Origin of the sequence: Aeromicrobium sp. S22 (assembly GCF_009661045.1) — a bacterium.
GTDB classification, from domain to species: domain Bacteria; phylum Actinomycetota; class Actinomycetes; order Propionibacteriales; family Nocardioidaceae; genus Aeromicrobium; species Aeromicrobium yanjiei.
In genome coordinates, this window is record NZ_WJWV01000004.1 from 1 (window position 1) to 57671 (window position 57671).

The following is a 57671-nucleotide window of genomic DNA, read 5'->3' on the forward strand; positions in this document are numbered from 1 at the left end:
CCCGGAAGTCAAGCCTCTCAGCGCCGATGGTACTGCACGGGAGACTGTGTGGGAGAGTAGGACGTCGCCGGACAATCATTAGCGCGAGGCCGCCCCACTGGGGCGGCCTCGCTGCTGTTTGTGCACCAAGAGCGTCGGTGCACGAACACCCACAAGGGCCCCCACAGGTGACTGTGGGGGCCCTTTGTGCGTTCTTCAGGGTCGGGTGAGCGCCAGATCGTCGCCCACCCGGGCCGCGGTCTCGAGCAGGGCCGGCAGAGCGGCACCGACCAGGTCGTCGACGCCCACGGACGAGGTCGATGCCGACACGTTCAGGGCAGCGACGACCGCCCCCTCCTTGTTGCGGACGGGAGCAGCGATCGAGCGCAGTCCCGGCTCGAGCTCCTGGTCGACAGCTGCCCAGCCCCGGTCACGGACCTGGGCGAGCTCATCGCGCAGCGCCTCGACGTCAGCGAGCGCATGCGGGGTGAGGGGGCGCAACGTCACCTCGGCGAGGTACGTCTCGAGCTCCTCGGTCGGCAGCGCGGCGAGCAGCACTCTGCCCATCGAGGTGGCATAGGCCGGAAATCTCGTGCCGACGGTGATGCCGACGCTCATGATGCGCCGGGTGGCCACCCGGGCGACGTAGACGACGTCGTCACGGTCCAGCACGGCCGCCGACGTCGACTCACCCACCGTGGCGGAGAGCTGTTCCAGATGGGGCTGCGCGACGTCGGGGAGCGCAAGTCCCGACAGGTAGGCCGTGCCCAGCCGGAGCACCTGGGGGGTCAGCGCGAACGTGCGGCCGTCGGTGCGTACGTAGTCCAGCTCGACCAGCGTGTGCAGGAAGCGGCGCGCTGTCGCGCGGCTGAAGCCGACGCGGGCTGCGACCTCGCTGAGCGTCATCTCGGGGTGGTCGTGGTCGAACGCCCGGATGACCGACAGCCCCCGGGCGAGCGACTGGACGAACTGGTCGCCTGCGGGCGGTGGCTGGTCGGGCATGGCTCAGGCTCCCAGCCGGCGAAGCGGGACGTCCAGGCGGGTGGCCAGCTCGTCGACGGTCGTGCCGAACGTCTCCGCGACCGTGACACCGTTCGGACCGACGAGGAACGTCGCGAGCTCGGTGTAGACGCGGCTGACGCATGCCAGGCCGGTGAGGGGATAGGTGCACTGCGGCACGATCTTGGCGACGCCGTCCTTCGCGAAGAGCGTCATCATCACGAAGACGTCCTTCGCGCCGATGGCCAGGTCCATGGCCCCGCCGACGGCGGGGATCGCGTCGGGTGCGCCGGTGTGCCAGTTGGCCAGGTCGCCGTGCTCGGAGACCTGGAACGCCCCGAGGACGCACACGTCGAGGTGGCCGCCGCGCATCATCGCGAAGGAGTCGGCGTGATGGAAGTACGAGGCGCCGGGCAGCTCGGTCACGGGCACCTTGCCGGCGTTGGTGAGGTCGGGGTCGATCTGGTCGCCTGTCGCGACCGGTCCCATGCCGAGCATGCCGTTCTCGGTGTGCAGGACGACCCCCGAGTCGTGGGCGAGGTGGTTGGACACCTGGGTCGGCTGACCGATGCCGAGGTTGACGAAGGCTCCGTCGGGAATGTCCGAGGCCACGATCTCGGCCATCTCGTCGCGGGACAGCGGCCCGCGGTCGGTGTGCTCGATGGTCCGGTCGAGGGTGACGGGAATCGTCATGATGCCTCCTGGCGGACCTGGACGATCCGATCGACATAGATGCCGGGGGTGACGACGGACTCGGGATCCAGCGTGCCGACGGGGACGACCTGCGTGACCTGCGCGACTGTCACGGCTGCGGCGGTGGCCATGACCGGCCCGAAGTTGCGGGCGGTCCGGCGATAGACGAGGTTGCCCATCTCGTCGCCCGCATGGGCGCCGATCAGCGCGACGTCTCCGCGGATCGGCAGCTCGAGGACGTAGTCGCGCCCGTCGATCGTCCGCATCTCCTTGCCTTCGGCGAGGGGGGTCCCGACGCCGGTGGGGCAGAAGAAGGCCCCGATGCCGGCCCCGGCGGCGCGCATGCGCTCGGCGAGGTTGCCCTGCGGCACCACCTCGAGCTCGATCCTGCCCGCGCGGTAGAGCTCGTCGAACACGTACGAGTCGGACTGCCGCGGGAAGGAGCACACCACCTTGCGGACCCGGCCGGCCGCCAGCAGCGCCGCAAGACCGGCGTCACCGTTGCCCGCGTTGTTGCTGACGACCACCAGGTCAGTGGCCCCCTGGTCGATGAGGGCGTCGATCAGCATGACCGGCATGCCGGCCATGCCGAAGCCGCCGACGAGGACGGTCGAGCCGTCCTGGATGCCCTCGACGGCCTCGCGGGCCGACTCGACGACGCGGCTCATCGGGCCGCCGCCTCGGACGTGCGGGTGTTCTCGAGCACGACGGCCAGGGCCTGGCCGACGCCGATGCAGATCGCTGCGACACCCCATCGGTCCCCGGACTCGGTGAGCCGCTTCGCGAGCGTGCCGAGGATGCGGGCGCCGGACGCGCCGAGCGGGTGCCCGATCGCGATCGCGCCGCCCTTCGCGTTGACGATCTCGCCGTCGATGCCCCAGGCGTCGACGCACGCGAGCGACTGCACTGCGAAGGCTTCGTTGAGCTCCACCGCAGAGACGTCCGACCACGCGATGCCCGCCCGGCGCAGGGCAGCGTTCGCGGCCTCGACCGGGGCGAAGCCGAAGTCCTGGGGATCGAGCGCGTGGACCCCGCGGCCAGCGATCCGGGCGATCGGGTCCAGGCCGAGGGCCGAGGCGGCGCCGGCCGATCCGATCAGCAGCGCCGCGGCCCCGTCGTTGAGCGGCGACACGTTGCCGGCGGTGATCGTGCCCCCGGGGCGGAAAGCCGTCTTGAGGCCGGCCAGCGTGTCGGTCGTCGTGCCCTCGCGGATCGACTCGTCGCGAGCCAGGTCGACGCCTTCCACGGGCGTCACCAGGTCGTCGTAGAAGCCCTCGGCCCAGGCCTTCGCGGCCAGCTCGTGGGAACGGGCCGCGAACGCGTCCTGGCGCTCCCGCTCGATTGCGAACCTCTCCTGCAGCTGCTCATTGGCCTCGCCGAGCGAGATCGTCCACTCCTCGGGCATCCGAGGGTTGACCAGGCGCCAGCCCAGGGTCGTCGACACCGCGGTGGCGTCGCCGGCCGGGAAGCCGCGGGCCGGCTTCGGCAGCACCCAGGGCGCCCTGGTCATCGACTCCACCCCGCCCGCGACGACGAGGTCGGCGTCGCCGGTCTCGACCGCGCGGGAGGCCATGATGGCCGCGTCGAGGCTGGACCCGCACAACCGGTTGACCGTCGTCGCGGGCACCGAGGTCGGCAGCCCGGCCAGCAGCACCGCCATGCGTCCCACGTTGCGGTTGTCCTCACCCGCGCCGTTGGCATTGCCCCAGAAGACCTCGTCGAGCGCGGCCGGCTCCAGGCCGGGCGCCTTGGCGAGCACACCGGTCAGCGCGGTGGCAGCGAGATCGTCGGGACGGACGCCCGCCAGCGCGCCCCCGAACCGGCCGAAGGGCGTGCGGGTGGCGGCGTAGAGATAGGAGGACATGGACCATCCTGTTCGCTATACGAACGCCTGTTCATCAGGCGGACAGCGCAAGAGTACCCCCGGGTCTCCCAGGCGTCCACGGAACCGAGGGGCCGGTCAGCCGTCCTCCGCGCGGCGCTTCTCCTTCTTGGCCTCGGTCAGGTCGCTGAGGACGTCTGCCTCACGTCGGTCCTCGGCTGCTGCCTGCGCCGACTCCCTGGCGTCGTCGAGCCCGGCCTTGGCCTCGCGGCGGGCCGCGGCCTTCTTGTCCTCGGCGGCCCGGTCGACGCGCTGCTTGCGCTGGCGGGTCGTCTCGGTGCGCTCGGCGGCCGTCTGGTCTGCGGCCTTCTTCTTGCGCGCCTCCGTGGCCGCGGCCCGAGCGGCGGCGCGCTCCTTGGCCGCTTGCTCGGCGCGGTCCGCCGCGGCGGGTGCGGACGCCGCGCGTTCCGCAGCCTGCTTGCGCTGACGGGCGGCCTGCTGGCGACCCGCCTCCGCGACCACACGAGCCTCTGCGCGACGAGCCTCGGCCTGCTCCTCGAGACGTTCGGCGCGGGCAGCCCTCTCGGTGCGGTCGAGGCGATCGGCCCCACGGGTCGCGATCCTGTCGTTGTGCAGCGCGGCCCCGGCGATCTTGTCCGCGGTGCCGATGGCCCGGTCCAGGACGGTGCGGGGTGCCGACGTCTCGGGCAGGCGGCCGGCCAGGCCGTGATCGATCGTGACGAGGGGCAGTCGGGCCAGCTCGTAGGGGAGGGAGATGAGGGTTGAGATGGCGGACATGGTCAGCTCCTGTTCTGACCGCGCAGTCGCGCGGCCTCCTGCTCGGCGACGGCGGCCTCTCGCTCGAGGCGCGCCCGGTCTGCAGCTGCCTGCTGCTCGGTCCTGGTCGCCTGCTCGGCGAGGGCGACCGCGTCGCGCTCCCGCCGGCGTTCGACCTCGTCGGCCTCCTGCTCGGCAGCCCGGCGGCCGACGGCCTCCTGCTGGGCGGCGATGCGCTCGGCGTCCGCGTGCTCCTGCGCTCGGTCGCGGTCGACCGCGCGTTGGGCGGCGTCCGCGCGGTCGTGGACGGCCTCGGCCTCCGCCGCCGCCTCGTGGTTGGTCTCGCGGAGCTCGTCCGCGGCGGCCTGCCGCTTCGCGTCGGCCAGCGCCTCCTCGGCGACGGCCGACCTGCGCTGCTGTGCGGCCGCCTGCTGGAGCTGTCCCTCCTCCACGAGCTCGTCCTTGCCGGTCACTGCACCGGCGACTTCCTTGGCCTTGCCCGCGACACTGTCGAACAGTCCCTCACGGGCCCCTGCTGCGGTGTCCTTGTCGTGACTGTTGTCGTGACTGTCGTCGTGACCGTTGTCATGGCTCATGACTCAAAAGTGCCCAAATTCCAGGGACCGACACCCTCTCACCGCTGTGACATGGGCCTCACGTGCGCTCGATCGCGCGGCGAAGGTAGGGGGCGGTGATGCTGTTGCCGTCGTCGAGCAGGTCCGCGGGCGTCGCCGCGGCCACGATCGTGCCGCCACGGTCGCCGCCGCCCGGCCCGAGCTCGATGACCCAGTCCGCTGCCGCGATGACCTGCATGTCGTGCTCGACGACCACCACGGTGTCACCCGTGTCGGTGAGCCGGCCGAGCACGCGGACCAGGTCGCGCACGTTGACCGGGTGGAGCCCGCCGGTGGGCTCGTCGAGGACGAAGACCGTGCCCTCGCGGCGGGGGCGCTGGAGCTCGGTGGCCAGCTTGATCCGCTGGGCCTCGCCGCCGGACAGCTCGGTCGCAGGCTGGCCGAGGGTGAGATAGCCCAGTCCGACGTCGAGCAGCGTCGAGAGCGAGCGGTGCACGGCCGACACGTCCTCGAAGAACGCCGCCGCCTCCTGCACGGTCATCGCCAGCACCTGCCCGATGTCTCTCTCGCGGTAGTGCACCTCGAGGGTCTCGGGGTTGTAGCGCGAGCCCTGACAGGTGGGGCAGACCGAGTAGCTGGTCGGCAGGAAGACGAGCTCGATCGCGATGAAGCCCTCGCCCTCGCACGTGGGGCAGCGCCCGGCCGGGACATTGAACGAGAACCGGCCCGCCGCCCAGCCGCGCTCCTTCGCGGCCGGGGTGGCCGCGAACAGCCGGCGGACCGCGTCGAACAGTCCGGTGTACGTCGCCAGGTTCGACCGTGGCGACCGGCCGATCGGGCGCTGGTCGATCGAGATGATGCGTTGCGGTTCGCGGTCGGTCCCCGCGTCCGCCTCGAGGCGCTCGACCACCGCGGTCAGGAGCGAGGACTTGCCCGACCCCGAGACGCCGGTGATCGCGGTCATCACGCCGATCGGCAGCCGGATGCTGACGTCCTGCAGATTGTGCAGCGACAGCCCCTTCAGCTCACGCCAGGCGGCTGGCTCACGCGCCGCGAGCGTCGGCGACGGGGTGCGGTCGAACATGAACTCGGCCGTCACGGAGTCCGTGACGCTCTCGAGGCCGGCCGGCGGCCCGCTGTGCACGACGTGGCCGCCCAGGACACCCGCGCTGGGACCCACGTCGACGACCCAGTCGGCGTGTCGGGCGATCGACAGGTCGTGCTCGACCACGAAGAGGGAGTTGCCGGCCGCGACGAGCTCACGCAGCGCCGCGTAGAGGGCCTCGGAGTCTGCCGGGTGCAGGCCCGCGGACGGCTCGTCGAGCACGTACAGGACGCCGAACAGGCCGGCGCGCAGCTGCCCCGCAAGACGTACGCGCTGCAGCTCGCCGGGGGACAGGGCCGTGCTGGAACGGTCCATCGACAGGTAGCCCAGACCGAGCCCGATGATCGCCTCGACCCGGGACGCGAAGTCCTTGACGAGCGACCGGGCCGCGGTGGCCGCCGCGGCCCCGTGGCGGTCGGTGCCCCGCGCCTGCTGCTCCAGCCCTGTGTCGAGCAGTGCGCACACCTGCGACAGGGGCATCGCTGCCATCTCGGCGATGTCCACCCCGGCGAAGGTGACCGCCAGGGCGGCCGGGCGCAGCCGCTTGCCGTGGCACGTGGGGCACGGTCCCTCGGCGCGGAAGGCCTCGAGCTTCTCGCGCTGGGTCGCGGACTGCGTCTTGGCAAGATTGCGCATGAGGTACTTCTCCGCGGAGGACCAGTGCCCGTGGTACTGGCTCGCCTCGCCCTGCTTGTTGCCCTGCAGGAGCATCCGGGGCTCCTCGTCGGTGAACAGCAGCCAGTCACGCTGCTCCTGCGGCAGCGTGTGCCATGGGGCGTGGATGTCGATGCCGAGCTTGGTGACCATGCGCCGCACGTTCAGCCCGACCCACGCGCGGTTGGCCCAGACGCCGATCGCCCCCTCGTCGATCGAGAGGCTCGGGTCGGGGACCAGCAGCTCCTCGGTCGTGCTGCGCGAGACGCCGCTGCCGTGGCACGTGGGGCACGCGCCCACCGCGGTGTTGGGCGAGAACGCGGAGGCAGGCAGGTGCTCGGCCCCCTCGGGGTAGGTGCCGGCCCGGCTGTAGAGCAGTCGCAGGACGTCCGACAGCGAGCTGAGCGTCCCGAGCGACGACCGCGAGCTGGTGGCGCCGCGTGCCTGCTGCAGGGCCACGGCCGGCGGCATGCCGTCGATCGTGTCGATGTCGGGCGCACCCACCTGCGACAGGAGGCGACGGGCGTACGGGGCGACCGACTCGAAGTAGCGCCGCTGGGACTCGGCGAAGACCGTGCCGAAGGCGAGGGACGACTTGCCCGAGCCCGAGACGCCCGTGAACACCACGAAGCAGTCACGGGGCAGGTCCACGTGGACGTCGCGCAGGTTGTGCTCCCGGGCCCCCCGGACGCGGATCCATCCGGACGAGCCGGCCGGGAGGGGAGTTCCGTGCAGATCGGTCTGTCGGCTGTCGGGCATCCCTTCAACCTAGCCCGCGCGGGTGCGTCCCGCGTGACGACGGTCGTCTCAGGTGGCGGCGGCCTCGTCGCGGGCGGCGCGAGCGGCCGCGTTGAGCTCCTGCATGAGGGTCGCGGCGCGTGCCAGGTCCTGCTCGTCGTGCGCGCCGAGCACCTGGCGCATGTGCTTGGCGAGGATGCCGAACATCGAGCCGCCGACCGCGAGCGCGTCGTCGGTGATCTCGACGCGTACGGAGCGGCGATCGGTCTCGGCCCGCTCGCGCCGGACGTGGCCGGCCCGCTCCAGCCGGTCGAGCATCGCGCTGGTGGCCGACGGGCTGAGCCCGAGGCCGTCGCTGATGTCCTTGGGCGAGGTGGTGCCGCGATCCATGACCAGGCCGATCGCCGCGAGGTCCGTGCGGTGCATCGCGTGCACGTGGCTCATCTCGAGGACGTACCGCTCGACCTCAGCGGTGAACATGCGCAGCTGGCGCACGAGCTCGGTGGCGGCGGGGGATCCCGCACCACGCCGATTGGCGGCGGTCATGACTCAATCGTACTATTTCCATCGTGGAATCATTCGATGACGGAAGCAAAGACCAGAAGCGCGGGCCCGGCCTCCGCGCCGCGATCCTCGTGACCCTGCTGTTCGTGCTGCTGTCAGGCGCGATGTTCGCCCTGGCGCCCGAGGCCAGGGAGTCCAACGCACCCACTGCGGGCCTGCCGGACTCGGCCGACTCCACCACCGTGGCACGCCTGCAGCAGACCCTGCCGTCCAGCGACGTGTCCCCGGCGATCGTCGTGGTGAGTCGCGACGGCGGCAAGGCACTCGACGGCGAGGAGAAGCAGGCCGTCACCGATCTGGCCTCGAAGCTGGAGTCCGTCTCGGTCACCGACGACGCTCTCAAGCCGGTCTTCTCCGACGACGGGAAGGTCGCGCTGCTCGCGGTGCCGTTGAAGCAGTCGACCGGAGCGGAGAAGATCGACTCGCTGCGCTCCACCGTGGACAGGTCCTTGCCCGACGGGGTCGTGGCCGAGGTCACGGGAGGTCCGGCCTTCGAGTCCGACCTCAAGGACGTCTTCGCGGGCGCCGACGTCCGACTGCTCATCTCGACGGCCCTGGTCGTCGCGCTCCTGCTGCTCGTGACCTACCGGAGCCCGTGGCTGTGGCTCGTGCCGCTGGTGGTCGTCGCGGTCGGCGACCGCGTCGCGGCCCTCGCGGTCGCGACCGCGACCCAGGTCTTCGACTACGACGTCGACGGCTCCACGACCGGCATCACGTCGGTCCTGGTGTTCGGTGCCGGCACCAACTACGCGCTGCTGCTCATCGCCCGCTATCGCGAGGAGCTGAGGCGCCACGAGAGCCGCTTCGTCGCGATGCGGGCCGCGTGGCGGCAGGCCGCGCCCGCCATCCTCGCGAGCTCGGGCACCGTGACCCTGGCCCTGCTGACCCTGTCGTTCGCCGACACCCAGACCAACCGGGCGCTGGGCTGGTCCGCCGCGATCGGCATCGTCGTCGCGGTGATCTTCGGGCTGATCGCCCTGCCGGCCGCGATGGTCCTGTTCGGTCGTGGCCTGTTCTGGCCGTTCGTCCCGCGTCTTGGCCAGAAGGACCCGTCCCGCGACGGGGTCTGGGCGCGCGTCGGTGCGGCCGTGGTCAGCCGGCCCAAGACGTTCGTGGCAGGCTCCCTCGCCCTCCTGGCGATCCTCGCTGTCGGGGGATCGGGCCTGCAGGTCGGGCTGACCCAGAACGAGCGCTTCCGCGAGACCCCCGAGTCCGTGCTGGGCCAGGAGACCCTCGCCCAGGCGTTCCCGGCCGGGTTCGCCGAGCCGACGGTCGTGCTCGCGAAGCCCGATCAGGCCAAGGCAGTGATCGCCGACCTCGAGGACGTCGACGGCGTCTCGAGCGTGATGCCGGGTCCCGCCTCGGAGAAGTGGGCCGAGCTCAACGTCGTGCTCGACAGCGACCGTGGCTCGGATCGCGCCGCGGACACGATCGACCGGCTGCGGGCGGACCTCGACGACGGGGTGCTGGTCGGCGGCGGTGACGCGCAGGACCTCGACGCCAAGGCGGCCGCCGCGCACGACCGGATGCTGATCTTCCCCCTCGTGCTCGTGATCGTGATGGCGATCCTGGTGGTGCTGCTGCGCTCGATCGTGGCGGCCGTCGTCCTCGTGCTGACCGTCGTCGCGACGTACGTCACGGCGATGGGGGCGGGGTGGTTCGTGTTCACGCACTTCTTCGACTTCCCGGCGCTCGACCTGCCCGTGCCGCTGTTCGCGTTCATCTTCCTCGTCGCGCTCGGTGTCGACTACAACATCTTCCTGGCGACCCGTGCCCGCGAGGAGGCGGCCGACAAGCCGATCGCCGGGGCGATGACGACAGCACTGGCCGTGACCGGCGGCGTCATCACGAGTGCGGGCATCGTGCTGGCTGCGGTGTTCGCGGTGCTCGGCGTGCTGCCGCTCGTGACGCTGACCCAGATCGGCGTGATCGTCGGCATCGGCGTGCTGCTGGACACCCTGGTCGTCCGCAGCCTCCTGGTGCCGGCCCTCGCGACGCTGATCGGCGAGCGGTTCTGGTGGCCGAGCCACCCGGGCCGCCGCTGACGGGCGGGAGTTCGTCCGCGCCGACATGGCAGGCCGCCTGAGCTCGTAGCAGCGTACGAACACCTGGGGGCACAAGAGTCCTACGGTCAAGAGGTGACCGACCTCAACGACACGAAGACCTGGCTCGACGAGCAGCTCCCTGCGCTCCTCGAGAAGCACGACGTCCCCGCAGCCGCGTGGGCCGTGCTCAAAGACGGCGACGTCGTCGACGGAGCCGCAGGTGTGCTCAGCAAGGCCACCGGCGTGGACGCCACGGCGGACTCGGTGTTCCAGATCGGCTCGATCACCAAGCTCTGGACGAGCACCCTGGTGATGCAGCTGGTCGACGAGGGACTGGTCGACCTGGACGAGCCCGTCCGGACGTACCTGCCGGAGTTCCGCATCGCGGACGAGTCAGCGGCCGCGGTCATCACGACGCGCCAGCTGCTCAACCACACCGCAGGCTTCGAGGGCGACATCTTCACGGACACCGGCACGGGTGACGACTGCATCCAGAAGTACGTCGCGCTGCTCGAGGACGTCCCGCAGCTGTTCGCTCCGGGGGAGCAGTTCTCCTACAACAACGCCGGCTTCTGCGTGCTCGGTCGCCTCGTCGAGGTGCTCCGGGGCACGACGTTCGACGCGGCCCTCCGTGAGCACGTGATCGCACCGCTCGGCCTGACCCACGCGGCGTCGGGCCCTTACGAGGCGATCCTGTTCCGCGCCGCGGTCGGCCACATCGAGACCGGACCGGACTCCGGCTACGTGCCCGCGCCGGTCTGGGCGATGGCTCGTTCCAACGCCCCGGCCGGGTCGATGCTCGCGATGCGGCCGCGGGACCTGGTCGCGTTCGCCCGCATGCACCTCGAGGACGGCCGGGCGCCCGACGGGACCCAGGTCCTCGCACCCGGCACCGCCGCCGCGATGCAGGCCCGCGCGGTCGAGGTGCCGTACACCGGGATCATGGGCTCCTCCTGGGGGCTCGGATTCGAGCGCTTCGACATCGCCACGGGCGACGTCATCGGCCACGACGGCAGCACGATCGGACAGAACGGCTTCCTGCGGATGGTGCCCGAGGCGGGCCTCGCGGTCGCGCTGCTGGTCAACGGCGGCGACGTGATCTCGCTCTACCACGAGATCGTGGGGCGGGTCGTCGACGAGCTCTCCGACACCCGGCTTCCCGAGCTGCCCACACCGCCGAGCGAGCCCGAGCGCATCGACGCGAGCCGGTACGTCGGCACGTACTCCGCGGACGTGATGGACCTGGTCGTCACGCAGGACGACGACGGCCGCATCTTCATCGAGACGACCTTGAAGGGCATGTTCGCCGACATGGCCGAGCACGAGCCGCCGCAGGAGCTCGTCCACTTCCGGGACGACAGCCTCATCCCGCTGCAGGGCGAGCACGGCATGCACATGCCGCACTGGTTCCTGGGCGACGACGGGGCCGGTCACGCCCAGTACCTGCACATCGGTCGCGCCATCCGGCGCGCCTGACCCGCGCGAGACAGAGGAACTTCGATGAAACTGATCCCGACAACCGTGGGGCTGTGTCTGACCGCGTCCGTCCTGGCGGCGTGCGGCGGTGGAGGATCCGGCGGCGGCAAGGACGACGCCGAGATCGTCGACGGTGGCACGTTCACGATGGCGCTGAACGCGGATCCGGGGAACCTGGATCCGCACTCCTCGGTCTCGAGCGCACTGTTCAGCATCAGCCAGCTGTCGTACGACCACCTGTTCAACACCAACTTCGACGACGGCACGATCGAGTCGGGCCTGGCGTCGAAGTGGGACGTCAAGGGCACAACCGTGACGGCGACCCTGGCCGAGGGGGTCACCTGCTCGGACGGCAGCGAGCTCAAGGCCTCCGACGTCGTGGCCAACTTCGACTACATCGCGGACCCCAAGAACGAGAGCCCCCTGCTCGGGGCGTTCCTGCCGGCGGGCGCGACCTCCAAGGCCGACGACGCGGCGCGCACCGTGACGATCACGCTCGCCGCGCCGGCGCCCTTCGTGCTGCAGGGCCTGTCGAACATCGCGATCGTGTGCGCGGACGGCCTGAAGGACCGCACCGCGCTGGCCAAGGCCTCCGCCGGGACCGGCCCCTACGAGCTGACCAAGGCGGAGCCGGGAAACCAGTACACGTACTCGATCCGCGAGGGCTACACGTGGGGACCCGACGGCGCGACCACCGCGACCAAGGGGATGCCCGACACGATCGTCATGAAGATCGTCGAGAACGAGTCGACCGCCGCGAACCTGCTGCTGTCGGACGGCCTCAACGGGGCGATCGTCAGCGGCACGGATCGCAAGCGCCTCGACGCGGCGAAGCTCACGACGTACGACACCGCGACCCTCACCGGTGAGCAGTGGTACAACCAGACGAAGGGCCGGCCCACGGTCGACCCGAAGGTGCGGCTCGCCCTGACCCAGGCGCTCGACCTGCCCGAGCTGCAGAAGGTCCTGACCGGCGGGAGCGGCAAGCCGGCGACGACCTTCGCGGCCCTCGACCCGGTCGCGTGCCCCGGGGACTCGGTCTCCGGCGCCCTGCCGAAGCAGGACGTCGACGCGGCCAAGGCCGTGCTCTCCGCTGCGGACCTGCCCGATCTCACGTTCGTCTACAACCCCGCGAGCGGCAGCGGCGTCAGCGCCGCGGCCGAGCTCGCGGTGGAGCAGTGGAAGGCCGCAGGGGTCACGGTCAAGGCCAAGAGCCAGAACGTGACGGCGATCCAGGAGACGGTCTTCGGGACCGGCAACTGGGACATCGCGTGGCTGCCGGTCAACGTCAACAGCCCCGATCAGCTGGTCCCGTTCCTGTCGGGCCCGTCCACGCCGGACGGCACGAACTTCGCGAACATCACGAACGACGACTACGAGGCCGGCGTCCAGAAGGCGTCCGCGATGAACGGCCAGGAGGGCTGCGAGACGTGGCTCGAGGCCGAGTCGGCGCTGGTCGAGGCAGCGGACGTGATCCCGTTCGCGAACTCGATCGGCAAGGCGTACCGCGCCAAGGCGACGTTCGACTACCCCGGCCAGATGGTGCCCACGAGCATCCGGATGCTGGCGAACTGAGCCGTGACCGTCGCCGAGACCGCAGCGGTCGTGCCGGCCCCACGGGTGGGGAGGTCTGCCCACCCGTGGGTCCGGTTCGCCCTGCGTCGCCTCGGACGTCTGGTGGTCTCCCTGTGGGTGCTGGTCACCGCGGCGTTCTTGATGATCCACCTGATCCCGGGCGATCCGGTGCGAGGCGCCCTGGGCTCGACCGCGACCCCCGAGCTGGTCGAGGCCAAGCGTGAGTCGCTCGGCCTGAACGACCCGCTGTGGGCGCAGTACGCCCACTACCTCAAGGGCCTGTTCAGCGGCGACTTCGGGACCTCGCTGATCTCGCAGACCGCGACCTCGGACGTCATCGCACAGCGGCTGCCCGCCACGCTGGCCCTCGCGGCGCTCGGCTTCCTGCTCGCGATAGCGGTGGCCGTCCCGCTCGGCGTCGCTGCGGGGGTGCTGACCCGTCGGGGTCACGGCCGGCGCACCGAGCTGGGCTTCACCACGACCAGCGTCGTCCTCGGCACGATCCCGGACTTCATGGTGGGCGTCGCTCTCGTCTACGTCTTCGGCGTGCGCCTGGACCTCCTGCCGGTCGCGGGCAACGACACCGCGGCGGCGTACGTGCTGCCGGTCATCTCCCTGGCGATCGGTCCGGCGGCGATCCTGGCCCGGATCATCCGCATCGAGATGGTGACGACGCTCCAGACGGACTTCATCCGCACGGCGCGCGCCAAGCGCCTGCCGTCCTCGCGGGTCTACCTCTCGCACGCCCTGCCCAACGCCCTCACGGCGGCGCTCACCCTCTCGGGCCTGCTGCTCGGCTCGATGGTCGCCGGGACGGTGCTGGTCGAGAACGTGTTCGCGTGGCCCGGTCTCGGCAGCACGATCGTGTCGTCGATCCTCAACAAGGACTACCCCGTCGTGCAGGGCATCATCTTGATGTACGGCATCGGCGTCCTGCTCATCAACACCCTCGTCGACATCGCCCTGGCGCTGCTCGACCCGCGCTCCCTGATCAGGGAGGACTGAGCGATGAGCCGCAGCCAGCAGACGAGTGGCCGCTTCCTCGCGGTGCTGCGCACCCCCCTCGGCCTGGCCACGGCCGCGCTCACGGTGCTGATCCTCGCGCTGGCGGTCGTCGCCCCCATCCTGTGGAGCGATGCGGCCGGGGCGGTCGACACCGACGACATCCTCGCCGGACCGAGCGCAGATCACTGGGCGGGCACCGACAACCTCGGCCGCGACATCATCTACCGCACACTCGTCGCGACTCGGCTGTCGATCGAGCTCGCCCTCAGCGCCACCGCGATCGCGGTCGCGGTCGGCCTGGTGCTCGGCACCGCACCGCTCGTCCTCGGACGTCGTGCGGGCCGGGTGGTCGTCGCGGGCGTCAACATCGCGGTCGCCTTCCCCGGCCTGCTGCTCGCGCTGTTCTTCGCGGTGGTGTTCGGCATCGGCGCGACCGGCGCGGTGCTGGCCATCGGCATGGCCGGTGCGCCGTCGTTCGCCCGCCTCGTGCAGACCCTCGTCGCGGGGGTCGCGTCGCGTGACTACGTCGCGGCCGCCCGGATCGCGGGTGTCGGACGCTTCCGCGTGCTGCTGCGGCACGTGCTCCCCAACGTCGCCGAGCCCTTGATCGTCAACGCCACGATCGGCGCGGGCAATGCGCTGCTCGCATTCGCGGGGCTGTCCTTCCTCGGACTCGGCGTCCAGGCACCCGCGTACGACTGGGGCCGGCTCCTGTTCGACGGCGTGGGGTCGCTGTACGTCAATCCGGGCGCCGCGCTCGCTCCCGGGCTCGCGGTGCTGATCGCGGGTCTGGCCTTCAACCTGTTCGGCGAGTCGCTCGCGAAGGTCGTGGGCGTCTCGACGGGCGTCCCGCTCCCGGGGAGCCGTCGGCCCGTGCCGGCGCCGGTGCGCTCGGCGTCCGACCACGATCGCGTCGACCGGCCGAGGAGCGAGGACGATCTCGTGCTCGACGTCCGGGGTCTCGAGGTCGCGTTCCCCGGCCCGGCTGGTCCGGTTCGCCCGGTCCGGGGCGTCAGCTTCGGCGTGCGGCGCGGCGAGTCGGTCGGCATCGTGGGCGAGTCCGGCTCCGGCAAGTCGCTGACCGCGCTGGCCGTGTCACGCCTGATCGACGATCCGGGACGGGTCGAGGCCGATCGCGTCCGCTTCCTCGACGAGGACCTCCTGGGTCCCGACACGACGGCCCAGCGCCGGGTGCTGGGGACGTCGATGGCGATGGTGTTCCAGGACCCCATGACCTCGTTCAACCCGACCCGGCGGATCGGTGCCCAGCTCGCCGAGGTCTCCCGGCACCACCACGGCCTGGACAAGAAGCAGGCCCTCGCCCGTGCGGTCGACCGGCTCGCGGCGGTGCGCATCTCCGAGCCCGAGCGGCGGGCGCGCCAGTTCCCGCACGAGTTCTCCGGTGGGATGCGCCAGCGCGCGATGATCGGCATGGGCGTGATGGGCAGCCCTGCGCTGATCATCGCCGACGAGCCCACCACAGCCCTCGACGTGACGGTCCAGCAGCAGGTCCTGGACCTGCTCGCGGCGATCCGGCGGGACGACGACGTGGCGCTCGTGCTCATCAGCCACGACGTGACCGTGGTCGCCGACGTCTGTGACCGCGTGCTGGTGATGTACGCCGGCCAGATCGTGGAGGACCTGCCCGCCTCGGAGCTGACGACCGCGGCCCAGCACCCCTACACCCGTGCGCTCGTCGCCGCGGTGCCGTCGATGGACACGGACCTGGACGAGCCGCTGCCGGTGATCCCGGGACGCCCCGTGGACCCCGCCGACGTGCCGCCCGGGTGCCCGTACTCGGCCCGGTGCCCCCTCGCGACCGAGCGCTGCCTCACGGAGGACCCGCCGCTGCTGGCCCACGCGGCCGGGCGGGTCGCGTGCTGGCACGCCGGTGAGTCGATCGTGCTGGAGCCGACGAGGACGGACGTCCTGTGAGCGAGCTGCGATTCGAGGACGTGACGGTCCGCTACGGCGGGACGACCGCCGTGGACGGCGTCAGCCTGGTGGTGCCCTCGGGGGCGATCGTGGGTCTGGTGGGCGAGTCCGGCTCGGGCAAGTCGACCCTCGCCCGCGCAGCCGTCGGCCTGGCGCCGGTCGAGAGCGGCCGGATCCTGCTCGACGGAGAGCCCGTGCCCGTACGCGGTCGGCGCCGGCCCGTGCAGATGATCTTCCAGGACCCGTTCTCCTCCCTCGACCCGCGGATGAGCATCGGCGAGAGCGTCGCCGAGGCGGTGCCGCGGGGTGTGGGTCGCCGCGAGCGTCGCGCGGAGGTCGCGCGCCTGCTCGACCTGGTCCACATCGGCGCGGTCCGCTCCGACGCCCGGCCCTCCGAGATGTCCGGTGGCCAGCGCCAGCGGGTCGCCCTGGCCCGCGCCCTCGCGGCGCGCCCCGCGGTCGTCGTCGCGGACGAGATCACGTCCGCACTGGACGTCTCGATCCAGGGGACCGTGCTCAACCTGGTGCGCGAGCTCCAGGCCGAGCTGGGCCTGTCGATCCTGTTCATCTCCCACAACCTCGCGGTCGTGCGCTACGTCGCGGCGCAGGTGGCGGTCATGCACCGCGGAACGATCGTCGAGCAGGGCCCGACGGACCGGGTGCTCGCGACTCCCTCCCACGACTACACCCGCGACCTGCTGGCCGCGGTCCCCGGCCGAACCCGACGAAGGAGTCCTCAATGACCCGACGCATGCGCATCGACGACCTCACCGCCCTCGCGGTGCCGTCGCAGCCGGTCCTGTCACCTGACGGATCACAGGTCGCGTACGTCCTGCGGACCCTCGACACCCGGCACGACCGCAGCCACGACGAGCTGTGGATCGTGCCCACGTCCGGTGGCGGCCCCCGTCGGCTGACCGGCGGCCCGCAGGACTCGGTCCCGGTGTGGAGCCCGGACGGCTCACGGCTCGCGTTCCTGCGTGCCGGCCAGGTGCACCTGCTGGACGCCGGCGGCGGGGAGCCCGTGCCGTTGACGCAGCTCGCCGGCGGAGCCGGCGCGCCGGTGTGGAGCCCGGACGGAGAGCGGATCGCCTTCGCCGCCCCGGTCGACCCGACGGACGGCACCGGACCCCTCGTCGCAAGCCGCCTGGACTACCAGAGCGACGGCGCCGGCATGTACGGTCCGATCCGGCACCAGCTGCACGTCGTCGACCTCGGCTCGGGGGAGTGCCGCCAGGTCACCGACGGCCCCGAGCACGCGGGCCAGCCCGCCTGGGCACCCGACGGCCGGGCGCTCGCGTTCACCCGCCGGATCGGCGCCGACAGCGACCTGACCTTCCGCACCGCGGTGCACCTGCTGGACGTCGACGACCCGCGCGGCACCCCGCGGGTCGTCGGCTCCGACGCGGGCGTCGCGGGCACGGTCGCGTACGACCGCGACGGCCGGCACCTGCTCGTCGTGGGCCACCCGGGCGATCCGGTCGGCCACCAGCACCTGCTGCGCGTGCCGCTCGACGGGGGCGAGCCGGTCAGCCTCACCGCGGGGCTGGACCGCAACGTCATGCCGGGCGCAACCGCGTACCCGGGCGGCCGCCCGCAGCGCGACGACCGCGGCCGTCTCCTGTTCTGCCTGCGCGACCGAGGCTGCACGCACGTGTGGGCCCTCGACTACCCGGACGCTCCGGAGGGGCGGCCCGTGCTCGCGGGCGAGGACCGCGTCGTGTCCGGCCTGTCGGTCGTCGGCGGCACCGCGGTCGTCGCGCTCACCACCTCGACGTCGTACGGCGAGATAGTCGCCCTCGACCTCGCGACCGGCGAGGAGTCCGTGCTCACCGACCACGGCGCCTCCCTCGCGGGGGTCGAGCTGTTCAGCCCGGAACCGCGCTCGTTCTCGATCAGCGACGGGACGACGGTGCAGGGATGGCTGCTGCGCGACCACGAGCGGACCGGTCCCCGGCCCCTGCTGCTCGACGTGCACGGCGGCCCCCACAACGCGTGGAACGGTGCGGCCGACGAGATGCACGCGTACCACCAGGAGCTGGTCGCCCGCGGGTGGTCGGTGCTGCTGGTCAACCCGCGCGGCAGCGACGGCTACGGGGAGGCGTTCTTCGACGGGGTCAACGGCGCCTGGGGCGTGGCCGACGCGAGCGACTTCCTCGAGCCGATCGACGCGCTGGTCGCGGAGGGCCTCGTGGACCCGGACCGGCTCGCGGTCACGGGCTACAGCTACGGCGGCTTCATGACCGCCTGGCTCACCGGCAACGACGACCGGTTCAAGGCCGGCGTCGCGGGGGGCGTCGTGAGTGACCTGGTCAGCGAGTTCGGCACGGCGGACGACGGGATCTTCCTCAGCACGTACGAGCTCGGGGGCGCGCCGTGGGACGACCCGGAGCGCTATGCGGCGATGTCGCCGCTGAGCCACGTGACCAACGTGACGACGCCGACCCTCGTCCTGCACGGGCTCGCGGACCTGACCTGCCCCGTGGGCCAGGCGCAGCAGTGGCACAGCGCGCTGCGCTCACGAGGCGTGCCCACCGAGCTCGTCCTCTACCCGGGCGCCTCCCACGCGTTCATCCTGGTCGGGCCGCCGTCGCAGCGTCTCGACTACGCCCACCGGGTCGTGGACTGGGTCGAGCAGCACGTCGTCCGCGGGGGCCGGGCCCGCCTCGACGTGGCCCACTGGGAGCGGCGTCTGCGCGCGCTCGCGGACCGCTACGGCGTCCCCGGCGCCCAGCTCGGCATCCTGCGGCTCGACGAGGACGGCACGGAGGAGGTCGTGGTCGCGTCCCACGGCGTGCTCAACATCGACACCTGTGCGCCGGTGACGGAGGAGTCGATCTTCCAGATCGGCTCGATCACCAAGGTGTGGACCGCGACGGTCGTCATGCAGCTGGTCGACGAGGGTCTCGCCGATCTCGATGCGCCGGTCGTCGAGATCGTCCCGGACCTGCGGCTGTCCGATCCCGAGGTGACCAAGCAGGTCACCCTGCGCCACCTGCTCAACCACACGAGCGGCATCGACGGCGACGTGTTCACCGACACCGGCCGCGGCGACGACTGCCTCGAGAAGTACGTCGGGCTGCTCGGCGACGAGGCGCAGAACCATCCGCTCGGGGTCACCTGGTCGTACTGCAACTCCGGCTTCTCGGTGCTGGGGCTCGTCATCGAGCGGCTCACCGGTACGACCTGGGACCAGGCGCTGCGCGACCGGCTGTTCACGCCGCTCGGGATGCAGCGCGCGATCACGCTGCCCGAGGACGCACTGTTGCACGCCGCCGCGGTCGGCCACGTGACGGTCGACGGCCGCAAGCAGGTCGCCCCGATGTGGCAGCTGCCGCGCTCGATCGGCCCCGCGGGCCTGGTGACGGCGCGTGTCGCGGACGTCCTGGCGTTCGCCCGCATGCACATGCTGGGCGGGCTCGCCCCCGACGGGGAGCGGATCCTCAGCGAGGCGTCCGCTGCCGCGATGACCGCGCACCAGGCCGATCTCCCCGACAAGCACTCCCTCGGTGACTCGTGGGGCCTGGGCTGGATCCGCTTCGGCTGGGACGGTCAGCGCCTCTACGGCCACGACGGCAACACGATCGGCCAGTCCGCGTTCCTGCGCGTCCTGCCCGAGGCGGGCCTGGCCGTGAGCCTGCTGACCAACAGCGACGGCGCGCGTGACCTCTACGAGGCGCTGTACCGCGAGATCCTGGCCGACCTGGCCGGCGTGACGATGCCCCGCCCGATCGCTCCGCCCGAGCCACCGGTCGAGCACGACATCACCCCGTACGTCGGACGCTACGAGAGGTCGTCGGTGGTGATGGAGGTGCTGGTCGCCGACGGCGAGCCCCGCCTGCGGACCACGGTCGTCGGACCGCTCGCGGAGATGGTCGCGGACCCGGTCGACGAGCACGCCCTGGTGGCGTACGCCCCGAACATCTTCCTGACCAAGCCGCCGGAGGCCGAGACCTGGTTCCCGGTGACGTTCTTCGAGCTGCCGACGGGCGAGCGCTACCTGCACTTCGGTGTCCGCGCGACGCCGCGGGTCGGCTGATGGACCTCTCCGAGCTGGTGGCCGACACCCGCGAGATGGTCGAGTGCGAGTCGCCCTCGGCGGATCTCGACGCGGTGGCCCGGTCGGCCGAGGTCGTCGCACGGGTGGGCGAGCGCCGGCTGGGCGTGGCCCCCGAGCGGATCGTGCTCGAGGGGCGTACGCACCTGCGCTGGCGGCTCGGCACGGGGCCGTCGCGGGTGCTCCTGGTCGGCCACCACGACACGGTGTGGGCCATGGGCTCGCTCGCGAGCCATCCCTGCACGGTCGAGGGTGACGTCCTGCGCGGGCCCGGCTGCTTCGACATGAAGACGGGACTCGCGATGGCCTTCCACGCCGCCGCGGGCCAGGACGGCGTCACCGTGCTGGTCACGGGTGACGAGGAGCTCGGCTCGCCGTCGTCGCGTGGGCTGATCGAGCAGGAGGCCCGGCTCGCGGAGGCCGCACTCGTCCTGGAGGGCGCCGCACCCGGCGGCGCCCTGAAGTCCGAGCGCAAGGGCGTCTCGCTCTACGACGTGGCGGTGCACGGGCGGGCCGCCCACGCGGGGCTCGAGCCCGAGCGCGGGGTCAACGCGACCCTCGAGCTCGCGCACCAGGCGCTCGCGGTCGCGCTGCTCGGCGACACCGGCCTCGGGACCACCGTCACCCCCACCGCGGCGCGGGCGGGTCTCACGACCAACACGATCCCGGCCGACGGCGTCTTCGCGGTCGACGTCCGGGTCCGCAGCCTCGCCGAGCAGGACCGCGTCGACGCCGCAATGCGCTCGCTGGCCCCGGTGCTCGACGGTGCGACCACGCACGTGACGGGCGGCCCCAACAGACCGCCGCTGGAGCACGCCGCCTCCGCCGACCTGCTCGAACGGGTCCGGGCGATCGCCGAGCGGCTCGGACAGCCGGTCGTCCCCGCGGCCGCGGTCGGCGGAGCCTCCGACGGCAACTTCACCGCAGGGGTGGGCACCCCGACCCTCGACGGGCTCGGCGCGATCGGCGGCGGCGCCCACGCCGACGACGAGCACGTGCTCGTCGACCGCATCCTCGACCGGACCCAGCTGGTCCGTTCCCTCGTCGCCGAGCTCCTGGCGGCACCCACCACACTCGCCGGCTCGGCCCACTGGAGCCGACCATGACACCGCCGGAGAATCTCCGCAGGATGGATGACGTGACCACAGCCGCCCTTGACCCCCAGCTGGACGCTGATCGCACGGCCGACGCGGCAGCGTCCGCGGCCCGTGTGCTGATCCGCGAGGTCGTCGACCTCCCCGAGCTCGAGCAGGTGCTCGACCTGTACGCGCGCATCTGGGGGCGGGAGGCCAATCCGCCGCTGACCCTCGAGCTGTTGCGGGCGTTCACGAAGGCGGGCAACTACGTGGGCGGCGCCTTTGCGGCCGACGGTCGTCTCGTCGGCGCATGCGTGGGCTTCTTCCACGCTCCCGCCGACGACGCGCTGCACAGCCACATCGCGGGGGTCGACAGCACGATGGTCGACCGCCACGTGGGATTCGCCCTCAAGCTGCACCAACGTGCGTGGGCGCTCGGCCGGGGCGTCTCCGACGTCGCGTGGACGTTCGACCCGCTCGTGAGCCGCAATGCGTACTTCAACCTGGTCAAGCTCGCAGCACGCCCGGTCGAGTACCTGCCCAACTTCTACGGGCCCATGGACGACTCGATCAACGGGGCCGACGAGACCGACCGCCTGCTGGTGCGATGGAGCCTGACCGATCCCGCGGTCGAGCTGGCCTGCTCCGGGGGCGCCACCTCGTCCGTGGTCGCCGACGAGCTCGCCGCCGGTGCGCTCACGGCGCTCGGCATGGACGCGGACGGCGCCCCGGTGCGCGGGCGTCTTGACGGCGCGACCTCCCTGGTCGCCGTGCCGCGCGAGATCAGCCTGCTCCGAGCGTCCGATCCCGCGCTGGCCCGCAGGTGGCGGCTCGAGGTGCGCGACGTGCTGGGCGGGCTGCTGGCCGACGGAGCGCGCATCACGGGCTTCGACAAACAAGGCTGGTACGTCGTGAGGAGGGGGCTGTGAAGCTTACGGGTGTCGAGCTGATCCATGTCTCGATGCCGCTCGTCTCGCCGTTCCGCACCTCGTTCGGCACCCAGGTCACGCGTGACCTGCTGCTCCTGCGCGTCGTCACCGACGAGGGGGAGGGGTGGGGCGAGTGCGTGACGATGCCCGACCCGGTCTACTCCTCCGAGTACGTGGCCGGCGCCGCGGACGTGCTGCGCCGCTTCCTGATCCCCACCCTCGCCGCGTCCGGACCGCTCGACGCGTCCCGGGTCGCGACCGTGCTGGCACCGTTCAAGGGGCACCGGATGGCCAAGGCGGCGCTCGAGATGGGCGTCCTCGACGCCGAGCTGCGGGCCGAGGGCAGGTCGTTCGCGCGCGAGCTCGGGGCCGTCCACGACCGGGTCCCGTGCGGGGTCTCGGTCGGCATCATGGACAGCATCCCGGCCCTGCTCGACGCGGTGGGCGGCTACATCGACGAGGGTTATGTCCGGATCAAGCTCAAGATCGAGCCGGGCTGGGACGTCGCCCCGGTGCGCGCGGTGCGCGAGCGGTTCGGCGACGACGTGCTGCTGCAGGTCGACGCCAACACTGCCTACACGCTCGCGGACGCCCGGCACCTCGCCCGGCTCGATCCCTTCGACCTGCTCCTGATCGAGCAGCCGCTCGAGGAGGAGGACATCCTCGGGCACGCGTCCCTCGCGCAGCAGATCACCACCCCGGTCTGCCTCGACGAGTCGATCACCTCGGCGCAGTCCACCGCGGCCGCGATCCGGCTGGGTGCCTGCGCGGTGGTCAACATCAAGCCGGGGCGGGTCGGCGGATACCTGGAGGCCCGACGCATCCACGACGTGTGCGTCGCGCACGGTGTGCCGGTGTGGTGCGGAGGGATGCTCGAGACCGGGATCGGCCGGGCCGCGAACGTCGCGCTGGCCGCGCTGCCGGGCTTCACGATGCCCGGGGACACCTCGGCCTCGGACCGCTACTACCGCACCGACATCACCGAGCCGTTCGTCCTGGACGCCGGGACGTTGACCGTCCCCACCGGGCCGGGCATCGGTGTGCTGCCCGTGCCCGAGCTGCTGGCGGAGGTGACGACCCACACCGAGTGGGTCACGGTCTGACCCGAAGAGCCCTAGGGTCGTGAGCGTGAGCACCGAGACGACCGCATCCGGCAGCCGGCCCCGGCCGCGTGCAAGTCTTGCGCGGGTCGTGGACGATCTCGGCGCGACGCTGCTCGAGCTCGTGCACGGCGACACGAGCCGCAGCGACGACATCGGCGGGGTGGTGATCCACGACCCGGTCGACGCCCCCGTCCTGCCGCCGCGCGCGCTCGTCCTCGGCGTGGGCCTCGAGGACCCGGCCGCCATCGCCGCGCTGCTGGTCGAGCTGGGCCGGGGCGACGCGGCTGCACTCGTGGTGCGCGCACCCGTGCCCTTCACCGACGAGGTCCGCGCGGCAGCCGACACCTCACGGGTCGCGCTGCTCGGGCTGAGCCGGGGTGCGCCGTGGGCACACCTCGCGACGATGCTGCGCTCGGTCCTCGCGGAGGGCGACCTGGGCGGCGCAACTCCCGAGACGCTCGGCGGCCTGCCGTCCGGAGACCTGTTCGCGGTCGCCAACGCGATCTCGTCGCTGCTCGACGCGCCGGTCACGATCGAGGACCGCAGCTCGCGCGTGCTGGCGTTCTCCGGGCGCCAGGACGAGGCCGACCCGTCCCGTGTCGAGACGATCCTCGGCCGCCAGGTGCCCGAGCGCTACTCGCGGATCCTCAACGAGCGGGGCGTCTTCCGGGAGCTGCACCGCTCGGAGCAGCCGATCTACATGGAGGCCATGCCCGACGTCAACGAGGCGATCACGATGGCGCGGGTCGCAGTGGCGGTCCGGGCCGGCGACGAGGTGCTCGGCTCGATCTGGGCCGCGGTCCCCGGCCCCCTCAGCGACGAGCGCACCGCCGCGCTGCGGGACGCCGCGCAGCTGGTGGCACTGCACCTCCTGCGGGTCCGCGCGGGCGCCGACGTCGAGCGCCGGGTGCGCGCGGATCTCGTCGGGTCCGTGCTGGAGGGCGGCTCGGGTGCCCGCGACGCGCTGGAGCGGTTGGGCCTGGCCGACACGCAGCTGCTGGTGCTGGGCTTCACGGTCGCCGACCCGGGACCGGTCGACCGCACCGACCCGTCGGCGGCCCACGAGCGCCAGCGTCTCGGTGATGCGTTCGCGATGCACCTCAGCGCGGTCAACCCGCGCTCGGCGTCGGCGCTGTTCGACGGCGTCGCGTACGGGCTGGCGGCGGCGACCGGCTCACGCGAGGAGGCCGAGACGCGTGCGATGCGCATCGCCCACGACTTCCTCGGTCGCATCGGCGGGCGGCTGCGGCCCATCGTCGCGATCGGCCCGGTCGCGACCAACCTCTCGGACATCGTCCGGGCCCGGGCCACGACCGACCGGATCCTGCGGGTGCTGCGGGAGGGCCACGGGGGCAGACCCGTGGCGCGGCTCGTCGACGTGCAGACCGAGTCCCTGCTGATGGAGCTGCGCGACCTGACCATCGCGCGCGGCGAGCAGCTCACCGGCCCGCTGGCCCGCCTCGTCGCGTACGACCGCGAGCACGGTGGCAGCCTCGTGGAGACGCTGCAGGCCTGGCTCGACGCGTTCGGCGACGTGACGCGAGCCTCCGAGGCCCTGTTCGTGCACCCCAACACGTTCCGCTACCGGCTGCGCCGGGTCAAGGAGATCGGGGAGGTCGATCTCCTCGACCCGGCGCAACGGTTCGCCCTCACGCTGCAGCTGAGCCTGTGGCCCGGTCGCGCCTGAGCCCCTCACCGTCCCGTCGCGGTCGGCGAGGACCGCAGGAGATAGCGCGTCGGCAGCTCCACCGAGACCACGATCAGTCCCACGACCAGCGCCGCCGTCGCGGGGACCAGCCAGATCGGTGCCGAGGGCCACGGACGCCCGAGGAACCCGATGCCGAGGAAGACCAGCGGCAGCGCGGAGACCGCGAGCGCCGCCCCCACCGCGACCCCGGCGGCGATGAGTGACTCGCGCCTGGTGGTGCCGAGGACCTGGGCGCGAGTGGCGCCCGCGGTCCGCAGCGCGGCGATCTCGCCGCGCCGCTGGGTCGTGACCGCAACGATCCGGTTGGAGATCGTCAGGGCAAGGTAGCCGAGCAGCACCGCGATGGTCGCGACGTTGAGCAGCATCCCCTGCGCCGCGATCGACTCGTGGGAGTCCACGGTCGTCGTCTCGACTTCGAGTCCTGGCCGGGCGGTGGCGAGCGTCGCGAGGGACGCGCGGGCCTCCGACGTGTCGTCGGTGCGCACGAGCAGGCTGTGGTCGAGGCCGGACGTCGTGTGCTGCAGGGCGAGATCGCGGGACAGCACGACCGAGCCGAGACCGAGCTGCCGGTCGTAAACCGCGACGACGCGCGGCCGGACCTCGGTGCCGTCGCCGAGCGTGAGGCTGACGGTCCTGCCCACCTGCGCGTCGCGTGCGTCCGCCGCACCGGCGCCGACCGCGATCGTGTCGCCCTCGAGATCAGCCAGGCTGCCGCGCTGTACGTCGAGGTCCAGCACCCCCGGGGCCTCGGGGTCCAGCACCATCGCCGGCTCCGCCTCGACCTCGGTGTCGCCCAGCACCTCGTGCGGCCAGACGACCGAGGTCGTGGACATCGGTGCTGCCGCGCGTACGCCGTCCAGCTCGCGCACCTGCTCCGCGAGATCGGCCGGCACGCCGCCGAGCCCGTCGCCGGTGACCCGCAGCTCGGCCGTCGTGGCGTCCCGCACGCTGTCGGCGCTCGCCCGCACCAGCGTGGTCTGCGAGATCGCGTACGTCAGTGTGAAGATCATCAGCATCGCCGAGGCCGTGATGACCCCCGCGAAACGGGTCGTGAAGACCCGCATGTTGGTGACCGCGAGCCACGTGGGTGCCGAGACCCGGTCGGGGATCCGTCCGCCGACCGCGTCGCTGGCGCGTCGCAGGAGGGCGGGGGCGGCCACCGCGAGGCCGATCGCCGCGACGATGCCGGCGGTCGAGGTCATCGCGGCACCGATGTCGCTGACCAGGAGGACCGGTGCCGCGGACAGGCCCACGGCGCCGAGGAGCACGAGCAGGCCGATCCGCTCCCGGAGGCGCGACGGCACCCGGGCCTCGCTCGAGGACTCGACCATCGCGTCCACGGTCGGCATCCTCGACGGCCGCCAGGCGGCGGCACGTGCGGCCAGCTGGGCGACCACGACCATCGACACGACACCGGCAACGGCCGGCAGCGGACCGTACGTCAGGGGCAGCGACGGCGGCAGGATGTCGGTCGCCCGGAGCAGGCCGCCGAGCTGCCCTGCGAGCAGGTAGCCCAGGACGATGCCGGGGACCGCGGCGATCGCGGCCGTCGCGCTCGTCTCGCCCGCGACCAGGGTGCGGACCTGGCGGGGCGTCGCGCCGATCGAGCGCATCAGGGCGAGCGCCCGTCGCTGTCCGGCCACCGAGACGGTGACCGCACCGGTGACCACGAAGCCGACGAGCATCACCACGATGCCGCCCAGTGAGCCGGCGACCAGCAGCAGGGTGCCGCGCGCGGCCGTGACGTCCGGTGCCGCGGTGTCGCCCCGGTCGGCCCCGGTCGACACCTCGAGGCCCGAGCCGCGCAGCTGCTCGCGAACGGCGTCGGCGACGGTGTCGACCGAGCCCGGCGCGACGTCCAGGCCGACCAGGTCCGCGGTGGTCCCCGATCCGCCGGCCTCGCGGATCGCCGCGGCTGCGGCGTCGCTGAAGAACAGCTCGTCCCCGCCACCGTCGACGATTGCGGCCACGCGGTGCGTCCGCGCGGCACCTCCGGCGGTGGAGATCTCGACGTCGTCGCCGACCGAGACGTCGGCGGCCGCGGCTGCGGCCGAGCCCAGGGCGACCTGGTCCGTGCCGACGGGCGCGCTGCCGTCGGTGCTGTGGCGGCCCAGCAGCCGGACCGACGACCAGCCGTGACCGGCGGCCCGGGGGTCGTCGCTCGTGGCGACCGGGCCGTCGGCGGTGAGCAGCGCGGCGGGGAACGAGACGTCGCCGACGACGTGACGCACGCCCGGGACCTCGGCCAGACCGGCCGCGAGCTCGCGCGGGATCCGGTTGCGCTCGGGCAGGACGGCCGGGATGCTCTCGGGGGCGCTGACCGACTGGGGAGCGGTCACGACGATCTCGGCCCCGGCCAGGCGGCCGACGGGGGCGTGGGAGCGCAGACCCGACTCGGTGAGCACGCCGGTCGCGGTCACCAGGGCGGCGCCGCCGAGGGCTGCGCACGCGATCGCGACCAGCGAGGTGAGACGGTGGCGGGCCATGCGGATGGCGAGCTGGATCACGGCTCAGCCCTCGCTCATCGAGATGAGGCGGTTCGCGAGATCGGCGGCGTCGGGATCGGTCACGGTCTGGACGATGTGGCCGTCAGCCATGACCACGACGGTGTCCGCCTGGGCGGCGACCGCGGGATCGTGCGTGACCATGACGATCGTCTGGCCCAGGTCCTCGGCGACCTCGCGGAACAGGTCGAGCACCCCTCGGGCCGTACGCAGGTCGAGTGCGCCGGTGGGCTCGTCCGCGAAGACCACCGCGGGCTCGGTCACCAGGGCGCGGGCGATGGCCGCCCGCTGCTGCTGGCCGCCCGACAGCTCGGCCGGGCGGTGGTCGAGCCGGCCGCCCAGACCGACCCGGTTGACCAGGGAGGTGACCCACGCCGGGTCCGCCCGGCGGCCGGCGAGCCGCAGCGGAAGGGTGATGTTGTCCGCGACCGACAGCGACGGCACCAGGTTGTAGCCCTGGAACACGAAGCCCACGAGATCGCGCCGCAGCTCGGTGCGGCGGGTCTCGTCGAGGGAGCGTGTGTCGTGGCCGCCGATCAGGACCGTGCCCGACGTGGGGACGTCGAGCGCCGCGGCGCAGTGCATCAGCGTCGACTTGCCGGATCCGGAGGGTCCCATGACCGCGAGGAAGGATCCGCGCTCGACGGTCAGCGACACGTCGTCCAGCGCCTGCACCCCGCCGTCGTACGTCTTGGAGACGTGGTCGAGCGTGATGACGGCCTCGCGGGTGGCGTCAGCGGTCACGGGGGTCAGCAGCGGGCTGCTCATCTGCGGTCCTTGGTCCAGACCGCGACCAGGCCGACGAGGGCGACCGCCGTGACGGCGCCGATCGCGACCTGGACCACCAGATCGGCCGAGGCTGCGGAGGCGATCACGTTGGCGACGACCGCCAGCACCAGGACGGACCACAGCAGCGTCCGGAGCAGATCGGATCCGCGCGAGGACGGGTCGTGCGAGGGGGAGGGTGAGTGCTCGGTCATGGCGAGCTCCTAGCGGTGGGGAATGGTGGTCTCCACGCTATGAACTCCGGGCGCCGCAGGACATCCTGCGGACTGCCCAGTCGGTGGTACAGCCTGCACCACCATCTGCACGAGCACCGCCTCGCGGCTCACCCCGCCGGGAGCCGTCCCGGTCCTGCGTCGAGGTAGTGCAGCACCGCCGCGACCCGGCGGTCCGCCCGGTCGTCCGGGGGCAGGTCGAGCTTGGCGAAGATGCTGCGCACGTGCTTGTGGATGGCCCCCTCGGTGACGACGAGGCGCTCGGCGATCGCGGTGTTGCCGAGCCCCTCGGCCATCAGCGCCAGCACCTCGTCCTCGCGCTCGGTGAGCCGGGCCAGCCGGGGGTCGTCGTGCTGGCGGCCCAGCAGCTGGGACACCACGTCGGGGTCGAGGGCGGTGCCTCCCGCGGCCACCCGGTGCAGCGCCTCGAGGAACTCCTCGACCCGTCCCACCCGCTCCTTGAGCAGGTAGCCGAGCCCCTCGACGCCGTGCGTCAGCAGATCGGTCGCAAAGGCCTGCTCGACGTACGCCGACAGCACCAGGATGGCCAGGTCAGGCTGCCGGCGCTTGGCCTCGACCGCGGCGACGATGCCCTCGCTGGTGTGGGTCGGGGGCATGCGGACGTCCACCACGGCGACGTCGGGTCGGTGCTCGTCCACGGCGCGCAGGAACTCCGCGGCGTCCCCGGCGGTCGCCACGACGTCGAGGGACTCGGCCCGGAGCAGGCTTGCGAGACCCTCGCGCAGCAGCGCATCGTCCTCCGCGATCACGATCCGCATGGCAACCTCGCGTGCAGGGTCGTCGGACCGCCGGGCGGGCTGCTGACCTCGAACGTCCCGTCGTGCGCCTCGATGCGCCTGCGGATGCCGCCGAGGCCCGAGCCGGTGCCCTCGGTCGCCCCGCCGTGCCCGTCGTCGGTGACCGTCACGTCCAGGTCGCCGGCGATGCTGCGGACCGTCACCGAGGCCCGCTCGGCGCCGCTGTGGCGGGAGATGTTCGTCAGCGCCTCCGCGACCATGAAGTAGGCGCTGGCCTCGACCGAGGCGGGGCACCGGGTCGCGCCGACGTCCACGGTCGTCGGCACGCTCGAGGTGGCCGCGAGTCCCGTGAGCGCGCCGTCCAGCCCGCGGTCGGACAGCACAGGCGGGAGGATGCCGCGGATCGTGGTGCGCAGCTCGCCGAGGGCCCGCTCGATCGCGGTCTGCGCCTGCTCGAGCAGATCGTCGGCCGCCGGCCGGTCGTCGCCGAGCTGGCGGCGGGCCGCGCCGATCAGGACGTTCGCCGCGACCAGGGGGTTCTGCGTGCCGTCGTGCAGACAGCGCTCGATGCGGCGCAGCTCGGTCGCATGCGCGTCGAGGGCCGCGGCGCGGGTCGCGGTCAGCTCGGCGATGCGCAGCGGGAGATCGGTGCCCGGAGGGGGCGGCAGCAGCGCCCGACCCGGGCGGGACTGGACGCGGGCGAGGGCGGGCGCGAGCAGGACCGTCAGCAGGCCCCAGCCGAGTGCCGACAGTGCGACCAGCAGGGCCTCGGGCCACGAGTCGACGACCCAGAACCACAGCGCGGCGCTGGCCTCGCCCTCGGGCGCCAGCCACCACCAGAGGGGGAACGTGAGGTCTCGCACCGTGAACAGCGGCAGGGCCACGCCGACGAAGCCGATCAGCAAGCCCCACGTGGCATGGACAGTGAGCCACGCGATGTCGCGCCGCACGGTCGGATCGGCGAGCGCTGCCCGGAGCCCCGACGGCAGCGCCGCGGGTCCCGGGACCGCCGTGCCCCACCGTGCGAGCCGGGTCCGCTCGCGGTCGGCGATCCAGCGCACCGCACGCAGCGCAGCCGGTGCGAGCAGGAGACCGACGCCGACGACCGACAGGAGCGCGACGAGCACGAGGAGCACCAGCACGCCGAGCGCGAGGAGGGAGGTGCCGAGGCCGCTGCCGAGCTCGGCGACGTACCGCAGGATCTCGCGGGATCGCCCGAGCCACGATCGGCGGTCCGACGTCGTCCCCATGCGCACCAATCTACCGGCGCCGGCTCGACCGAGGGGCCGATCTCACGACGGGAGCGGGGTGGACCGGCCCCATCCGCTGCCCTCGGTGATGTGGTCGAGGAGCGGCTGCAGCCGGTAGGGGACGGGGGTGCCGACCGAGAACGTCGAGGTCGTCTTGCGCACGCCCTCGATCTCCACGATCGACGCGGTGAGGGGCTGCAGCGCCTCGAGCGACGCGATGGCCACGTGCACGAGCAGGTCCTCGCGGCCGGCCTGGAGCTTGACCTCGATGACCTCCGGGAGCGCCCCGAGCCCCTGCACGACCTCGGCCATGCGCCGCTGGTCCAGCTCGAGGCTGATCAGTGCCTGGACCGGCATGCCCACCGCGCCGAGGTCGATGATGGGTCGGAACCCCCGGAGGATCCCGACGTCCTCGAGCCGCCGGATGCGCTGCTGGATCGTGTTGCGGCTGACCCCGAGGTCGGCCGCGAGCTCGGCGATCCCGACGCGGGCGTTGGCGGTGAGCCGCCCGAGGATCTCGGCGTCGAGCCGGTCGATGCTTGTCATGGTGGCACCCTTCATGTCGACCCGAGGACGATCTGCTTGGCAGTCTGCCACGTTGCGGCTCATCTTGTTGACCGTCATGATCAGCCTCGCGAGGATGGTCACATCAGGACGTCAGTGACACGGGGACAGGGTGGCAGGAATGGCGATGAACCAGCAGGTGCGACCGAGGCCGGCCGAGGCCGGTCCGCGCGCCTACGTCGTGACGGTGTCGGTGACCGCGAACGACCACGGGGCCGACCTGCTCACGATCGCGTCGGTCCTGCACCGCCGCGGCGTGCAGGTCGTCGAGGCCGATCTCGCGCGTCCCGTCGACGGGTGCCGGGTCTTCAGCGCGACGATCGTCACGGACCCCGCCCGAGCATGGACGGTCCTGCGGACGCTCGAGAACCGGGTCGACGTCCTCGGCGCCGATCTGTTCGAGGCACTCGACACCCGGGTGCGGCTCGCGTCCTGACCCCTGCCTGCGCAGGTCAGCTGGTCGGTCGTGCCTCCCCGGCCAGCAGCTCGGTGATCGTGCGGGCGCCCCGGCTCGTCAACATCGTCGTCCGGGCGCGGCCCGGCCCGCGTGCCTAGACTGAATGGATGAGTGCAGCCTCCGAGCGCACGACCATGCTCGTCACCGGCGCGGCCGGACCGGCGGGGCGGGCACTGGGCGTCCAGGTGCTGGAGCAGGCCGACAGGGGTGCGGGCCCGCGCCTGGTGGGCGTAGACCTCGCGCCGACCGACGTCCCGGGGTACGACACGGTCCTGCCGGTGGTGGGCGCGCTCGACCCGGCGTACGACCAGGACATGCGCGACCTGGTGGCGCGGCTGCGTCCCGACCTCGTCGTCCCCACCGTCGCCGAGGAGCTGCCCCGGCTCGCGGTCCTCGGCCTGGCGACGGGGATGGGCGCGGCGCTGGTGCTCTCGGCGCCGGGCCCGGTCGCCGTCGCCGCCGACAAGCTCCTCACCATGTGGGCGCTGGCCGAGCGCGGCGTCGCGGTGCCGCCGCACGCCACGGTGGCGGAGGTGGGCTCGGCGGCCGACGCCGTGTCCTGGGGCGGCGGGCTCGTCGTGGTGAAGCCGCGGGTGAGCCGCGGTGGTCGCGGCGTGCACGTCGTCGAGGACGGGGGCGACCCGGTGTGGGACTCGCTCGACGCGACGTGGCTGGTCCAGGGCTACGCGCCGGGCGTCGAGTACAGCCCCCAGGTCTACCGCTCGCCGCACACCGGCAGGTGCCGGGTCGTGGTGCTGCGCAAGACCGAGCTCAAGCAGGGCCGGGTGGGCAACGCCGCGGCGGTCGAGCGCCTGCCCGACGGCGCCGAGCCCGACGTGGCCGCGCTGGCCCTGCGCACGGTGGAGGCGCTGGACCTGGTGGGTCCGGTCGACATGGACGTGCGGAGGGCGGGCGACGGGACCCCCGTGGTGCTCGAGGTCAACAGCAGGTTCGGCGCGCTGTCCGCCCACGCCCCCGAGGTCCTCGAGGACGTGCTCGTCGAGTGGTCGGGCTGATCCCGTGACCGCCTTCGTGGCGGCGCTGGTCCTCGTGCTGCTCGTGCCGCTCGCCGCCGCCGGGATCGTACGTTTCGGGATGGTGCCGTTCGCCCTCGTCTTCGAGGTCCGCGCCCGGCGCAGCGGCCCCGGGCCGGCCGGCTACGGCCCGATGTTCACCGAGGCGCCGCGACTGAGCGTGGTGGTGCCGGCCTTCGAGGAGGCGCGCGTCATCGACCAGTGCGTACGCTCCATCGCCCGCAGCGACTATCCCCACCTGGAGATCGTGTGCGTCGACGACGGCTCCACCGACGACACCTTCGCGCGGATGCAGCAGCTGGCCGCCGACCACCCGGGCGTCGTGCGGGCGCTGCGGCAGGCCAACGCAGGCAAGGGCGCTGCCCTCAACACCGGGATCGCTGCGGCCGCCGGTGAGGTCCTCGTGCTCGTCGACGCCGACGGTGTCTTCCGCCCCGACACCCTGACGATGCTGGTGCGCGGCTTTCGCAGCCCGCGCATCGGCGCGGTGTGCGGCAACGACAGGCCGGTGAACCTCGACCGGACGCTCACCCGCCTCCTCTCCGTCATCAGCCACGTCGGCACCGGGCTGATGCGTCGCGGCCTCGACGTGCTCGGCTGTCTGCCGGTCGTGTCCGGCAACATCGGCGCCTATCGTCGCGACGTGCTCGACCGGGTGGGGCCGCTGCGCACGGACACGCTGGGGGAGGACCTGGAGCTGACCTGGCGGGTCCACCGGGCGGGCTTCCAGGTGGCGTTCGCGCCGCAGGCCCTGGTGTACGCCGAGTCGCCCTCCACCCTGCGAGGTCTGTGGCGGCAGCGGGTGCGCTGGGCGCGGGGGTTGCTGCAGGCCACCGAGATGCACTGGCCGATGGTGGGCAACCCCCGCTATGGCGCCTTCGGCGTCTACCTGCTCTTCAACATGGTCACGCAGGTCATCGCGCCCTTCCTGCAGCTGTCGGCGGCGGTGGGCGTGGGCTGGCTCATCGCCGTGGACGGCACCGACTGGCTGCCACGGACGTGGTGGGCGTGGGTGCTGCTGCTGGGGGTGCCGGCGTCGCTGGCGCTGCTGGCGCTCGCGCTGGCGCTCGACCGGGCCGTCGACGACCTGCGCCACCTCTGGACGGTCCCGCTGTGGCCGTTGTACTCGACCATGATGACCTTCGTCGTGCTGGACGCCGTGAGGCTCGAGCTCGGGAACGCGGAGAACCGATGGAACAAACTGGAGCGGACCGGAACGGTCTCGGTGCGGGGACTGAGCGACGACGATGGCCGTGGCTCCTGATCGTCGTGGGCATCGTGACGACCTCGTTGGTCGCCGCCCTGGCGATCTCGCGGCCGTGGGAGTCTGGCGGCACCACCTCGGCTTCGGGTGAGGACGCCGCGGTGGTGCCCCCGATGCGCCCCTCCCAGCTCCCCGACGAGACCCGGTCGGTCAGCGTCGACTTCGCGACCGTCGTCGACCCGGACACCGACTGGTCGCAGGTCGCTGTCCGGCTCGACGAGGCGGGCGCGAACGCGGTCGAGCTCAACGCCGGGCGGATCGAGTTCACCGCCTTCGACTGGGAGGCCCACCCCGCGGCGGCCGCAGAGCCCGGCACCGACCACCTGGCCCGGGCGGCCCGGGCCCTCCACCGGGCGGCGGACGGGTCGAACCGCCAGGTCGGCCTGGTCGTCGACACCATGGCACCGAGCTGGCTGGCGGACCACCCGAGCGCCGCCGGGGTCTCCGTCGACGGACGGCGGTCGGTCTACCAGGCCTCGGCCAGCCAGCTCGTCGACGGCGAGGTCGGCCGACGCCTGGTCGACTACGTCGGCGCGCTGTGCGAGCGCTACGACCCCGCCCAGATCTCGATCACCGAGCTCTTCCTCAGCGATTACACGTTCGGCAGCGACGACCGGCGACTCTTCGAGCGGATGACCGGCCGCAGCGGCTGGCCGCGCACCAGCGACGGGTCGATCAACGAGGACGCGTCCAGCATCAAGGCGTGGCGCGCGGCAGTGATCGCCGACCTGCTCGAGCGGATGCGGAAGCGGATGGACGCCACCCGGGACGGTGCGGGGTCGCGGATCGGCCTCGCGATGGACGTACGGATCGACTGGAAGCACCCGGCCCGCGGCAACCTGCTCAGCGGCCACAACTACGCCGTCCTGCTCGGCCAGGTCGAGCGCCTGATCCTGTGGGCCTATCTCTACCGCACCCGCCGCCCGAAGGACCTCGACCGGGTGCTCGACCGGCTGGAGCAGGCCGGGCTCGACATGTCGCGGCTGACGGTGTCGGTCGGGCTCTGGGAGCGACCGCCCGGCACGCGGGTCGGGCCGATCGGCACGTCGCGGTTCCTCGCCGCGCTGCGGGCCGCGGAGAGCCATGGGATCACCTCGGTCAACGTGACGCCGCTGTCGCTGATGTCGGATCCCTACTGGAAGGCGCTCGCCTCGGTGTGGAACCCCGACGGCACCTAGCCCTGGTGGTCGCCGGGGGCTGCCGCGTCGGGCAGCCGGACGACGACCTCCGTGCCGCGTCCGGGCTCGCTGTCGATCGTGAGCGTGCCGCGGTGCTCCGACACGAGCGCCTGGACGAGCGTGAGGCCGAGCCCGACGCCCGCGATCCGGCGACGGCGGCTCTCGCGCGAGCGGTAGAAGGGCTCGGTGATGCGGCGCAGCTCGTCGGGTTCGATCCCGGTGCCGTCGTCGGCGACCCGGATCCGTGCGCCGCGGCCGCCGTCGGGCGCGGGCTCGGCCACCACCTCGACCCGGACCTGCCCGCCGGCGTGGCTGAACTTGACGGCGTTCGTGAGGAGGTTGTCGACGACCTGGCCGAGCCGCTGCGGGTCCGAGACGAGCGGCACGCTGTCGTCGCCCGACAGCTCCAGCGTCACGGCGGCGGCGTCCGCGATCGGCCGGACGCTGGCGAGCGCCGCCCGCACGACCTCGACGGCGTCGACCTCCTCGTGGGCCATCCGCTCGCCGGCGGCCAGGCGGGCGCTGAGGAGCAGGTCGTCGACGAGGCCGCGGAGGCGGCGGGTGTTGCGGGCCAGCACCTCGACGTACTCGCGCTGCTCCGCCGTGAGCCCGGCGGGATCGAGCCGCAGCAGGTCGACGTAGCCGAGGATCGAGACCAACGGCGTGCGCAGCTCGTGGGTGACCAGTCCGATGAACTGCTCCTGCCGCTCCTCCTCCTCCTCGCGTGCGGTCACGTCGGTCGCGACGACGAGGTAGCCCTCCGGCTCCGGCGAGGCCGGGCCCGGCCCCGACGCAGGCTCCGCCGCATCGCCCGGTCGGGGCGTCACGACGTACTCCACGACGCGCGCGGATCCGCCGATCGACCGTCGCCACTGCGAGACGTGGGAGCCGCCGTCGGCCGCCGCCCCGACGAGCCCGGCCAGTGATGCGCCGTCCTCGCCCATCAGCCGGGTCAGCTCGGTGCCCACCAGGCGGTCGGCGGGAGCCTCGAAGAGCCGCTCGGCACCACTGCTCGCCGCCACCAGGCGGCCGGTCGCGTCGGTCGCCATGATCGCCTGCTCGGACGCGGCGGACATGATGCTGCGCATCAGGTCCTCGGCCGCCGCCAGGCTGCGCTCGTGCCGGCGGACGATGGAGATCATCGCGTGGCTGTGGACCATCAGGGCGCAGATCATCAGCGCGGTGACGGCGCCGTGCAGCACGGGGTAGAACCGGTCGTCGGTGAGGAACACCGGGGCGAAGCAGGCGAGGGTGACGGCGAGGATTCCCGCGAGGAGCGAAAGGAGGCCGGGGACCAGCGCGAGAGCGATGCCGGGGATGAAGAGCAGCACGGCGACCGAGCCGCTTCGGTCCCCGCTGCCGAGGTCGAGCAGGGACACGGCGAGGATCTGGCCGAGGGGGAGCAGCAGCATCCACTCGCCCGGCCAGCGCGCAGGCCGCGCCAGGCTCGCCAGCGCCTGGACCGTGAGGCTCACCGCGACCGCGGCGACGACGAGCGGGCCGCGAGTGGGCAAGGGGATATTGGAGACGATCAGGGCCACCAGGACGACCAGCAGGGTGAACGGCAGGTGGCGCCAGCCCGACGCGTCCGGCGTCGGCCAAGCGTCAGCGACCCGGCGGGTCAGCTCGCGCACCCGCGTGCCGCCCACCGTGGGCATCAGCCGACGCCACCATGGGCGGTGTCGGACGCGGAGTCGTCCACGGCGTGCGTCGCCCGCACGGTGGTCGTGGCGCGCACCGTCTGGGTCACCCGGACGGTCTCGAGCGGTTCCGCCGACAGCGCTCTGCTGAAGCGGGCCCAGTAGCGCGCGGTCGCGCGGACCACGTCGGGCTGGATGTAGTCGCGATGCCTCTGGGAGACGAAGGCGGCGAGCATCTCGAGCTTGGCGTCGATGAAACCGTCGACGGTGACGAAGCGGTTGGGTCGGAAGTCGACGGTGGACGACGGGCTCTGGAAGCACCACAGGTCGGCCACCGACCGCGCGCCGACCTCCACGGCGTCGTGCACGGCGCGGTGGTCCTGGTGGCGGTCGTGGATGCCGTGGGTGTAGATGCGGTCGGGGTCGACCTCCGCGACGGCCTGCTCGACGGCCCCGATCAGGCCGTCCGCGGGTGACATCCGGGTGTCGGCGAAGTCCAGGTGGATCAGCCGGGCACCGATCACGGCGGCCGCGTGCATCGCCTCCTGGTGGCGGACGTCGGTGCTCCCGCCGACCGCGCCGCCGGACAGGATGAGCGTGGTGAGCTCGTCGCCCGCCGCCGCGTGGGCCGCGAGGGTCGCACCCACCCCGAGCTCGACGTCGTCGGGGTGGGCACCGATCGCCAGCACCCGCAGCCGGGACGGGGCCTGGCGGCTGCGGGCCAGCTGCGCCAGGTCGCGGACACGCCTGACCAGGTCCTCGGCCCCGATCGGCTTGGCGACGAAGTCATCTGCGTCCTCGCGGAGCGCCTCGACAGCGTGGTCGAAGGTCGGATAGGCGGTGAGGATCAGGATCGCGACGCTCGGGTTGATCGCGCGGAGCTCCGGCAGCGCCTGCAACCCCGAGCGGCCCGGGAGCCGGATGTCGGCCACGAGCACGTCGTAGCCGTGCCGCCGCATCGCCGCGACGGCCTCGTCGGCGGTGCCCGCCAGGTCGACCTCCATCCCGCCGAGTCGCTGGAGGCTGGCGCGCATGAAGTTGGCCGCGTCGCGGTCGTCCTCGAGCACGAGCACCCGGATCGCTGCCTCGGCCATGGTTCCCCCTCACGGACGACCTGGTTCCACCTTACGCCGAGTCCAGAGGCATCCGAGGCGACGACGTAGCGGCAGCGCGCGCCGCGCGACCTAGGCTTGGTCGAGGGTGGGGTAGTCGGTGTAGCCCTCGGCGCCGCCGCCGTAGAACGTGTCGGGGTTCGGCTCGTTGAGCTCCGCACCGGTGCGCCAACGGGTCACCAGGTCGGGGTTCGCGAGGAACGGCCGCCCGACCGCGACGAGGTCGGCGAGTCCGCCGCCGACGATCTGCTTGACCTGCTCGAGGTCGGTGACCTCGGCGAAGCCCGTGTTGGCGATGAACGTCCCACCGAAGCGGCTGCGCAGGTCCTGCGTGAGCTCGGCGGTCGGGTCGGCGAGCACGCTGAGGTACGCCAGACCCGTGGGCGCGAGCCCGTCGACCAGGTGGGTGTACGTCGCACGGACGTCGGCCGGGTCCTCCTCGACGGCGCCCTGGATGTTGTGGGCGGGGGAGATGCGGATGCCCACCCGGTCGGCGCCGATCGCGTCGGCGACGGCAGCGGTGACCTCGAGCGTCAGGCGGGCGCGGTTGACGGGGGACCCGCCGTACTGGTCGGTGCGCTCGTTCGAGGACGGCGCGAGGAACTGGTGCAGCAGGTAGCCGTTGGCGGAGTGGATCTCGACGCCGTCGAGCCCGGCCTCGATCGCGCAGCGGGCCGCGTGGACGAACTCCTCCACGATGCCCGGGATCTCGTCGGTCCCCAGCGCGCGGGGGACCACGTGGTCGACCGATCCGTGCGCGGTGACCATCGAGCCGGGGGCGGGGATCGCGCTCGGCGCGACGGTCTCGCGGCCCGCCTTGTTGTCGGGGTGGGCGATGCGCCCCACGTGCATGAGCTGCACGACGATGCGACCGCCGCGCTCGTGGACCGCGTCGGCGACCGCGCGCCAGCCCTCGACCTGCTCGGGGGTGTGGATGCCGGGCGTGTCGAGATAGCCCTGGCCGACCGCGCTCGGCTGCGTGCCCTCGCTGATGATCAGGCCGGCGCCCGCGCGCTGGGCGTAGTAGGTCACCGCGATGTCACGCGGAACCTGGTGCTGGCCCGCGCGGTTGCGGGTGAGCGGCGCCATCACGAAGCGCTGCGGAAGGTCCCAGGTGCCGACCTTGATGGGCTCGAAGACGTCAGTCATGCGTGTTCCTCACAGTTGCGAAGGACGCCGCCGATGGACGCGCGCCTCTACGGGTCAACGCCGGGCACAGGGGCGCATTCCGCCTGCGGTCTGTGGGAAACCAGACACGATCTCAGGATGCGAGGGCACCCCGTCCGTGTCAGGAGCCGTAGCCCTCGCGATAGGTGGGACACGTGGGGACCCAGCCGGTCGCCCGGAGGCGGGCGTTGGACAGCCGCCGGCCGTGAGCCTGCGCCGGATCGGTCACCGGTGGTGCGGGGACGTCCAGGCCGCGGGCGAGGTGGGCGGCCACGTCGCCCAGCAGGGCCGGCTCGTCGTCGGTGCCGAGGTAGAGCGGGCCGGGCGTCTCGTCGAGCGTGAGCAGGTGCACCGCGGCAGCGGCCGCGTCGTCGCGGTGGATGCGGTTGGTCCAGCGGTTCGGATCGGTGACCTCGCCTGCCCGTACCTGTTGGAGGAGCCGTGGCTCGCCGTGGCCGTAGAGGCCCGAGAGCCGCAGGACGGTGCCGCCCGGCACCCGTCGGGCGAAGAGCCGCTCGGCCTCGAGCAGCATCTCGGCCGGACCGTCCGACGGCAGCGGTGTCGTGGTCTCGTCGAGCGGCTCCGCGGACGTCGCGTCGCCGTAGACCCCCGTGGAGGAGATCAGCACGGCCCGCCGGGGCACCTGACCGGCGGCGTCGATCGCGTCGAGGGCGCGCCCCATCCCGTCGACGTACGTCGCGCGGTAGGCCTCCTCGGTGCGCGGGCGTGCCGTCAACGTCACCACCAGGAGGTCCAGCGCGAGCGGTGGCAGGTGGGGGACCTCGCGGGTCAGATCGGCGGCGACCCCGTGAAGGGGAGGGGGGACCAGCTCGGCACGTCGCCGGATCGCGACCACGTCGTGCCCGCGCGCAGCGAGCCGAAGGCCGATGTCGGCGCCCAGGTCGCCGCAGCCGACCAGCAGGACGTCAGGGAGGTTGTCCCCGGCCATCAGAACGGGGGCCAGGGGATCGCCGGCATCTCGCCTCGCGGCGACGGGAAGCGCCGGGTGCGCAGCAGGCGCTCGCAGCGACCGATGAGGGACGCGACCTCGAAGGGCTGGACCAGCGGCGCGAGAGCCGAGGCCAGGTCTCCGTCGAGGGCCTGACGTACGCGCTCGACCCCGTCGAGCTCGTACGCGGAGAGCTCCTCGTCGATCCACCCCCAGAGGACGGTGCGCAGCTTGTTCTCGGCGTGGAAGGTCAGTCCGTGGTCGATCCCGTACCGGTGGCCGTCGGGCATCGCCAGGACGTGTCCGCCCTTGCGGTCGGCGTTGTTGACGACGATGTCGAACACCGCCATGCGGCGAAGGCCGGGGGAGTCCTCGTGGATCAGGGACACCGGGCGGTCGTGGCCGTCGTAGCCGTCGAACACGTGGCGCCAACCCTGCTCCGGCACCTGGTCGCTCGGCACCAGGTCCACCGCGGCCTGATCGGGGTCGACGTCCTGCCAGAGCTGGACCATCCCGCGGCCGAGGGGTCCCTCGCGCAGCCACGTACGCGGCACGATGTCCCAGCCCAGCACCTCCGAGACGAGGTAGGCCGCGAGCTCGCGGTGGGCCAGGCAGCCGTCGGGGAAGTCCCAGAGCGGTCGTTCGCCCGAGACCGGCTTGTAGACGACGGCGAGGTCGCCGATCTGGCCGACGAACGTCGCATTGGACGCCGGCATGACGCGGCCCGTGATCTCCAGGTCGCCGTCGAGGTCGAGGCCGGTCGTCACCGGAACCCTTCGGGCAGCTCGCAGACGTGCTCCTCGGAGTCCATCGGCAGGCTGCAGAGCGGGCAGATCGGGCGACCCGCGCCGACGACCTCGCGCGTCCGCTTGGAGAACGCGCGGGCGCTGCCCACGGGGATGCGGACGACCAGCACCTCCTCGGGCTCCACCTCGGCCAGGTCGATGGTCTCGAGCTCCTCGGCGTCGACGACGAGGATCGGGAACGCCTCGATCACGATCTGGGCGGTGGTCGGGTCCCAGCCGAGGCTCATGGCGCCCGCCCGGAACTCCTCCTCGACGGGCTGCTCGAGCGGGTCGTTGTCGACGAGGGCGGCGGGGGTCAGCGCCGGGACGCTGAACGGATTGCCGTCCTCGGCCATCAGCCCGTCGAGGACCTCCTCGATCTTCTCGGCGAGGGCAGCGGCCTGCTCCTTCTCGATGCCGACGCTGACGACCCGCTTGCCCGCGCGGGCCTGGAGGAAGAACGTCCGGGCGCCGGGTTCGCCGACGGTGCCGACGACGAAACGGTCCGGCCAGTCGAATCCGTGGACGAGGGGTGGCATGCGGTCCATGTTAGGCGGGCCCACCCGGGCCCGCCCCGCCACCGACCTGGGCGTCCTCCGCGGGGGGAGCCGCTCGCAGCCAGGACAGGTCGCCCGCGTCGGTGTTCGTCGCCACGACGTCGGGACGCGCGGCGCCGTAGCGCACGATCGAGACCGACGCGGGGTTGACGTTGATGCGCTGGAACAGGTCCAGGTGCATGCCCAGGGCGTCCGCGAGGATCGCCTTGATGATGTCGCCATGGCTGACCGCGGCCCAGACCGCGCCGGGTCCGTGCTCGGCCTCGAACGCCGCGTCGTGCCGCCTGATCGCGGCGACCGACCGTGCCTGCATCGCCGGCAGCGACTCCCCGCCGGGGAAGACCGCAGCGGACGGCTGGCCCTGCACGACCTTCCAGAGATCCTCCTTGGCCAGGTCCTTGAGCGCGCGGCCCTGCCACTCGCCGTAGTCGCACTCGGTGATGCCCTTGTCGACAGAGGTGACGGGGGAGCCGTCCTGGTGCTGCAGGATTGCGCGGGCGGTCTGTCGACACCGCTCGAGCGGGCTCGTGACGACCCCGACCAGCGGGACGACGGCCAGACGCTCACCCGTGCGGGCGGCCTGCGTGCGACCGGTCTCGTCGAGCCGGACCCCGGCCGTCCGGCCGGCGAGGACGCCACTCGCATTGGCGGTGGTGCGTCCGTGCCGGACGAGGATGACGGTGGCCATGCGGCTGATCGTAGACGGCCCACGAAGCCGCTACGGTGGTGCCGTGTCAGCCCTCGAGGTCGTCCTGGCCGTGTCGACCGGTGCGCTCGCGGCGGCACTCGCCGTGACCGTGGTGCGTCTGCGAGCCGTCCGCCGTCAGGTCGCGAGGCTGCAGGAGGAGGGTCCGCGACCGACCCGGCAGCGCCGGGTGCCCACGGCCACCCAGGCCGTACGCACCGTCGTCGGCACGGCGCTGAAGGTGCGGGACCACGGCCTCGGCGGGGTCATCCGCAGCTCGGTCGACGATCTCGCGCTGTGGGCCGACGTCGAGCGTCCCGACCTTGCCGGCCTCGCCGGGGCCGACGGCACGCTGACGATCCTGTTCTCCGACATCGAGGACTCCACTGCGCTCAACCACGAGCTCGGCGACCGCGGGTGGGTCCGGCTGCTCTCGCGGCACGACCGTCTCGTGCAACGGGCGGTCGACGCGCACGGCGGGCACGTGGTCAAGACGCAGGGGGACGGCTTCATGGTCGCGTTCGCGGAGGCATCCGAGGCCGTCGCCGCCGCGTGCATGATCCAGCGCGATCTCTCCCGGCTCCGTCCCCGGTCGAAGCTGTACGGGGTGAGGGTCCGCATCGGCGCCCACCGCGGCTCCGCGGTGCACCGCGACAACGATCTGTTCGGCCGCAACGTCGCCCTCGCGGCGCGCGTCGCGTCGCAAGCGGACGGCGCGGAGGTGCTCGTCAGCGACACGGTGCTCAGGGCCGTCGGGGAGGCCGCCCTGCCCGTCCTGGACAGCCGGGAGGTCGAGCTCAAGGGCGTACCGGGGACCCACCGCCTGCACCGCGTCGACTGGCAGCGCGGTGGATCTGCCACCGTATGACGGCGATTTCCGGCTCATACGGTGGCGTGCGCACCGCGCCCGAGGGAATCCCGTTTCTTGACTGATTCAAGAAAACCGGTAGGCTGCAGGCATGAACACGACCGCTGAGATCGAGCGCACCTTGCGCGAGGCCTCGCTGCGCGTGACCCGCCCCCGCGTCGCCGTGCTCGCCGCGGTGCACGAGCATCCCCACGCAGACACCGACTCGATCATCGAGGCCGTGCGTGCGAGCTCGGGTGAGGTGTCGCACCAGGCCGTGTACGACGTGCTGAGGGCGCTGACCGCAGCCGGGCTGGTGCGCCGCATCCAGCCTGCGGGCGCCACCGCGCGCTACGAGTCCCGCATCGGCGACAACCACCACCACATCGTCTGCCGCTCGTGCGGGGCGATCACGGACGTCGACTGCGCGATCGGCGAGGCCCCGTGCCTCGCGCCCTCAGATCATCACGGCTTCGTGATCGACGAGGCGGAGGTCGTGTTCTGGGGCACCTGCCCCGACTGCGCAGCCGTCGCCCTCGTCCCCCAATGACCCAGTAACCCAGTAACCCAGTGACCCACCAGCACGACCCAGTGACCGCCAGCACCACCCGTTCGGAAGGAATCACATGAACGACAGCCAGACCCCCGAGAGCCCCCAGGGCATCGATCGCAAGGCCGAGGCAGGGTGCCCCGTCATGCCCGACTCCGCAGCCGCGCACGGCAGCGAGAGCGAGAACCCGGCGATCGACTCGCCGACGCCCAAGACCGGCGGACGCCCCCGCACCAACAAGGACTGGTGGCCCAACCAGGTCGACCTGTCGGTGCTGCACGCCCACTCGTCCAAGGCCAACCCGCTCGGACCTGACTTCGTCTACGCCGAGGAGTTCAAGAAGCTCGACCTGGCCGAGCTGCGTCGCGACATCGTCGAGGTGCTCAACACCTCGCAGGACTGGTGGCCGGCCGACTTCGGTCACTACGGCGGCCTGTTCATCCGCATGAGCTGGCACGCGGCCGGCACGTACCGCATCTTCGACGGCCGTGGCGGCGCCGGCGAGGGCAACCAGCGGTTCGCGCCCCTCAACAGCTGGCCCGACAACGCCAACCTCGACAAGGCGCGTCGCCTCCTGTGGCCCGTCAAGCAGAAGCACGGCCAGAAGATCTCCTGGGCCGACCTGCTGGTCTACGCCGGCACCGTCGCGATGGAGGACATGGGCTTCACGACGTTCGGCTTCGGCTTCGGTCGTGAGGACGTCTGGGAGCCCGAGGAGATCATCTGGGGCCCCGAGGACACCTGGCTGGGCGATGAGCGCTACAGCGGCGACCGTGAGCTCGAGGAGGCCCTCGGCTCGGTCCAGATGGGTCTGATCTACGTCAACCCCGAGGGTCCCAACGGCAACCCGGACCCGCTCGCCTCGGCACGCGACATCCGTGCGACGTTCGCCCGCATGGCGATGAACGACGAGGAGACCGTCGCGCTGATCGCCGGCGGACACACGTTCGGCAAGACCCACGGTGCGGGCGACGCCGACCTGGTCGGCCCCGAGCCCGAGGCCGCTCCGCTGGAGGAGCAGGGTCTGGGCTGGAGGAGCGAGTACGGCACCGGCAAGGGCGAGGACGCGATCACGTCCGGACTCGAGGTCACCTGGACCTCGACGCCGACGCGCTGGAGCAACGACTTCTTCAAGTTCCTGTTCAAGTACGACTGGGAGCTCACCAAGAGCCCCGCGGGTGCGTACCAGTGGGTCGCCAAGGACGCCGAGGACATCGTCCCCGGCCCGGCCGCGGACTCGCCGAAGCGCAAGCCCACGATGCTGACCAGCGATCTGGCCCTGCGCTTCGATCCCGAGTACGAGAAGATCTCGCGCCGGTTCATGGAGAACCCCAACGAGTTCTCGGTCGCGTTCGCCAAGGCCTGGTACAAGCTGCTGCACCGCGACATGGGCCCGATCGATCGCTACCTCGGCCCGTGGGTCCCGGAGCCGCAGCTGTGGCAGGACCCGGTCCCGGCCCCCGAGGGCGAGCTCGTCGGTGACGCGGATGTCGCGTCGCTGAAGGCCAAGGTGCTGGAGTCCGGTCTCTCGGTCTCCGAGCTCATCGCCACCGCATGGGCGTCGGCGGCGACCTTCCGCTCGACCGACAAGCGCGGCGGCGCCAACGGTGCGCGCATCCGTCTCGAGCCGCAGCGCAGCTGGGAGGTCAACCAGCCCGAGCAGCTCGCGACCGTCCTGGCGAAGCTCGAGGGCATCCAGGCCGAGTTCAACAGCGCCGGTGGCGCACAGATCTCGATGGCCGATCTCATCGTCCTGGCCGGCAACGCCGCAGTCGAGAAGGCTGCGAAGGATGCCGGCGTCGAGATCACGGTGCCGTTCCACCCCGGCCGTGGCGACGCCACGCAGGAGCAGACGGACGTCCACTCGTTCAAGGTCCTCGAGCCCCGGGCCGACGGCTTCCGCAACTACCTGCGTGCGGCCGACAAGTTCTCGCCCGAGACCCAGCTCGTCGAGCGGGCGTACATGCTCGACCTGACGGCTCCGGAGATGACAGTTCTCGTCGGCGGCATGCGTGCCCTCGGCGGCAACGTCGACGGTGCGAAGCACGGCGTCCTCACGGACCGCCCGGGCGTCCTGACCAACGACTTCTTCGTCAACCTGCTCGCGCCCGGCGCGCGCTGGAAGGCCTCGGAGTCGCAGGAGAACGTCTTCGAGATCCGCGACGCCGCGACGGACGAGCTCAAGTGGACGGCCACCGCCGTCGACCTGGTCTTCGGCTCGAACTCGCAGCTGCGTGCCCTCTCGGAGGTCTACGCGTCCGACGACGCCCGCGAGAAGTTCGTCGCGGACTTCGTCGCCGCCTGGACCAAGGTCATGGAGCTGGATCGCTTCGACCTGAAGTAGTCCGGTGAACGACAGGCCCGGCTCCCGACCACGTCGGGGGCCGGGCCTCGTCGTGCCGGGAGGCAGCACCAGTAGTGCAACGAGTTGCATATCGCGGCTATCCCTCCTAGGGTCGGGACGAATCGTCCTCAAGGAGACCCATGACCCTCGTCCCCGCCCTCGCCGGCCCGCTCACCCTTCCCGTGGTCGGCTCCCCGCTGTTCATCTGCTCGGGCCCCGAGCTCGTCGGCGCCCAGTGCCGGGCCGGGATCATCGGTGCGTTCCCGGCGCTCAATGCGCGTCCAGCTGCCCTGTTGAGCGACTGGATCCAGCAGATCGATGAGGAGAACGCCTCCTTCGCGGCGGCCCACCCCGACGCGCACGTCGGCCCGTTCGCGGTCAACCAGATCGTCCACCGCTCCAACGACCGGCTCGAGCAGGACATGGTGGTCATCGTGGAGCACCAGGTGCCGATCGTGATCACCTCGCTCGGCGCCCGCACGGAGATCAACGACGCGGTCCACTCCTACGGCGGCATCGTGCTGCACGACGTCATCGACGACGAGTTCGCCCGCAAGGCGGTCGACAAGGGCGCGGACGGCGTCATCGCGGTGGCTGCGGGAGCCGGCGGGCACGCGGGCACGCAGTCGCCGTTCGCGCTGGTGCGCGAGATCCGGTCCTGGTTCGACGGACCGCTCCTGCTGTCGGGTGCCATCTCGCACGGCAGCTCGATCCTCGCGGCGCAGGCCGCTGGCGCCGACCTGGCGTACGTGGGCTCGGCCTTCCTCGCGACGCACGAGGCCAACGCCGCACCGGACTACAAGCAGATGATCGTGGACTCCACCGCGAAGGACATCGTCTACAGCAACCTGTTCACTGGCGTGCACGGCAACTACCTCCGCGGCAGCATCGAGGCCGCCGGGATGGACCCCGACGACCTGGGTGTCTCGGACCCGTCCGCGATGGACTTCAGCTCGCAGGCGGTCGACGGCCCCAAGGCGTGGAGGGACATCTGGGGTGCGGGCCAGGGCATCGGCGCGATCGAGGAGCGCGTCTCGGTGGCCGCGCTGGTTCAGAGCCTGCGCGCCCAGTACGACCAGGCGCGCAAGGACCTCTGCGGCTGACCCCGCGGCGGCCCGGCAGCCGGGCTCAGCGACCGGAGATCGACTCCCGCAGCGCGCGGACGTTCTGGACGAAGGCGGGCCGGGTCGTCGACCAGGCCTGGGCCGTGGTCTCGACGTCGAAGATCGTCTCGTGGTCGGGGGTCTGCTGTGCCTGGCGCAGGGTCGAGACGTAGCGACGCACGAGATCGCCCTCCATGTCGTCGAGGCGCGCCCCCAGAGCGAGAGCCTCGTCGACGAGCGACTCGGGCTCCACGACGCGCGCGACGAGCCCCACGTCGTACGCCCGCTCGGCATCCCACCGCTCACCGAAGAGCACCGCCAGCGTGGCCTGCTGGTGCCCGACCGCGCGCTCCATCAGCCAGGTGTGCCCGCCGCCGGGGTGGATCCGCAGGTGTGCGAACCGGGTGTCGAAGCGGGCCGCGGTCGACGCGATGCGCACGTCGCAGGCCAGGGCGAGGTTGAGCCCGGCACCGACCGCGGGCCCGTTGACGGCGGCGATCGTGGCCAGCGGCGTGCGCAGGATCCGCAGGAAGCCTTCGTAGACCTCGCGGACGTCGTCGAAGTCGCCGGCGGCGGACTGCTCGAGCGTCGCCAGCTCGGCGCCCGCACAGAAGGCGCGGCCGCGGCCCGTCACGACCAGGGTGTTGACCTCGGGCGTCGCCTCCGCCCGGGTCACGTCCTCGTCGATCGAGCGCACCATCTCGGAGGTGAGGATGTTGCGGCGGTCGGGGTCGTCGAGGGTCAGCAGCGCGGTGGCGCCGTGGATCGAGAGCGTGGTGGGCCGGGAGGTCATGACGTCACGGTAGTGCCGCGTCGGCCCGGGCCGGGACGGGCCCGCCCGACGCGGAGGTCGTGCACCAGCAGCGCGACGCCCAGCGAGAGCACCGAGTCCGCGTCGTCGAGATCGACCCGCAGGATCGACTCGAGCTTGTGCAGCCGGCCGTACAGGGCCTGACGGCTGATGTGGGTCGCCTGCGCGAGCGCGGCCTTGTTGCCCCGCAGCTCGACGTAGCGCCGCAGCAGGTCGAGCAGTCCGGTGCCGTGCTCGGCCTCGTGTGCAAGGAGCGGGCCGAGCTCGGCCTCCGCGAAGCCCAGCACCCGCTCGTCGTCCCGCAGCTGCGCGACGAGGCCACGCAGCCGGACGTCGGTCGAGCGGAACCAGGCCGCCGAGGACGGCTGCAGCGCCCGCGCGGCCTCCGCGACGTGCACGGTCGCCGGCATGCGGGACGCCGCGACCAGCAGCGTCCCGGCGGCCCGGCCCACGCCGAGGACGGGCACGGTGCCCGGCGTGAGCGCGCCGGCGCGGCTCGCGGTGGCCGTCGCCAGCGCCTCGAGCGCGGCGTCCTCCGTGACTCCCCGGGGCAGCGCGAGGACGATGCCGACCCCCTGGTCGTCCACGCCGCCCGAGATCGCGTCGAGCCGCGCCTCGGCGAGGGCGTCCGAGACCGTCTCGAGCTGGGCGCGGGCGCGGCGCTGACGGGCGATCTGGTCGGGCAGCGCAGCGGGACCGAACAGGGCGACGACCGGCAGATAGTTCGCACCGGCGCGCATGCCGAGGGCAGCGGCGCGGGCCAGCCCGTCCGCCTCGTCCTGCACGCGCCCCTCGACGAGCTCCTGCAGCAGCGACTCCTGCGCCTGGGACTGCAGACGGGTCGCGTCGCGTTCCACGAGACGGGACAGCTGCAGGGCCTGCGCGGCGCGCTGCATCACCATCGCGGTCGTGACCGGGTCGTGCGTCTGCTGGGGTGCCACGATGCGCCCCCACGGCGCGCCCCGCAGACCGACCGGGCAGGTGAGCCACCGCTCGGGTCCGGACGTCCCGGCCTCGTCCAGCACCGGTGCGCGCCGGGAGCGCTCCTCCCAGCCGCGCAGCAGGGCGCCGGACGTCCGCCCGTGGCGGGCCAGGGCCACGACGTGGTGGCCGACGTCCTCCAGCACGACCGGGGCGCCGATCAGCGTGGACGCCTCGGCGAGGATCGTGCTCGCGTCCGCGCTGTCGAGGCTGAGGTTGGTGAAGACCTCGTGGGTGCGCTGGGCGAGCTCGAGACCGTGGTACTGCTCACCAACGATCAGTCGGTGCACGGCCTCGGTGATCGACACGAAGCGCACGGGGGCGTGCAGCGCCACGAGCGGCAGCTCGAGCCGACGTGCCTGGCGCACCAGCGCGGCCGGCAGCTCGGGCAGCCGGGGCCCGAGCTCGACGATGAGACCGCACGCGCTGGCCTCGGCGAGCTGGGTGACGAACCGCTCGGGATCTGCCGTGGGCCCGACGAGCGGCAGGCCCGTGGTCAGCACGACCTCGTGGCCGCCGAGCAGATCGACCATGTCGTCGACCTCGGTCACGTGCACCCAGCGCACGGGCCGGTCGAGCGACTGCTCACCGGCGAGCACCTCGGGCCGCCCGGCGGTCAGCACGTCCATCGCGAGGATCGTCCGCAGTGTCAGGGGCACGGGGCAACAGTAGTCCGAGAGGCTGACACAGTGTCCACCTCTCGCGCGCGGAACGCGACACCTTGACCATGGCGTCGAGCGCCCGGACGCGGGAGGATGGATCGAACGTCCCCAAGGAGCCCCATGGCCTCGCACCGCACGGTCTTCGAGCGGCAGCGACCGCCCGAGGCCCAGGTCACGGAGTCGCTGCGCGACTCGCGGCACGCCGTGTTCTGGCTCGAGGACGTCGAGACCGTCAACCGTCCCGCGCTCAGCGGCACGATCGCCGCCGATCTCACGGTCGTCGGTGGCGGCTACTGCGGGATGTGGACCGCGGTGCTCGCGAAGCGCCGGGACCCCACGGCCCGGGTCGTGCTGCTCGAGGCCGAGACGATCGGCTGGGCGGCGTCGGGACGCAACGGCGGCTTCGCCGAGGCCAGCCTGACGCACGGCGAGGACAACGGCCGCGCGCGCTGGGCGGCCGAGTACGACACGCTGCACCGGATGGGCCTGGACAACCTCGACGCGATCGAGCGTGACGTCGAGGAGCTCAAGATGGACGTCCAGCTCGAGCGCACCGGCGTCCTGGAGGTCGCGTACGAGCCGCACCAGGTGCGCTGGCTCCAGGAGGCCGGTCACGGGCAGTGGCTGGACCGCGACGCGGTGCGGGCCGAGATCGCGAGCCCGATCTTCGAGGCCGGCCGCTGGGTCAAGGACACGTGCGCGCTGGTGCACCCCGGTCGGCTCGCCCAGGAGCTGGCGCGGGTCGCGACCGATCTCGGGGTCGAGATCTTCGAGCACTCGGCGGTCTCAGGACTGGGCTCGGGGCTGGGCTCGGGGCGCAGCGGCGCGGTCGACGTCCGCACGACCCGCGGCCTCGTGCGCAGCAGACGGGTCGCGCTCGCGACCAACGTGTTCCGGCCGCTGCTTCGCCGGTCGCGCCTGCTGACAGTGCCGGTCTACGACTACGTCCTCATGACCGAGCCGCTGAGCCCTGCACAGATGGCCGAGATCGGCTGGCAGCACCGCCAGGGCGTCAGCGACCTGGCCAACCAGTTCCACTACTCGCGGCTCACCGCGGACAACCGCATCCTCTACGGCGGCTACGACGCGATCTATCACGCGGGGCGCGGGGTGCGCCCCGAGCACGAGGACCGCGACGCGTCCTATCGCCGGCTCGCCTCGCACCTGCTCACCACGTACCCGCAGCTCGAGGGCCTGCAGTTCAGCCACCGCTGGGCCGGGGCGATCGACACCTCGACCCAGTTCTGCGCGTTCCACGGCCTGGCCCGCCGTGGCCGCGTCGCGTACGCCGCGGGGTTCACCGGCCTCGGCGTCGCCGCCACGCGCTTCGCGGCCGAGGTCATGCTCGACCGGCTGGCCGGGGAGACCACCGCCCGCACCCAGCTGGAGATGGTGCGCAAGAAGCCGCTGCCGTTCCCGCCCGAGCCGTTCACCAAGATCGGCATCGAGGCCACCAAGTGGTCGCTCGACCGGGCCGACCACCAGGAGGGACGCCGCAACCTGATGCTGCGCACACTGGACCGTCTCGGCCTGGGCTTCGACTCATGACCGCCGCGAGCCGGCCGCCGACCCGTCCCCAGCAGACCGACCCCACGAAGGAACCGACCGCATGAGCGACATCGTCCGCAACTACGTCAACGGCGCACCGGTGGACTCTGCCGCGACCGACTTCATCGAGCTGGTGGACCCCACGACCGGGCTCGCGGACGGCCGGTCGCCCATCTCGACCGCGGCGGAGGTCGACGAGGCGTTCGCGGCCGCGCTGGCCGCCTCCCGCACCTGGAAGCGGACGACGCCCAAGGCCCGCCAGCTCGCCCTGCTGCAGATCGCGGACGCGGTCGAGGCCGCACGGGACGAGCTCGTGGCGCTGCAGGCCCGCGACACGGGGCAGGTCAAGGAGCACATCGCGACGGAGGAGATCGACCAGGGCGTCGACCAGCTCCGGTTCTTCGCCGGCGCGGCCCGGCTGCTGGAGGGCAAGGCCACCGCGGAGTACGTCGAGGGGCTGTCGTCGAGCATCCGGCGCGAGCCGATCGGCGTCGTGGCGCAGGTGACCCCGTGGAACTACCCGTTCGCGATGGCGATCTGGAAGATCGCGCCGGCGCTCGCAGCCGGCAACACGATCGTCCTGAAGCCCAGTGACACGACGCCCCGCTCGACCGTCAGGCTGGCCGAGATCGCGGGCGAGATCCTGCCGCCCGGCGTCCTCAACGTGGTCAACGGCAACGCCGACACGGGCCGGCTCCTGGTCGAGCACCCCGTGCCGGGACTTGTCGCGATCACCGGCTCGGTCCGGGCGGGGATCGAGGTCGCGGTGTCGGCGGCGAGGAACCTCAAGCGCGCGCACCTCGAGCTCGGTGGCAAGGCCCCGGCGGTCGTGTTCGCCGACGCGGATCTCGCGGCAGCGGCCGAGGGCATCGCGGTCGGCGGCTTCTTCAACGCCGGCCAGGACTGCACGGCCGCGACGCGAGTCATCGTGCACGAGAGCGTCCACGACGAGCTGCTGCGACTGCTGGTCGAGCAGGCACGGGCGGCTCGCCCGGGTGCGCCCGACGACGCGGAGGCGGCCTACGGGGCGCTCAACAACGCGGGGCACCTCGCCTCGGTCGAGCGGATGGTCGGCGCGATCGGCGACCACGCCCGCATCGAGACCGGTGGCCGCCGCCTCGACCGCGACGGCTTCTACTTCGAGCCGACCGTGATCTCCGGGGTCCGCCAGGACGACGCGATCGTGCAGCAGGAGGTCTTCGGCCCCGTGCTGACCGTCCAGCCGTTCGCGACGACGGAGCAGGCGACCGAGCTGGCCAACGACGTCCCGTACGGCCTCGCCGCGAGCGTCTGGACCAAGGACCACGGACGGGCCCTGCGCATGACGGCCGATCTCGACTTCGGCTGCGTGTGGGTCAACACCCACATCCCGTTCGTCTCGGAGATGCCGCACGGCGGCTTCGGCGCGTCGGGGCACGGCAAGGACCTGTCGGCGTACGGGCTCGAGGAGTACACCCGGGTCAAGCACGTCATGAGCAACGTGGAGGGCTGAACGATGGCGGACAAGCAGGTCGACGTGCTGGTGGTCGGCGCCGGGGCCACGGGCCTCGCGGCGGCGTACGCGCTGCAGCGCGCAGGTCGGTCGGTGCTGGTGCTGGAGTCGCGCGATCGCGTGGGCGGGCGGCTGTGGACCGACGAGGTCGACGGCGTCGACCTCGAGATCGGCGGGCAGTGGGTCTCGCCGGACCAGGAGGCGCTGCTGGCGATGCTCGACGAGCTGGGCCTGGAGACGTTCGAGCGGCACCGCGAGGGCGAGTCGGTCTACGTCGGGCTCGACGGCGAGCGTCGGACGTTCACAGGCGAGGTGCTGCCCGTCGCGCCGGCCGTCGAGGCCGAGATGAACCGGCTGACCGAGCGGCTCGACGAGCTCTCCGCGCAGATGGACCCCGCCCGGCCCTGGGACATGGCCGGCGCCGCCGAGCTCGACCACGTGACGTTCCGGGCGTGGCTCGACGCGCAGTGCGAGCACGAGGAGGCCCGCGACAACATCGCGATGTTCATCGCGCAGGCCATGCTGACCAAGCCCGCGCACACGTTCTCGGCGCTGCAGGCCGTCCACATGGCTGCCAGCGCGGGCAGCTTCAGCAACCTGGTCGACTCCGAGTTCATCCTCGACCGTCGCGTGATCGGCGGGCTGCAGCAGGTGCCGCTGCAGCTCGCGGCCCGGCTCGGCGACGTGGTGTGCACGGCCCACGACGTCGAGAAGGTGCGCTGGCACGACGGGGGAGTGACCGTGACGTCCGGCGACCTCACGGTCAGCGCCCGCCACCTGGTCCTCGCGATCCCGCCGACCGCGGTCACCCGGGTGCGGTTCGAGCCGCCGCTGCCGTCGATCCAGCGCGAGACCCGCCAGCACCAGTCGTTCGGCCAGGTCATCAAGGTGCACGCGACGTACGAGACGCCGTTCTGGCGCGACGCCGGGCTGTCGGGAACCGCCTTCAGCCCCTACCTGACGGTCCACGAGGCGTACGACAACACCAACCACGACGAGGAGCGCGGCACGCTCGTCGGATTCGTCTCCGACGTACAGGCCGACGCGGTGCTCGCGCTCGACCCGGACCAGCGGCGCGGGATCATCCTGGAGTCGCTGCAGACCTACTTCGGTCCGGGCGCCGGCACACCGCTCACGTACTTCGAGAGCGACTGGACGTCCGAGGAGCTCGGCAGCGGAGCGTACGGCGCGAGCTTCGACCTCGGCGGGATGACCCGGTTCGGCCCCCGGCTGCGCGAGCCTGCCGGGCCCATCCAGATCGGCAGCTCCGACGTCGCAGGCCTGGGCTTCCAGCACGTCGACGGAGCGCTGCGGGTCGGCGCCGAGCTGGCACAGCACATCATCGATTCCTGACCAACGAGAGGCGCGACCATGGACGTCCCGAACCCCGAGCACGACCGCCTGCAGCAGTCGGCGAAGGACCACCTCGTGCTGCACTTCTCCAAGCAGGAGATCGACGACCTCCTGGTGCTCGACCGCGGCGAGGGCCCGTACGTGTTCGACACGAAGGGCCGCCGCTACATCGATGCGTTGTCGAGCCTGTTCTGCTCACAGCTCGGCTACTCGTACGGCGAGGAGATGGCCGATGCGGCACGCCGACAGCTGACGTCCCTCGCGTTCAACACGAGCTGGGGCACGTCGCACCCAGCGGCGATCGACCTCGCGGAGAAGATCGCGGACCTGGCGCCCGCGGACGACTACCGGGTGTTCTTCACCGGAGGCGGCTCGGAGTCGGTCGAGGCCGCCTGGAAGATGGTCCGCGAGCACTTCATCGCGATCGGCCAGCCCCAGCGGACGAAGGCGATCGCCCGTGACCGGGCCTATCACGGCGTCACGCTCGGCGCGCTGTCGTTCACGGGTGTGCGGCCGTTCAAGGAGGGCTTCGGCGAGCCGCCCGTGCCGGTGACCCACGTCTCCAACACCAACACGTTCCGCGCTCCCGACGGTGCGGACGAGGCGGCGTTCTGCGCCCGCCTGCTGGCCGAGGTCGAGGAGGCGATCGTCGCGGCTGGTGCCGACGAGGTCGCGCTGATCATCGCCGAGCCGGTGCAGAACGCGGGTGGCTGCTTCACTGCCCCCGCCGGCTACTGGCCCGGGCTCCGACGTCTCGCCGACCAGTACGGCATCCTGCTGATGGCCGACGAGGTCATCACCGGTTTCGGCCGGATCGGGGAGTGGTTCGCCTCGTCCCGTGAGGGAGTGGCGCCCGATCTGGTCACGGTCGCGAAGGGGCTCACCTCGGCGTACGCCCCGATGGGCGCGACCCTCGTCCGCGAGCGGGTCATCGCCCCGCTCGTCGAGCAGCGCAAGGTGTTCCGCCACGGCATCACGTTCGGCGGCCACCCCCTGAGCGCGGCCCTCGCGATGAAGAGCATCGAGATCATCGAGCGCGACCAGGTGCTCGAGAACGTCCGCGCGCAGGCCGATCCGCTGCGTGAGCGGCTGAACCACCTTCTCGACCTGCCGATCGTGGGCGATGTCCGCGGCGCAGGGTTCTTCTGGGCCATGGAGCTGGTCAAGGACGATGCCGCGACGCGATTCGACCAGGCCGAGCGCGACGACCTGCTGCGGGGCTTCCTCCCCGCCCGCCTGCGCGAGGCCGGGCTCATCGCGCGCTGCGACGACCGCGGCGACTCGGTGCTCCAGATCGCCCCGCCGCTCATCAGCGACGCAGCCCTGCTCGACGACATCGCCGCCGGCCTGACCGACGTCCTGCGAGACGCCGGCAAGCACATGTCCCTGTCCTGACCCCCGCCAGCGCCAGGGCGGGACGGGCGATGAGGGTTTTGGGTAGCTGGAGCGACCGCAATCCCTCATCCTGCGTCCCCCGGCGCGGGCGCGGGACGGGAGATGAGGGTTTCGGGCAGCAGGAGCGACCGCAACCCCTCATCCTGCGTCCCTCCCGCTGGCAACGGACGGGCGATGAGGGCTTTGGGCAGCTGGGGCGACCGCAAACCCTCATCCCGCGTCCTCCCGGGCGCGGGCGCGGGACGGGCGATGAGGGTGGTGGGCAGCTGGGGCGACCGCAAACCCTCATCGTGTGTCCGCCTGGGCGCCCCAGGGGCTCAGCCGCCGACGGACTCCATGGCCTCGTCGAGCAGGCTCGCGAGCGGGACGCCGGGGTTCTCGGCCCAGGCGCCCTGTGCGGCCTCGAAGCACGCGAGCGCGCTGCCGGTCAGGGCGAGGGCCCGTATGTCAGGACCGGTGCGTCCGGGGCGCGGCGGCAGGCGTTCGGCCACGAGCGGGGCGAGCAGCTCCAACCAGAGCGTGCGGCGTTCCTGCCTGGTCGCGCGCAGGGCGGGCTCGGCCCGCAGCATGACCTGCAAGGGCCGGGCGACCTCGGCGTGCGCTTCCTGCAGCTCGACGATGTGCTGGAACGCCGCGCGCAGCGCAGGCCACGCCGGCTCGTCGGCAGGCCGCGCGCGCAGGGCTTCGGCGATGCGGTCCCCGGACTCGACCAGGCGGGTCAGGACGAGCTCGTCCTTGCTGGCGAAGTAGCGGAAGAACGTACGCCTGGACATGCCGGCAGCCTCGGCGATCTGATCGATCGTGGTGGCCTCGAACCCCTGGTCGGCCAGCAGCCGCCACGCCTTGCGGGCGATCTCGGCGCGCACGGCGCCCCTGGCGTGATCGCGCAGGCTCATCTCCTCCGGCATGGCCTCACCTTACCGATCGTGTCTCGAGTGGCACCAGGTGTCACGTCTGCCATAAGGTGCCTAGGTTCGTAGGCTGCGCGAGAAAGTGATCGATGACATGACAGACCAAGACGTCGCGGCCTCGCAGCCGCCTGTACGCGCCTCGTCCCGGCGCGCGACGCTCGAGCTGGTGTTCGTGGGCCTCGGCGCGCTCGTCGTGGCGCTGTCGCAGTCCCTGCTGATCCCCGTTCTCTCGATCTTGCCCGCGGAGCTGGACACCTCGGCCGGCAACGTCAACTGGCTGCTCACCTCGACCCTGCTCGCGGCAGCTGTCTCGGTGCCGATCATGGGACGCCTCGGCGACATGTTCGGCAAGCGCCGGCTCCTGCTGGTGGCCGTCGGTGCCCTGGTCGTCGGCTCGCTGCTGACCGCGGTCACCGACAACATCGGCCTGCTGATCGCCGGTCGCGCGATCCAGGGCTGTGCGGCCGCCGCCATCCCGCTGGGCATCAGCCTGCTGGCCGCCGTCCTGCCGCGGGAGAAGGTCGGCTCGGCCATCGCGCTGGTCAGCGCGATGCTCGGGATCGGCGGCGCGCTCGGCCTGCCGATCGCCGGTCTCGTCGCGGAGAACGCGGACTTCCACGTCCTGTTCTGGATCACGTTCGGCGCGGGCCTGATCGCGTTCGTCGGCATCCTCGCGATCGTCCCGGAGGCCCCGGGACGCAGCGGCGGCCGCGTCGACCTGGTCGGCTCGGTGCTGCTCGCGGCCGGCCTCATCTGCCTGCTGCTGCCGCTCTCGCAGAGCTCCGCGTGGGGCTGGGGCGACTCCCGCATCTGGATCCTGCTGGCCATCGCGGCCGTGCTGATCGCGGTGTTCGGGTTCAGCCAGATGCGCATCAAGGACCCGCTGGTCGACCTGCGCGCCCTCGGTCGCCGCCCGATCGTGCTCACGAACCTGGCCTCGATCCTGTTCGGCTTCGCCCTGTTCGCGTCGTTCATCGGCACGGCCTCGTACGTCGAGGCGCCCGAGTCGACCGGCTACGGCTTCGGGTCGAGCCTGCTCGTCGGCGGTCTGGTGATGCTGCCCGGCGGCATCGCGATGCTGCTGCTCTCGCCGGTCGCGGCCAGGCTGATCGAGCGCCGCGGCGCCCCGCAGACCCTCGCGCTCGGTGCCGTCATCGTCGCGGCGGGCTTCCTCATGCGGATCGTCGTCCACGACTCCCTGTGGCAGGTCATCGTCGGCTCGGCGATCGTCGGCGCCGGAACGGGTGTCGGCTACGCCGCGATGCCCGCGCTGATCAACGCGCACACGCCGGGGAACGAGATCGCTGCGGCCAACGGGCTGAACAGCTTGTTCCGCAGCCTCGGCAGCTCGCTCGCGAGCGCGATCGGCGGCAGCATCCTGGCCGCCAACACCGTGATCCTCGGTGACATCGCCGCGCCCTCGTTGTCGGCCTACCAGCAGCTGTTCGCGATCTGCGGCGGTGCGGCCGTGGTGGCCGCGGTGCTCGTGCTGCTCATCCCGCACCGACCCACGTCGCCGGGCAGCCACTGACGCAGCGGCGGCCCGGGCGGGGACGGGCGATGAGGGTTACGGGCAGCTGGGGCTACCGCAAACCCTCATCCTGCGTCCCCCCGGCGCGGACGCGGGACGGGCGATGAGGGTTACGGGCAGCTGGGGCTACCGCAAACCCTCATCGTCGGTCCCGCCCGGCGGGCGCGGGGTGGGGGCTCAGGTGGCGCCGGCGATCAGGAAGCTGTCGCCCGACTTCTCGAGCTGGAGGGTGACCGCCTCGGTGCGACGGTCGCCCTTGAAGTCGTAGGAGTACGTGTACGAGACGCGCAGCGACGCCGGATCGGCCGACACCCGTTCCACGGAGAGGTCAGCGACGTCCTCCCAGAAGCCCTTGTAGCCCTCGATGCCGTTGCTGGCCCGCTGGTAGCCGGGGGTGAGCATCGTGAAGCCGGCGTCGGGGTCGTT

General features: G+C 72.3%; 49 protein-coding genes (1 of these 49 running past the window's edge). 24 read left to right on the plus strand and 25 right to left on the minus strand.

Annotated features, from left to right (window positions below):
* Positions 1-195: 195 nt before the first annotated feature.
* The 8 genes from GEV27_RS16080 to GEV27_RS16115 form a co-directional block, all read right to left on the minus strand.
* Entirely contained in the window at positions 196-981 is a 786-nt protein-coding gene (locus GEV27_RS16080) for an IclR family transcriptional regulator C-terminal domain-containing protein (RefSeq protein ID WP_153935080.1), read from the minus strand.
* A 3-nt stretch (positions 982-984) separates the two neighbouring features.
* Positions 985-1671: a 3-oxoacid CoA-transferase subunit B gene (locus GEV27_RS16085; protein WP_153935081.1), complete on the minus strand. Its 687-nt coding sequence runs from the start codon at positions 1669-1671 to the stop codon at positions 985-987.
* The gene (locus GEV27_RS16090) at positions 1668-2339 is read right to left on the minus strand and encodes a 3-oxoacid CoA-transferase subunit A (protein ID WP_153935082.1); all 672 of its coding nucleotides are present in this window, start codon (positions 2337-2339) and stop codon (positions 1668-1670) included. The genes GEV27_RS16085 and GEV27_RS16090 overlap by 4 nt, the downstream gene beginning before the upstream one ends.
* Positions 2336-3535, minus strand: a complete 1200-nt coding sequence (locus GEV27_RS16095; RefSeq protein WP_153935083.1) for a thiolase family protein — start codon at positions 3533-3535, stop codon at positions 2336-2338. Before GEV27_RS16095 ends, GEV27_RS16090 begins: the two co-directional genes overlap by 4 nt.
* Before the next feature lie 96 nt (positions 3536-3631).
* Positions 3632-4291 carry a hypothetical protein gene (locus GEV27_RS16100; RefSeq protein WP_153935084.1) on the minus strand — a complete coding sequence of 220 codons (660 nt, stop codon included), beginning with the start codon at positions 4289-4291 and terminating at the stop codon, positions 3632-3634.
* 2 nt (positions 4292-4293) lie between these two features.
* A complete protein-coding gene (locus GEV27_RS16105; protein ID WP_153935085.1) occupies positions 4294-4866 on the minus strand; it encodes a CsbD family protein in 573 nt (190 codons plus the stop codon).
* A 58-nt stretch (positions 4867-4924) separates the two neighbouring features.
* A complete protein-coding gene (locus GEV27_RS16110; RefSeq protein WP_153935086.1) occupies positions 4925-7363 on the minus strand; it encodes an excinuclease ABC subunit UvrA in 2439 nt (812 codons plus the stop codon).
* Between the two features lie 48 nt (positions 7364-7411).
* The gene (locus GEV27_RS16115; protein ID WP_153911786.1) at positions 7412-7888 is read right to left on the minus strand and encodes a MarR family winged helix-turn-helix transcriptional regulator; all 477 of its coding nucleotides are present in this window, start codon (positions 7886-7888) and stop codon (positions 7412-7414) included.
* A gap of 23 nt (positions 7889-7911) precedes the next feature.
* Between GEV27_RS16115 and GEV27_RS16120 the strand changes: the two genes are divergently transcribed.
* The 11 genes from GEV27_RS16120 to GEV27_RS16170 all read left to right on the plus strand — a co-directional run bounded on the left by GEV27_RS16120 (position 7912) and on the right by GEV27_RS16170 (position 24794).
* The gene (locus GEV27_RS16120) at positions 7912-9951 is read left to right on the plus strand and encodes an MMPL family transporter (protein WP_309222318.1); all 2040 of its coding nucleotides are present in this window, start codon (positions 7912-7914) and stop codon (positions 9949-9951) included.
* 93 nt (positions 9952-10044) lie between these two features.
* Complete coding sequence (locus GEV27_RS16125) at positions 10045-11427, plus strand: serine hydrolase domain-containing protein (protein WP_309222319.1); 1383 nt, start codon at positions 10045-10047, stop codon at positions 11425-11427.
* A 24-nt stretch (positions 11428-11451) separates the two neighbouring features.
* Complete coding sequence (locus tag GEV27_RS16130; protein ID WP_153935088.1) at positions 11452-13002, plus strand: ABC transporter substrate-binding protein; 1551 nt, start codon at positions 11452-11454, stop codon at positions 13000-13002.
* Between the two features lie 3 nt (positions 13003-13005).
* Positions 13006-14007 carry an ABC transporter permease gene (locus GEV27_RS16135; RefSeq protein WP_309222320.1) on the plus strand — a complete coding sequence of 334 codons (1002 nt, stop codon included), beginning with the start codon at positions 13006-13008 and terminating at the stop codon, positions 14005-14007.
* 3 nt (positions 14008-14010) lie between these two features.
* Positions 14011-15942 (plus strand): dipeptide/oligopeptide/nickel ABC transporter permease/ATP-binding protein, encoded by a 1932-nt coding sequence (locus tag GEV27_RS16140; protein ID WP_153651897.1) that lies wholly within the window; start codon positions 14011-14013, stop codon positions 15940-15942.
* Complete coding sequence (locus tag GEV27_RS16145) at positions 15939-16685, plus strand: ABC transporter ATP-binding protein (protein ID WP_153651898.1); 747 nt, start codon at positions 15939-15941, stop codon at positions 16683-16685. The genes GEV27_RS16140 and GEV27_RS16145 overlap by 4 nt, the downstream gene beginning before the upstream one ends.
* Positions 16682-19981, plus strand: a complete 3300-nt coding sequence (locus GEV27_RS16150) for a serine hydrolase (RefSeq protein ID WP_153935089.1) — start codon at positions 16682-16684, stop codon at positions 19979-19981. Before GEV27_RS16145 ends, GEV27_RS16150 begins: the two co-directional genes overlap by 4 nt.
* Positions 19981-21105, plus strand: coding sequence for a M20 family metallopeptidase (locus tag GEV27_RS16155; protein ID WP_153651900.1), 1125 nt, complete (start codon positions 19981-19983; stop codon positions 21103-21105). The genes GEV27_RS16150 and GEV27_RS16155 overlap by 1 nt, the downstream gene beginning before the upstream one ends.
* A 32-nt stretch (positions 21106-21137) precedes the next feature.
* Entirely contained in the window at positions 21138-22004 is an 867-nt protein-coding gene (locus GEV27_RS16160; RefSeq protein WP_309222321.1) for a GNAT family N-acetyltransferase, read from the plus strand.
* A complete protein-coding gene (gene menC, locus GEV27_RS16165) occupies positions 22001-23107 on the plus strand; it encodes an o-succinylbenzoate synthase (RefSeq protein ID WP_153651901.1) in 1107 nt (368 codons plus the stop codon). Before GEV27_RS16160 ends, menC begins: the two co-directional genes overlap by 4 nt.
* A 25-nt stretch (positions 23108-23132) precedes the next feature.
* Positions 23133-24794 (plus strand): helix-turn-helix domain-containing protein, encoded by a 1662-nt coding sequence (locus GEV27_RS16170; protein ID WP_309222322.1) that lies wholly within the window; start codon positions 23133-23135, stop codon positions 24792-24794.
* A 5-nt stretch (positions 24795-24799) separates the two neighbouring features.
* On the opposite strand, the gene GEV27_RS16175 is transcribed toward GEV27_RS16170, so the two are convergent.
* The 6 genes from GEV27_RS16175 to GEV27_RS16200 form a co-directional block, all read right to left on the minus strand.
* On the minus strand, positions 24800-27322 hold the full coding sequence (locus GEV27_RS16175; RefSeq protein WP_309222323.1) for an ABC transporter permease: 2523 nt from the start codon (positions 27320-27322) through the stop codon (positions 24800-24802).
* 3 nt (positions 27323-27325) lie between these two features.
* The gene (locus GEV27_RS16180) at positions 27326-28087 is read right to left on the minus strand and encodes an ABC transporter ATP-binding protein (RefSeq protein ID WP_153651903.1); all 762 of its coding nucleotides are present in this window, start codon (positions 28085-28087) and stop codon (positions 27326-27328) included.
* On the minus strand, positions 28084-28299 hold the full coding sequence (locus GEV27_RS16185) for a hypothetical protein (protein ID WP_153911780.1): 216 nt from the start codon (positions 28297-28299) through the stop codon (positions 28084-28086). Before GEV27_RS16185 ends, GEV27_RS16180 begins: the two co-directional genes overlap by 4 nt.
* A gap of 128 nt (positions 28300-28427) precedes the next feature.
* Entirely contained in the window at positions 28428-29096 is a 669-nt protein-coding gene (locus GEV27_RS16190; protein WP_153911779.1) for a response regulator transcription factor, read from the minus strand.
* The gene (locus GEV27_RS16195; protein WP_153935090.1) at positions 29084-30325 is read right to left on the minus strand and encodes a sensor domain-containing protein; all 1242 of its coding nucleotides are present in this window, start codon (positions 30323-30325) and stop codon (positions 29084-29086) included. The genes GEV27_RS16190 and GEV27_RS16195 overlap by 13 nt, the downstream gene beginning before the upstream one ends.
* Positions 30326-30367: 42 nt before the next feature.
* On the minus strand, positions 30368-30871 hold the full coding sequence (locus GEV27_RS16200) for an Lrp/AsnC family transcriptional regulator (RefSeq protein ID WP_153651907.1): 504 nt from the start codon (positions 30869-30871) through the stop codon (positions 30368-30370).
* Positions 30872-31016: 145 nt separating this feature from the next.
* Here GEV27_RS16200 and GEV27_RS16205 point away from each other — a divergent pair, with 145 nt between their 5' ends.
* The 4 genes from GEV27_RS16205 to GEV27_RS16220 all read left to right on the plus strand — a co-directional run bounded on the left by GEV27_RS16205 (position 31017) and on the right by GEV27_RS16220 (position 34822).
* Complete coding sequence (locus GEV27_RS16205; protein WP_153911777.1) at positions 31017-31325, plus strand: hypothetical protein; 309 nt, start codon at positions 31017-31019, stop codon at positions 31323-31325.
* A gap of 128 nt (positions 31326-31453) precedes the next feature.
* Positions 31454-32362 carry an ATP-grasp domain-containing protein gene (locus tag GEV27_RS16210; protein WP_153935091.1) on the plus strand — a complete coding sequence of 303 codons (909 nt, stop codon included), beginning with the start codon at positions 31454-31456 and terminating at the stop codon, positions 32360-32362.
* 4 nt (positions 32363-32366) lie between these two features.
* The gene (locus GEV27_RS16215) at positions 32367-33644 is read left to right on the plus strand and encodes a glycosyltransferase family 2 protein (RefSeq protein WP_309222324.1); all 1278 of its coding nucleotides are present in this window, start codon (positions 32367-32369) and stop codon (positions 33642-33644) included.
* 14 nt (positions 33645-33658) lie between these two features.
* On the plus strand, positions 33659-34822 hold the full coding sequence (locus GEV27_RS16220; protein WP_228765363.1) for a hypothetical protein: 1164 nt from the start codon (positions 33659-33661) through the stop codon (positions 34820-34822).
* On the opposite strand, the gene GEV27_RS16225 is transcribed toward GEV27_RS16220, so the two are convergent.
* The 7 genes from GEV27_RS16225 to GEV27_RS16255 all read right to left on the minus strand — a co-directional run bounded on the left by GEV27_RS16225 (position 34819) and on the right by GEV27_RS16255 (position 41720).
* Positions 34819-36480: a cell wall metabolism sensor histidine kinase WalK gene (locus tag GEV27_RS16225; RefSeq protein WP_153935092.1), complete on the minus strand. Its 1662-nt coding sequence runs from the start codon at positions 36478-36480 to the stop codon at positions 34819-34821. The two genes, GEV27_RS16220 and GEV27_RS16225, sit on opposite strands and share 4 nt — an antisense overlap.
* On the minus strand, positions 36480-37556 hold the full coding sequence (locus tag GEV27_RS16230) for a response regulator (RefSeq protein WP_153911774.1): 1077 nt from the start codon (positions 37554-37556) through the stop codon (positions 36480-36482). The genes GEV27_RS16225 and GEV27_RS16230 overlap by 1 nt, the downstream gene beginning before the upstream one ends.
* 90 nt (positions 37557-37646) lie before the next feature.
* Positions 37647-38723, minus strand: a complete 1077-nt coding sequence (locus GEV27_RS16235) for an alkene reductase (protein ID WP_153935093.1) — start codon at positions 38721-38723, stop codon at positions 37647-37649.
* Between the two features lie 139 nt (positions 38724-38862).
* Positions 38863-39690: an NAD-dependent epimerase/dehydratase family protein gene (locus GEV27_RS16240; RefSeq protein WP_153911772.1), complete on the minus strand. Its 828-nt coding sequence runs from the start codon at positions 39688-39690 to the stop codon at positions 38863-38865.
* A complete protein-coding gene (locus tag GEV27_RS16245; RefSeq protein ID WP_309222325.1) occupies positions 39690-40457 on the minus strand; it encodes an SCO1664 family protein in 768 nt (255 codons plus the stop codon). The genes GEV27_RS16240 and GEV27_RS16245 overlap by 1 nt, the downstream gene beginning before the upstream one ends.
* Positions 40454-41014 (minus strand): DUF3090 domain-containing protein, encoded by a 561-nt coding sequence (locus GEV27_RS16250; protein ID WP_153651914.1) that lies wholly within the window; start codon positions 41012-41014, stop codon positions 40454-40456. The genes GEV27_RS16245 and GEV27_RS16250 overlap by 4 nt, the downstream gene beginning before the upstream one ends.
* Positions 41015-41024: 10 nt before the next feature.
* Entirely contained in the window at positions 41025-41720 is a 696-nt protein-coding gene (locus GEV27_RS16255) for a histidine phosphatase family protein (RefSeq protein WP_153651915.1), read from the minus strand.
* A 43-nt stretch (positions 41721-41763) separates the two neighbouring features.
* Between GEV27_RS16255 and GEV27_RS16260 the strand changes: the two genes are divergently transcribed.
* The 4 genes from GEV27_RS16260 to GEV27_RS16275 all read left to right on the plus strand — a co-directional run bounded on the left by GEV27_RS16260 (position 41764) and on the right by GEV27_RS16275 (position 46561).
* Entirely contained in the window at positions 41764-42585 is an 822-nt protein-coding gene (locus tag GEV27_RS16260) for an adenylate/guanylate cyclase domain-containing protein (RefSeq protein ID WP_309222326.1), read from the plus strand.
* 91 nt (positions 42586-42676) lie between these two features.
* On the plus strand, positions 42677-43114 hold the full coding sequence (locus tag GEV27_RS16265; protein ID WP_153651917.1) for a Fur family transcriptional regulator: 438 nt from the start codon (positions 42677-42679) through the stop codon (positions 43112-43114).
* Between the two features lie 76 nt (positions 43115-43190).
* The gene (gene katG / locus GEV27_RS16270) at positions 43191-45458 is read left to right on the plus strand and encodes a catalase/peroxidase HPI (protein WP_153935095.1); all 2268 of its coding nucleotides are present in this window, start codon (positions 43191-43193) and stop codon (positions 45456-45458) included.
* A 140-nt stretch (positions 45459-45598) separates the two neighbouring features.
* The gene (locus GEV27_RS16275) at positions 45599-46561 is read left to right on the plus strand and encodes a nitronate monooxygenase family protein (RefSeq protein ID WP_153935096.1); all 963 of its coding nucleotides are present in this window, start codon (positions 45599-45601) and stop codon (positions 46559-46561) included.
* A gap of 25 nt (positions 46562-46586) precedes the next feature.
* On the opposite strand, the gene GEV27_RS16280 is transcribed toward GEV27_RS16275, so the two are convergent.
* Both GEV27_RS16280 and GEV27_RS16285 read right to left on the minus strand, forming a co-directional pair.
* Positions 46587-47354, minus strand: coding sequence for an enoyl-CoA hydratase-related protein (locus tag GEV27_RS16280; RefSeq protein ID WP_153935097.1), 768 nt, complete (start codon positions 47352-47354; stop codon positions 46587-46589).
* Positions 47351-49012, minus strand: coding sequence for a PucR family transcriptional regulator (locus tag GEV27_RS16285; RefSeq protein WP_153935098.1), 1662 nt, complete (start codon positions 49010-49012; stop codon positions 47351-47353). The genes GEV27_RS16280 and GEV27_RS16285 overlap by 4 nt, the downstream gene beginning before the upstream one ends.
* A 123-nt stretch (positions 49013-49135) precedes the next feature.
* Between GEV27_RS16285 and GEV27_RS16290 the strand changes: the two genes are divergently transcribed.
* The 4 genes from GEV27_RS16290 to GEV27_RS16305 all read left to right on the plus strand — a co-directional run bounded on the left by GEV27_RS16290 (position 49136) and on the right by GEV27_RS16305 (position 54803).
* Positions 49136-50563, plus strand: coding sequence for an FAD-binding oxidoreductase (locus GEV27_RS16290; RefSeq protein ID WP_153935099.1), 1428 nt, complete (start codon positions 49136-49138; stop codon positions 50561-50563).
* Positions 50564-50624: 61 nt separating this feature from the next.
* Complete coding sequence (locus tag GEV27_RS16295) at positions 50625-52055, plus strand: aminobutyraldehyde dehydrogenase (RefSeq protein ID WP_153935100.1); 1431 nt, start codon at positions 50625-50627, stop codon at positions 52053-52055.
* Positions 52056-52058: 3 nt separating this feature from the next.
* The gene (locus GEV27_RS16300) at positions 52059-53408 is read left to right on the plus strand and encodes an NAD(P)/FAD-dependent oxidoreductase (RefSeq protein ID WP_153935101.1); all 1350 of its coding nucleotides are present in this window, start codon (positions 52059-52061) and stop codon (positions 53406-53408) included.
* Between the two features lie 18 nt (positions 53409-53426).
* Positions 53427-54803: an aminotransferase class III-fold pyridoxal phosphate-dependent enzyme gene (locus GEV27_RS16305; protein ID WP_153935102.1), complete on the plus strand. Its 1377-nt coding sequence runs from the start codon at positions 53427-53429 to the stop codon at positions 54801-54803.
* A gap of 317 nt (positions 54804-55120) precedes the next feature.
* Here the strand turns inward: GEV27_RS16305 and GEV27_RS16310 are convergent, their stop codons facing one another.
* Entirely contained in the window at positions 55121-55711 is a 591-nt protein-coding gene (locus tag GEV27_RS16310) for a TetR family transcriptional regulator (RefSeq protein WP_153935103.1), read from the minus strand.
* 97 nt (positions 55712-55808) lie between these two features.
* Between GEV27_RS16310 and GEV27_RS16315 the strand changes: the two genes are divergently transcribed.
* Positions 55809-57245, plus strand: coding sequence for an MFS transporter (locus GEV27_RS16315; protein ID WP_153935104.1), 1437 nt, complete (start codon positions 55809-55811; stop codon positions 57243-57245).
* A 177-nt stretch (positions 57246-57422) separates the two neighbouring features.
* On the opposite strand, the gene GEV27_RS16320 is transcribed toward GEV27_RS16315, so the two are convergent.
* A protein-coding gene (locus GEV27_RS16320) for a serine/threonine-protein kinase (RefSeq protein ID WP_153935105.1) crosses the window boundary here: on the minus strand, positions 57423-57671 show its 3' portion. Its footprint extends 1209 nt past the window's final position; the window shows 249 of its 1458 coding nt (coding positions 1210-1458); the start codon falls outside the window, past its right edge; the stop codon is at positions 57423-57425.

Bases quoted from the DNA above. Each gene is read 5' to 3' on its own strand.
- GEV27_RS16080 (WP_153935080.1), bottom strand. From the start codon at position 981: ATGCCCGACCAGCCACCGCCCGCAGGCGACCAGTTCGTCCAGTCGCTC.
- GEV27_RS16085 (WP_153935081.1), bottom strand. From the start codon at position 1,671: ATGACGATTCCCGTCACCCTCGACCGGACCATCGAGCACACCGACCGC.
- GEV27_RS16090 (WP_153935082.1), bottom strand. From the start codon at position 2,339: ATGAGCCGCGTCGTCGAGTCGGCCCGCGAGGCCGTCGAGGGCATCCAG.
- GEV27_RS16095 (WP_153935083.1), bottom strand. From the start codon at position 3,535: ATGTCCTCCTATCTCTACGCCGCCACCCGCACGCCCTTCGGCCGGTTC.
- GEV27_RS16100 (WP_153935084.1), bottom strand. From the start codon at position 4,291: ATGTCCGCCATCTCAACCCTCATCTCCCTCCCCTACGAGCTGGCCCGA.
- GEV27_RS16105 (WP_153935085.1), bottom strand. From the start codon at position 4,866: ATGAGCCATGACAACGGTCACGACGACAGTCACGACAACAGTCACGAC.
- GEV27_RS16110 (WP_153935086.1), bottom strand. From the start codon at position 7,363: ATGCCCGACAGCCGACAGACCGATCTGCACGGAACTCCCCTCCCGGCC.
- GEV27_RS16115 (WP_153911786.1), bottom strand. From the start codon at position 7,888: ATGACCGCCGCCAATCGGCGTGGTGCGGGATCCCCCGCCGCCACCGAG.
- GEV27_RS16130 (WP_153935088.1), top strand. From the start codon at position 11,452: ATGAAACTGATCCCGACAACCGTGGGGCTGTGTCTGACCGCGTCCGTC.
- GEV27_RS16140 (WP_153651897.1), top strand. From the start codon at position 14,011: ATGAGCCGCAGCCAGCAGACGAGTGGCCGCTTCCTCGCGGTGCTGCGC.
- GEV27_RS16150 (WP_153935089.1), top strand. From the start codon at position 16,682: ATGACCCGACGCATGCGCATCGACGACCTCACCGCCCTCGCGGTGCCG.
- GEV27_RS16155 (WP_153651900.1), top strand. From the start codon at position 19,981: ATGGACCTCTCCGAGCTGGTGGCCGACACCCGCGAGATGGTCGAGTGC.
- GEV27_RS16180 (WP_153651903.1), bottom strand. From the start codon at position 28,087: ATGAGCAGCCCGCTGCTGACCCCCGTGACCGCTGACGCCACCCGCGAG.
- GEV27_RS16185 (WP_153911780.1), bottom strand. From the start codon at position 28,299: ATGACCGAGCACTCACCCTCCCCCTCGCACGACCCGTCCTCGCGCGGA.
- GEV27_RS16190 (WP_153911779.1), bottom strand. From the start codon at position 29,096: ATGCGGATCGTGATCGCGGAGGACGATGCGCTGCTGCGCGAGGGTCTC.
- GEV27_RS16195 (WP_153935090.1), bottom strand. From the start codon at position 30,325: ATGGGGACGACGTCGGACCGCCGATCGTGGCTCGGGCGATCCCGCGAG.
- GEV27_RS16200 (WP_153651907.1), bottom strand. From the start codon at position 30,871: ATGACAAGCATCGACCGGCTCGACGCCGAGATCCTCGGGCGGCTCACC.
- GEV27_RS16205 (WP_153911777.1), top strand. From the start codon at position 31,017: ATGAACCAGCAGGTGCGACCGAGGCCGGCCGAGGCCGGTCCGCGCGCC.
- GEV27_RS16210 (WP_153935091.1), top strand. From the start codon at position 31,454: ATGAGTGCAGCCTCCGAGCGCACGACCATGCTCGTCACCGGCGCGGCC.
- GEV27_RS16225 (WP_153935092.1), bottom strand. From the start codon at position 36,480: ATGCCCACGGTGGGCGGCACGCGGGTGCGCGAGCTGACCCGCCGGGTC.
- GEV27_RS16230 (WP_153911774.1), bottom strand. From the start codon at position 37,556: ATGGCCGAGGCAGCGATCCGGGTGCTCGTGCTCGAGGACGACCGCGAC.
- GEV27_RS16235 (WP_153935093.1), bottom strand. From the start codon at position 38,723: ATGACTGACGTCTTCGAGCCCATCAAGGTCGGCACCTGGGACCTTCCG.
- GEV27_RS16240 (WP_153911772.1), bottom strand. From the start codon at position 39,690: ATGGCCGGGGACAACCTCCCTGACGTCCTGCTGGTCGGCTGCGGCGAC.
- GEV27_RS16250 (WP_153651914.1), bottom strand. From the start codon at position 41,014: ATGCCACCCCTCGTCCACGGATTCGACTGGCCGGACCGTTTCGTCGTC.
- GEV27_RS16255 (WP_153651915.1), bottom strand. From the start codon at position 41,720: ATGGCCACCGTCATCCTCGTCCGGCACGGACGCACCACCGCCAATGCG.
- GEV27_RS16265 (WP_153651917.1), top strand. From the start codon at position 42,677: ATGAACACGACCGCTGAGATCGAGCGCACCTTGCGCGAGGCCTCGCTG.
- katG (WP_153935095.1), top strand. From the start codon at position 43,191: ATGAACGACAGCCAGACCCCCGAGAGCCCCCAGGGCATCGATCGCAAG.
- GEV27_RS16275 (WP_153935096.1), top strand. From the start codon at position 45,599: ATGACCCTCGTCCCCGCCCTCGCCGGCCCGCTCACCCTTCCCGTGGTC.
- GEV27_RS16280 (WP_153935097.1), bottom strand. From the start codon at position 47,354: ATGACCTCCCGGCCCACCACGCTCTCGATCCACGGCGCCACCGCGCTG.
- GEV27_RS16290 (WP_153935099.1), top strand. From the start codon at position 49,136: ATGGCCTCGCACCGCACGGTCTTCGAGCGGCAGCGACCGCCCGAGGCC.
- GEV27_RS16295 (WP_153935100.1), top strand. From the start codon at position 50,625: ATGAGCGACATCGTCCGCAACTACGTCAACGGCGCACCGGTGGACTCT.
- GEV27_RS16300 (WP_153935101.1), top strand. From the start codon at position 52,059: ATGGCGGACAAGCAGGTCGACGTGCTGGTGGTCGGCGCCGGGGCCACG.
- GEV27_RS16305 (WP_153935102.1), top strand. From the start codon at position 53,427: ATGGACGTCCCGAACCCCGAGCACGACCGCCTGCAGCAGTCGGCGAAG.
- GEV27_RS16310 (WP_153935103.1), bottom strand. From the start codon at position 55,711: ATGCCGGAGGAGATGAGCCTGCGCGATCACGCCAGGGGCGCCGTGCGC.
- GEV27_RS16315 (WP_153935104.1), top strand. From the start codon at position 55,809: ATGACAGACCAAGACGTCGCGGCCTCGCAGCCGCCTGTACGCGCCTCG.